Below are 53965 nucleotides of genomic sequence, written 5' to 3' on the forward strand. Positions count from 1 at the left end.
ACGAGCGGGCCGTTCACGGACGCGTAGTCCTGGTTCGCGCCGGCGCCCAGGACGGAGGGGACCACGGTGTGCGTGGTCGAGAGCGGCATGGCCAGCCCGAGGGAGCCGACGACGAGCATCGTGCTCGTGACGAGCTGGGACACGAAGGCCCGCAGCGGGTCCATGCGGATGAGCCGGTGGCTGAGGGTGTAGGTGATGCGCCAGCCGCCGGCGAGCGTGCCGGCGCCCAGTACCAGCGAGCCCAGCACCGCTGCCCACACGGGGACGTGGTCGAAGCTCGCGCCGGAGCCGAGCGCCGAGATGACCAGGAGGGCCACGATCCGCTGTCCGTCCTGGAGTCCGTGCCCGAAGGCCACGACGGCGGCGCCCACCGACTGCGCCGCGCGCAGGCCCGCGTGCGCCTGGCTCGGCTGGGTGTAGCGGACCATCCACGTCACCATCGGCGTCAGGACGAACGCGGCGCCGAAGGCTAGCAGCGGCGAGAGGATGAGCGGCAGCCCGATGGCGAGCCAGAACACGTGGTCGAGCTCGCCCGGGACGCGGCCGCCGAGGATCGCGGAGGCGATGCTCGCCCCGATGAGGCCGCCCACGAGCGCGTGGGTGGACGAGGACGGGTAGCCCTTCCACCAGCCCCAGACGCCCCACAGGATCGCTGCGACGAGCGTGGCCGCCAAGACGGTGAGCCCCCCGCTCCCGGCCGGGACGGTCACGAACACGGTGCCGAGCGCCCTGAGCAGCCAGGCCCCGGCGAGGGTGCCGAGCACGTTGAACGCCGCCGTGAGGACGACGGCGATGCCCGGCGTCAGCGCGCGGGTGCGGACCGTGAGGGCCACGGCGTTGGAGGCATCGCGGAAGCCGTTGAGGAAGCCGAAGGCGCAGACCAGCACGATCGACGCGCCGACGAGCGCAGCGGCCACGTCAGGACTCCCTGACGATGATGCGTCCCACCTGGATGGCCACGGACTGGAACGCGTGGACCGCCTCCAGCAGCGACCGGGCCACCTCGACCGTGCGGGCGTACTGGGTGATCGAGAGCTCGCGGAGGGCCTTCGCGCTCCACACCCGGTGCGTGTGCTCGGCGCGCTTGGAGAGCCGGACCGTGTCCGCCCAGTAGTCCTCGAGGTCCTCGAGCCGGGTGAGGCCGCGCATGGCCGCGGTCGCGAGCTCGGCCTGCCGGTTGACGATGTCGAGCATGTCGGCAGCCTCGGACGGGAGCCGGTCGATGGCGTGCAGCTGGATGAGCTCGCCGACGGCCACGAGGTGCCCCACCGCCTGGGAGAGCCATTCGGAGAGGATGAGCAGGTCCTCGCGGGGGAGCGGGTTGACGAAGCTCGTGCGCAGGCGGGTGAGGAGGGTGCGGCGGAACTCGGTGGTGCGGGCGTCGTTCGCGATGAGGGTGTCCACGAGCTGGTCGTAGTCGGCGCGGTCGGCGCCGAACATCTCCGAGAGCGTCTGCACCGCGAGCATGGACTGCTGCGCCATGGAGGCGAGCAGATCGAGGCCTGCCGTCTCCTGGGGGAACAGCCTGAACTTCATGGGTCTCCGAGCGGGGGCGGTGCGGCCTTCCGGCCGCCGCAGTCCCCGGCGCGATGGCCTCGTGCCGGCGGGATGCCGGCCCCTCGCATCTTACGTGACCGGGGTGAACGCCCTGCCGCGGGCTGGATCCTCGCGGGCTGGATCCTCGCCGGGCCCGCTCCTGTGCGGGCTCCCCGGCGAGGGAAGCAAGGGCGCCGAACCGGGACCGCCTCTCGGCGGAAGGCCGCTCGAAGCGGCTGAGAGTTGGAGCCCGGGGGTGCCGCGGTCCGACGCCACCACCAGTGTTCTACGGCCGTTGGGGGAGAGTCAACCCGGTTGGAAGCTTTGGGTGCCTCGGCCGGGTCACGGCCGGGCGCGCTCAGTCCAGCTGCCCGCGCCGCCACGCCTTGGCGGACGCCTCCAGGTCCTCGGCCGTCTTCACGAGCTGGTTGGCGCTGCGCGTGAGCTTGCTCGCATGCTGCGAATTCGCCCACTCGGCGCTGTCCGCGACCGTGGCCTGCCCGAGCGCCACGACGCGGCAGAACGCCGCCGAGCGCTCGAGCGCCACGTCGAACTCGCCGTCGAACGCGCCGGAGAGAATGGCGTCCGCCATGGCGGTGAGCTCCTCGGCCCCCGGCGGCTCGGCCACGCCGGCCACGGCGTGGGAGACCTGGGCGGTGTCCTTGCCCGCCCGGAAGTACACCGAGATGCGCTCCGGGTCCTGCTTGGTCGCCGCCCGCAGGGCATACAGGCGCCACAGGGCCCCCGGGAGGGACCGTGCGGGGCTCTCCGACCACATCTCGGCGATGGCCTCGAGGCCCTGCTCGTCGGCCAGCCGGACGAGCCTGCGCGTCACCTCGGGGTCCTCGCTCTCGCGGCCGCGGCGCACGAGCGCCTGCGCGGCGAGGTGCGCGGCTTCGGATACCCGGGCGGGGTCGGCACCGCCGGCGAAGGGCTCGAAGTCGATCGGCGCGAACGGCTTCGGCTTGTGGTGCCTGACCGGTCCCGACCCGCTGGATGCTGGGTTCTCGCTCATGCGGCTGCCTCGTTCATGCCCAGTACGGTACTCCTCTCGCGGAGGCGTGCCCATGCAGGGCCCGCGGTCCCGCCCGGGCGCACGACGGCGCGTGGTTGCCCTGCGCTAGAGTTGTGCCGTCCGGCGCATGCCGGGCACCGGGCCTCTAGCTCAGTTGGTAGAGCAGCGGACTTTTAATCCGCGGGTCGTGGGTTCGAAACCCACGGGGCCCACCCATCACCGCAGGCAGCCGCCGCCTGCTGCGCCCCCCCACGACCGAGACGCCCGGGCCCGTTGTTCACGGGGCCCGGGCGCCTTGGCGCGACAACGACTTCCGCACCACTCCCCAGCAGTGGCGGCATGCCGCGCGGGGACGAGGCTATCAGCGAGCCATGCCCTGAGTGAAGGCTGTGGGCTCTGTGAACGCGTGGGGCCAGGGTGAGACCCGGCACCCCCTGTGAGAGCGGTCACCCCGGCCTCCCGGGCCCGTCTATGATGGACGGGATCATTTGGCGCGCGGACGGCGGGGCAGCACCCCGCGGGGCTCCCGTGTGCCCGAACAACCGAAGCGGACCAGGGGGGGGTGGGAGGAGTGCAGGGATGGGACGCAGGGTCGCAGGCCGGGCCAGGACAGAGGGCAGCCGGCGGGCGAGGCGCCGGAGGAACCGGTTCGCCCTGCTGGGCATCGTCGCCGCCTCCGCGCTCGTGGTCGTGGGCCTGGCAGCCTGGGCGCTCGTCCCGCGCCTGACCCAGGCGACGGCGGCGAACTGCGCCACCACCCAGACCTACACGCTCCTGGCCGACTCCACCACGCTGCCCGCGGTCAACGACGCACTCGGCCGCGTCAGCCCGTCGGCGTGCGCGACGTTCAGGGTCGACGTCGCCGACCAGGCCGCCATCGCGGCCAAGGTCGCCGCCGGCACGCAGGCACCCGACCTCTGGCTGGCGGACACCTCCGCGCGCGTCTCGGCGGTCAGCGCCAGCCCCAAGCCCGAGATCGCGGTGCCGTCCGTCGCGTCCTCGCCCGCCGTCGTCGTCCAGAGCAAGGGCGCGCAGGTGCCCGCGACGTGGTCCGGCGTCCTGGCGGCCCCCGGGGTGCTCCTGGGCGACCCGCTCTCGAGCGCGAGCGCGGCCACGGCGCTCGCGGGCGCCGTGGCGGAGGGCCAGTCCGGCGCATCCGACCCGAAGGCGCTCGCGGGCTCGCTGGGACAGCTGGCGCAGACCGCCGCCCAGAGGCCCTCCGGGACGCAGTCGGACTCGGCGCTCCTGGACAGTGCGGAGCGCTCCGACTCGGAGGCGGTGGTGACCGAGAGCTCGTGGATCGACTACGCCTCGTCCCGCCCCTCCACCAAGCTCGCCGCGTCCGCGCCAGCCAGCGGATCGGCCCTCGCGGACTACCCGATCGCGGTCACGTCCCCCGACCCTGCCCGCAGGGCCGGGGCAGCGGACGCCGCGAAGGCACTGGCGGCGGCCCTGACGGACGGCACCGGCCGCGCAGCCCTCGCCGCCCGCGGGCTGCGGTCTCCCGGCGGCAGCATCCCGGACCACGCCGCCGGCTTCGTCGGCACCGTCAAGCCCCTCGAACCGTCCGCCGACGCCCTGACCCGCGCCACCAAGATGTGGGCACTCCAGGCGGTGCCGTTCCGCTCGCTCGTGGTCATGGACGTCTCGGGCTCGATGGGCCTCGACGCCGGCGGGAAGAGCCGCATGCAGCTCACCCAGGAGGCCGCGCTGAAGGGAGCCGCGCTGTTCCCGGACACGGCGCAGCTCGGGATGTGGGCATTCTCCGTGGGGCTCGGCGGACCCGGCCAGGACCACCAGGAGCTCGACCCGATCCGCCGGATGGACGCTGTGACCGACGGCAAGACCCAGCGCGAGCGGATCCAGGGGGACATCGCCTCGCTCGGCGGCCTCGTGGGCGGGGGCACCGGCCTCTACGACACCGCGCTCGCCGCGTTCCGCACGGTCAAGGCCAACTACGACCCCCGGGCCGTGAACTCGGTGATCCTGTTCACGGACGGGTCCAACGAGAAGCCCAACTCGATGACCCTCGACCAGCTCCTCGCGGCCTTCGCGCGGGAGAAGGACCCGGCCAAGCCCGTCATCTTCGTGACCATCGGCATCACCGCGGACGCGGACGAGCCCGTGCTCAAGCAGATCGCCGCCGCCACCGGTGGGTCGAGCTACGTGGCGAAGGACCCCGCCGACATCTCGAGGGTGTTCAGCGAGGCCCTCCTGGCCAGGACGCAGTAGTGCAGGTCAGCGCTCGAGGCGGAATCCGATCTTCAGGGTGACCTGCCAGTCCTTGATCTCGCCCTCCTCGAGGTGGCCGCGAACGGACTGGACCTCGAACCAGTCGAGGTTCCGCACTGTCTGCGACGCCGCGGTCACGCCGTTGCGGATGGCCGCATCGATCCCGTCCGGGCTCGTACCGACGATCTCCGAGATGCTGTAGGTGTTGCCTGCCATGGCTCCTCCTCGGCTGGGGGTGGGATCAGTGCTGGCAGACTAACCCCGTGACCAGTGCTTGGCCAGAGTCGGCGGCGCCGCTCCTCGCCGACGTCGCGGGGCGGCTGCGGGCCGCCGGCTGCGTGTTCGCCGAGGAGGAGGCCGCCCTCCTGATCGAGGGCGCCGAGGACCGCGGGCACCTCGACCGGCTCGTGGCGCTGCGCACCGCCGGAGAGCCGCTCGAGTACCTCGTGGGCTGGGCCGAGTTCGCCGGGCTCCGCGTCGCGGTCGGACCCGGCGTCTTCGTCCCGCGGCGCCGCTCGGAGCTGCTCGTCCGGCTCGCCGCTGCGGCCCTGGCGGACGACGGCGGCGGGCCGCCGGCCGTCGTCGTCGACCTCTGCTGCGGGTCGGCGGCCCTCGGGGCCGGCCTCGCCGCGGCGCTCGGCGCGCGCGGCTGGGGGCCCGGGCGGCTCGAGCTGCACGCCGCCGACCTCGACCCGGCGGCGGCGCCGTACGCCCGCCGGAACCTCGCCCCCTGGGGAGGCCACGTGCACACGGGGGATCTCTTCGCGGCGCTCCCGGGGGCACTGCGCGGCCGCGTCGACGTCATCATCGCGAACGCCCCGTACGTCCCGACCGAGGCGATCGCCCTCATGCCCCCGGAGGCCCGCGACCACGAGCCCCGCGCCTGCCTCGACGGCGGCGCCGACGGACTGGCCCTGCACCGCCGCATCGCCGCCGTGGCCGGCGGGTGGCTGGCCCCCGGCGGCACCCTCGTGATCGAGGTCGGCCGGACGCAGGCCGCCGCCGCGCTCCGGATCCTGGCCGAGGCGGGCCTCGTGGCGCGCGCGGAGGAGGACGAGGACCTCGGCGGCACCGCGGTCGTGGCGGTCAGCGGCTGAGGATCGGTCAGCGGTCCAGGATGTAGGTCCTCAGGTCATCGAGGGTCTGCTGCATGTGCGCGTCCATGGCCGTCCGGGCCGCGACGGGGTCGTGGCGGTGCAGCGCCCCGCTCACGGCCACGTGCATCGCGATGGCGTGCTCCTGGATCTCGGGCACGGCGGAAGTCTCGGAGCGGCGCTCGGCGAGGATCCGGCTGAGCGGCTCGAACAGCACCGCGACGAACGGGTTCCCGGAGGCGTGCAGGATCACGTCGTGGAAGGCGAGGTCCGCCTCGACGAACCGCTCGAGGTCCTGGGCCCGGCTCGCCTCTCGCATCTGGTCCACGAGGGCGTCGAGCGCCGCGAGGTCCTGGTCCGAGATCCGCTCGGCGGCGAGCCCGCAGGCGCCCGCCTCGAGCATCCGGCGCAGCTCGATGAGCTGGACGGCGGCATCGGAGGCGTCCGTGCCCTCGCTCGTCGCGCGGAGGACGGCGTGCAGCGAGCTCCACCGGTTGACCGGGTTGACGAACGTGCCCCGTCCGCGCTCGATCCGCAGGATGTTCTGGGCCGTGAGGGTCCGGATGGCCTCGCGCACGGTCATCCGGCTCACGTCATACCGCGAGCTCAGCTCGAGTTCGCCGGGCACCGCCGAGCCCGGAGGGAACTCGCCGGCCACGATCCGGTCCAGCAACCCGTCGGCGACCTCGCCCACGAGGGATTTGCGCGCCACTGGTCCACTTCCTCTGGGCTGCGCCGGGCGGCCTTGCGCCGCCGCGGAGTGTGTGCCACTCTAGCATCGACATTAGATGTCAGACATCTTACAGATGCCCGATTCGCCCCCGCACAAGGAAGTGTTCGCCGTGCTCCTCGAAGCCGAAGTCCTCGCCGACTACCCTGCCGAGCGCGAGATCGCCGCGCGGGAGGTCGCGGACGCCGTCGCCCGCTCCGGCCGGGTCCTCGTGGTCCTCGACGACGACCCCACTGGCACGCAGTCCGTGGCGGACCTGCCCGTCCTGACCCGGTGGGAGGCCGAGGACTTCCGCTGGGCCTTCGCGGCCCGCCCCGACGGAAGCCGCCCGGCGGCGGTCTACGTCCTCACCAACACCCGCAGCCTGGGCCCCGCCGAGGCCGCCGAGCGCAACCGCCAAGTGGTCGCAGCGGCCACCGAGGCGGCCGAGGAGGCGGGGGTCCCGCTCGCCTTCGTCAGCCGCAGCGACTCCACCCTCCGCGGCCACTTCCCGCTCGAGACGGACGTGCTCGCCGAGGCCATCGCGGCGCAGGGCGGCAAGCCCGTGGACGGCGTCGTCATGGTCCCAGCCTTCCCCGACGCCGGACGCGTCACGATCGGCGGCGAACACTACGTCCGCAGCGGTGAGGGCGCGCTCACGCCCGTGAGCGAGACAGAGTTCGCGAGGGACGCCACGTTCGGCTTCTCCACCTCTTACCTCCCCGCCTACGTCGAGGAGAAGACCGCCGGCCGCGTGCGCGCCGACGACGTGATCGTGCTCGACCTCGGCACCATCCGCGCGGGAGCTGCCGCCATCGCCGACGCGATCGCCCGCGCCCACCACGGGACCCCCATCGTCGCCGACGTCACCGGCGAGAACGACCTGCGCGCCCTCGCCCTGGGCCTCGACGAGGCCGAGCGCCGCGGCGCCTCGCTCCTGTACCGCGTGGGACCCCCGTTCGTGCGCGGACGGATCGGTCAGGAGGTCCGGGCGCCCCTCACAGCCGAGGACGTGTACGGGGACCCGGCCTCGGGCGGCCAGCGAGAGGACCTCGCTGCGGGCGGCCTCATCGTGGTCGGCTCCCATGTAGGGCTCACCACCCGGCAGCTCGAGCGGCTGACGGCCCGGCACTCCTCCGCGCGCACCATCGAGATCGACGTCAACGAGCTCCTCGACCCGCAGAGGGCCGCAGGGCACCTCGAGGCGGCCGTCGGCGCCGTCGTCCGCGCCCTCGCCGACGGCGACGTCATCCTCCACACCTCCCGGGTCCTCGTGAAGGACGAGGACCCGGCGAAGAGCCTCCAGATCGCCCGCACGGTGAGCGCCGCCGTCGTCAGCGTCGTGAACCGCGTCCTGGCAGCCGCGCCGCCGCGGTTCGTCATCGCCAAGGGCGGCATCACCTCCTCCGACGTGGCCGCGCACGGCCTCGAGATCCGCCACGCCGTGGTGCGCGGGCCGATGCTCCCGGGCATCGTCTCGCTGTGGGAGCCGGTCGACGGCCCGGCCCGCGGCATCCCGTACATCGTGTTCGCGGGCAACGTGGGCGACGACGAGTCCCTCGCCCAGGTCACCCGGACCCTCAGCACGACGTTCTGACAGGAGAGACCCATGACTGACACTTCTGCGGCCACGACCACGGTCGCCGTCCTTGGCCTCGGCGCCATGGGCCTGCCCATGGCCACCCGGCTCGCGACCGGCCTCACCGTCCACGGCTTCGACATCGCCCAGCCGCGCCTCGACCTCGCCGCAGCCGCCGGCATCAGGACCTTCGGCTCCGCGGCAGACGCCGTCGTGGGAGCCGACGCCCTGCTGCTCGCCGTCCGCAACGGCGACCAGCTCGATGAGGTCCTGTTCGGCGAAGGCGGAGTCGCCGCCTCGCTCCGCCCCGGCGCCGTCGTGATCCTCACGAGCACGGTAGGGACCGAGGCCATCCCCGGCACCGCGGCCCGCCTCGCAGAGCTGGGCGTCGGCCTCGTCGACGCCCCGCTCTCCGGGGGCCCCGTGCGTGCCGGCGAGGGCGACCTCCTCATCGTGGTCGGCGCCGCGCCGTCCGACCTCGAGAAGGGCCGCCCGATCCTCGACCTCCTCGCCTCCACCCTCACCGTGGTGGGCGACAGGCCCGGCGACGGGCAGGCGCTCAAGACCGTCAACCAGCTCCTGTGCGGCGTGCACATCGCCGCCGCCGCCGAGGCGCTCGCGCTCGCCGACGCGCTCGGGCTCGACACCGCGAAGACGCTCGAGGCCCTGGGTGCCGGGGCGGCGGGATCGTTCATGCTCTCCAACCGCGGGCCCCGCATGCTCGAGGCCTACTCCGAGGAGGGGGCCGAGGTCCTCTCGCGGCTGGACATCTTCGTCAAGGACATGGGGATCGTGGGGAAGGCTGCCCGCTCCGTGGGGCTCCCGGCCCCCGTCGCCGCCGCGGCCGAGCAGCTCTACCTGCTCGGAGCCGCACAGGGTCTGGCGGCCGCGGACGACTCCGCCGTCATCAAGGTCGTCGCACCCGCCCCGCGGACCGCCGGACAGGCAGGCTGAGCGGGCAGCCCGAGTCGGGTCGGTAGGCTGGTGCGCATGACGACGGCGCTCATCACCGGCGCGAGCAGTGGCCTCGGGGCCGAGTTCGCGCGGCAGCTCGCGGCCCAGGGGCACGATCTCGTCCTCGTGGCGCGGGGCCAGGACCGCCTCGATGCCCTGGCGAAGGAACTCGGGGGGCGCCATGGCGTCGCGACTGAGGTCCTCGCCGCGGACCTCACTGACCCCGTGGACCTCGGCACCGTGACCACGCGGCTGGCGGACCCCTCGAGGCCCATCGGCATCCTGGTCAACAACGCGGGGCACGGGCTCCTCCACGACTTCCACCACACGCCGGTCGAGGAGGAGGTGCACCACCTCCGGCTCCACGTAGAGGCCGCCCTGAAGACCACCAGGGCCGTTCTCCCGGGCATGCTCGCGCGCGGGGAGGGCCGGATCGTCAACGTGGCGAGCGTCGCGGCCTTCCTGCCGCGCGGGACCTACTCGGCGGCCAAGGCCTGGCTGCTCGCCTTCAGCCGCTGGGCCAACGTGCACTACCGGCGCTCCGGCGTGCTCGTCACGGCGCTGTGCCCGGGGCTGGTGCGGACCGAGTTCCATGCGCGGATGGGCATGGAGACACGCTGGATTCCAGGGTGGGCTTGGCTCCGTGCTGAGCGGGTGGTCCGCGACGGCCTCCGCGACAATCTGGCCGGCCGCTCGGTGTCCGTCCCGTCGATGCGGTACAAGGCCGTCCGCGCGGCCGCGGCCGTGCTGCCGGACCGCATCCTCGGTGGTCCGGCGCGGCGCCCCAAGCGCTAGGCGGCATAAGGTCGGCCGGCGGGCGCGGGTCAGAACGGCGGCGGTTCCTCGGCACGCTGTTCCGGCGGCGGCCCGTGCTCAGGTTCGGGCGGTGGGGGTGGTCCGGACGGCTGGGCCAGTTCGCCGGGCCGGGCAGTGAGATCAGCGCCCCGTGGACCCGGGATGTGATCGCGGTCCAGGGGTTCCGCGGGATGGCCGTAGCCGAGGAGCGTGGTCCACACGAGGTCTCCGGAGGCTCGGCGTTGAAGCGTGAACAGCGCGAGCGACTTGAGCGCGTGGTGCTTGGGGCACAGGAGCGCAAGGTTGTCGGCATCGGTGCTGCCGCCGTCCTGCCACTCGACCGTGTGGTCGATCTCCGCGCGGTGCGCGGCGCGCATGCACCCTGGCACGCGGCATGAACCGTCCCTGTAGCGGATGAAGCGTCGCAGGGAATCCGGCGGCCGATACGCCGCCCTGCCGAGCTTGACGGGCACTCCTTCGCTGTCTGTCCAGAGGCGCTGCCACGTCGGCGCTGCCGCGGCAGGCCCACGGGCCGTGTGGGCGTCCACGACGCCGTAGCCCTCGAGCTCGGCCGTATCGGCGGATGCCCCGAGGAGCACCGCCGCCGGGATGTGGACCACGATCTCCGGCCGCAGGAGGTCCGCGAGGCCCTCCGGCGAGGGCACCCGGACAGGCGGCGCCCCGGCGTCGTACGTCGCGGGGGTAGGCCTCTCGGTCGTGCCGCCCGCTTCGAGCAGCGTCTGGGCGAACGCGTCGGCGCGAAGTTGCGGCAGGGTGCGGTACTCGCCCTCGGTCTGGTGGGCGCCGTGGGCCATGGCGTCGACGCGATGGAAGGCGGCCATGCCGATCTCGGCAGGCAGGAGGACGGCCAGGGTGCACATCCCGTCGTCGTCCGGGCGCAGCCAGACCCCGCGATCGGCCTCGGCGCGGGTGCGGCGGCGACCGATGGACTCGGGATGCAGGCGCTCCCGCAGCGCCAGGACGACGCGGCGCAGCTCGCTCGGCGTGCGCCGATGGCCTTTCCGGGTACGAAGGCGTCGCAGGGCCTCGATGCCGAACATCTCGGTCGCGGTCTCGGGCAGCGTCGCCGCCTGCTCGACGATGATCCGGGCGTGCGCCTCCGTCAGGTCCCCGGAGAGGAGGACCTCGTGCACGGCGGGATGACGGCCCACGAGGGCCTGGCAGAAGTCCACCGTCCGGGCGGCCGCGGCCTCGGAGGTTCCTTGGAGGAGGGCGACCTCGGACATTGTGGCAGCGTGGGCGACGTCCCCGCTGAGCCGGGTGGGCTGGCCATCACGGCCTTCGAGCGGCTCCTCCGAGATGAGCTGCGCACACCGGTCCACGAGGAACGCCCGCATCGCGGCGCTGTACGCGTCGAAGTCGGCGAACGCCTCAAGCGCTTCCGCCACTCCTTGCGCGGTGTCCAGCGCCGTGGGGTCCAGGGCAAGCAGACCTCCGAGCACCGCCGGACGCCGTGAGCTGAACGAGAGCTCGTCCGGCACCGCCAGTGGTGGTTCGGCAGGCGTCGTCGCCCTACTTGGGCGGGAGCTCCATGACCCGTACCGGCGACCCATCGGCCCAGGCTGCGATGTCCTCCACCGCGTCCCGGTAGAAGACCCCGTACTGCTCGCGCGTGACATAGCCGATGTGCGGCGTCAGGAAGGTCCGCGGCGCACGCCGGAGAGGGTGGTCTGCCGGGAGCGGCTCGAGGTCGTACACGTCGAGGGCCGCGCCGCCGATCCGCCCCGCCTCGAGGGCGTCCACGAGCGCCGCCTCGTCCACGATCGGACCGCGCGAGGTGTTCACGAGCAGCGCATCCGGCTTCATGAGGGCCAGCTCCGGGGCGCCGACGAGCCCGCGCGTCCGCTTCGACAGCACCAGGTGGACCGAGAGGATGTCCGCCTCGGCGAAGAGCTCCTCCTTCCCGACCCGGCGCACGCCGACCTCCGCCGCGCGCTCGTCGTCGAGGTTCTGGCTCCAGGCGATGACGTCCATGCCGAACGCGAGGCCCACCCGTGCCACGCGGCTGCCGAGGTTGCCCAGGCCCAGCAGGCCCAGCCGCGCGCCCTCGAGCCCGCGCCCCACGGTGCTCTGCCAGCCCACACCGCCCGTCCAGCCGGATCCGCCCGAGCCGAGCTCGGCGTCGAGCCGACGGGTGGCCGCATGGATGAGCGCCCACGTGTGCTCGGCGGCGGGGGAGGGGAGATAGCCGGTGCCGCACACCGTGATGCCGCGGGCGGCCGTCGCCTTGAGGTCGATCGATGCGTTGCGCCGGCCCGTCGAGACGATGAGCTTCAGGTTCGGCAGCCGCTCGAGCCTCGCCGCGGTCAGGGGCGTGCGCTCGCGCATCGCCACGAGCACGTCGAAGGGCGCGAGCGCCGAGGCCACGGCGTCGTCGTCGTGCCCCAGGTGCTCGCGGAACACCGTGACGTCGGCGCCCGCGTCCTCGAGCCGGGCGAACCCGCCCGCTTCCCGGGCCACGCCCTGGTAGTCGTCGAGGATCGCGATCTTCAGTCCCTGGATGCCGGTGGGGGAAGCCATGGGCCCAGCCTAATTGCGGCCGGCCCAGTTCAGGCGCCTGCGGAATGGCCCTGCCGTGTTGGCGGCGGCGCCGCTACCCTCGATCCATGGCAGACTCGATCCGCTCCCCCCGCACCGCCCGGAGCTCCGGGCCGCGCGCCGCCCGGGACCAGGGCGCCCCCCGCCTCGAAGCGCTCGTCCTCGACGGGCTCGAGCCCGGTCTCGCGGGCGACCCGGAGGCCGGGCACCGCACGGAGGGGCTCGCGTTCGACGGCGCGGACTTCACAGGCCTCGAGCTCGGCGCCGCCACCTTCTCCGAGTGCGCCTTCCGGGATGTCACGGCGCACGACGCCGACCTCGGCTCGGCCTCGTTCCTCGACTGCCGCTTCGAGCGGCTCAACGCCCCGAGCCTGCCTGCACCGCGGAGCCGCTGGCGCGGAGTGGAGATCGACGCCTCCCGGATCGGCTCGGCGGAGCTCTACGACGCCGAGCTCAACGGCGTCCTCGTGCGCGGCTGCAAGCTCGGCTACGTCAACCTGCGCGGCGCGCGCCTGCGGGATGTGAAGTTCGAGGACTGCGCGATCGAGGAGCTCGACCTCGGCCACGCCTCGGCCCTGCGCGTGGCCTTCGAAGGCACCCAGGTCGATGCGCTCGACGTCAGGGGCGCCTCCCTCGAGCACGTGGACCTGCGAGGAGCCCGCCTCTCCCGGGTGTCCGGGATCGACGGGCTCCGTGGGGCGACCCTGAGCAGACTTCAGGCCGCCGAGCTCGCGGAGCTCATGGCCGAGCGGCTCGGGATCGCCATCGAGGGCTGAGGCCCCCTAGTTCTTGACCGGTGCGGGCGCCAGCGTGACCTCGGGCACCGGGCCGGAGATCGGGCCGGACGCGACGGGGGCCTCGCCGGAGACCTGCGCCTCGAGCGCGGTGGCCTCCAGATCCACGCCGGCCTCCTCGGCGGCCTCGACGGCAGCCGGGTGGTCGAGCGGGAGCTGCAGCGCCACGCCGTCGTCCGCCACCGCGACGGGAACCTCCGGCAGCGGCATGTGCGCGAGGTCGATGTTCGGGTCCTCCTCCTGGTGCGCGACCACCTCGCGCGCCTCGGCCTCGGTGTCCACGCTGGGCAGCGAGCCCGGCAGCGGGCGCTGCGACGACTCGCGCAGGAACCAGATGGCCACCGCGCCGACCACCGAGGTGGCCATGAGGTAGTACGCCGGCATCATGTCGTTGCCGGTGGACTGGATCAGGGCGTCGATGATGAACGGCGTCGTGCCGCCGAAGATCGCCACCGCGAAGTTGTAGGCGATGCCCATGGCGCCGTAGCGGCTCGCCGTGGGGAACTGCGCCGGCAGGGCCGACGCGAGGTTGGCCACGTAGAACGTCACGGGGAACGCGATGAGCGCGAGGCCCGCGAGCGTCGCGGGGATGGATCCCACGCCGATGAGCAGGAACGCCGGGATCGAGAGCACGATCGTGCTCACGGCGCCGATCCACAGGACCGGGCGGCGGCCGATCTTGTCGGAGAGCTTGCCCGTGAGCGGGATGCACAGGCTCATGACCACGAGCACCGGGATGGTGAGGATGGTGCCGTGGAGCTCGTCGTAGCCCTTGGACTCGGTCAGGTAGGTCGGCATGTACGAGGTGAGCGCGTAGCCCACTGTGTTGGCCGCGGCGACGAGGACCATGGCCACGACGATCTGGCGCCAGTAGCTGCGCACGATCTGCAGCGGGCCCTTGGTGGCGACCTCGTCGTGCGAGGCGAGCTCGCGGCTCATGTTCTCCTGGGCGTCGAGGGCCGCCTGGAAGGCGGGGCTCTCCTCGATGCGGAGGCGGAACCAGATCGCGATGGCGCCGAGCGGGCCCGCGATGAGGAACGGGATGCGCCAGCCGTACGCCACCATGGCGTCCTGGCCCAGAGTCAGCTGGAGCACCGAGACGATCGCGGCGCCGAGCGCGAACCCGATGTAGGAGCCCATGTCGAGGAAGCTCGCGAGGAAGCCGCGGCGCTTGTCCGCCGCGTACTCGCTCACGAACGTCGTGGCACCCGCGTATTCGCCGCCGGTGGAGAAGCCCTGGATGAGCTTGATGGCGACGAGGAGGATCGCTGCCCAGATGCCGATCTGCGCGTAGCCGGGCAGGAGGCCGAGGGCGAACGTCGCGGACGCCATCGTGATCAGGGTCATCGCGAGCACGCGCTGGCGTCCGATCTTGTCGCCGAGCCAGCCGAAGAACACGCCGCCGGCCGGGCGGGCGATGAACGTCGCTGCGAACGTCCCGAGGAGGAAGAGGGTCTGGACGGTGCGGTCTGCCTCGGGCAGGAACACCGGTCCCATGGTGGTGATGAGGTATCCGAAGACACCCACGTCGAACCACTCCATCGTGTTGCCCACGATGGTCCCGCCGATGGCCCTCTTGAGCATCGGCTGATCGACGACGTTGACGTCGTCGACCCTCAGCTTTCGTTTGCGGAACACCACGCGCCGGGGGCGCTGTGGCTCGGTCATCTGACGCTGGTCTCGTGACATGGCATTCAAGTTTAGTCGAGGGTCTTTCGATCTGAGAGTTGAAGGTCGATATCCCGCGTGGTCCGCCTCACGCCCGCGCGTGCGCCCGGACACTATCGGGTTCTCGGCGCGAGAGCGCCGCGCACCGCCGGCAGCCGCATGGTTCCGGGGGATTGTGCGCGTACGACGCCGTCCTGCCGCCACGCGCCGCCAGCTCGCCGGATCGTGGCGAATGTCATCGGCAGATGGTTATTGAGTTGTGACCTTCGATGGGGTAGGGGCATGCGCGTACGGTGCCCTTGCGCCCAGATATGCAAACATGCAAATATGTCGATATGTCTTTCCTCGATGTCGCTCCAGCGGACGCCGCGGTGTGCTGCTCGCCTGTCTCCGGCAAGCCGCTCTCCCACGACGAAGCCGAGAAGATCGCACCGGTGCTCAAGGCGCTGGGCGAGCCGGTGCGCCTGCGGCTCATGTCCCTCATCGCTGCCCACGCGGGCGGGGAGGCCTGCGTGTGCGACCTCAATGAGAGCTTCGACCTCTCCCAGCCCACGATCAGCCGGCATCTGAAGATCCTGCACGACGCGGGGCTGCTCGAGCGGGAGAAGCGGGGAGTCTGGGTGTACTACCGTGCCCGGACCGAGGCGCTGGGAAGCCTTGCGGCACTCCTGGCGGGCACCGGGAAGTGACGGCGGATCTCCGCCGCGCCGTGGCGGAGCTCGTGGGTTCCGCCTTCCTGGTCGCAGCCGTGGTGGGTTCCGGGATCATGGCCTCGCGCCTCTCTCCGGCCGATGCGGGCCTGGCGCTGCTGGAGAACAGCGTCGCCACGGGCGCGGTCCTGGTCGCGCTGATCGTTGCGCTTCAGCCCGTCTCGGCCTCCTTCAACCCCGTCGTGACCCTCGTCGAACGTGCCCTGGGCATGATCGGCACGAGGACGGCGGCCCTTCTGGTCGCGGCCCAGATCCTCGGCGGACTGGCCGGGACGGTCGTCGCGAACCTGATGTTCGGCCTCCAGCCGGTGTCGGCCTCCGGGCACAGCCGCTCCGGGCCCGGGCTGTGGCTCGGCGAGGTCGTAGCGACCGTGGGACTGCTCCTGGTCGTCTTCGGGACCTCGCGCTCCGGCCGCGCCGACCGCGTCGCTTTCGCAGTGGGCGGCTACATAGCGGCAGCCTACTGGTTCACCAGTTCCACGAGCTTCGCCAACCCGGCCGTGACCATCGCCCGGACTGTCACTGACACGTTCGCGGGGATCGCGCCTGCCTCCGCGCCCGGATTCGTCCTCGCCCAGCTCGCCGGCGGCGTCCTCGGATTCCTGCTGGTCCGCCTCCTCTACCCGTCCATCACCACCCCTGCCGCCGAGGCGGCCGACCGAGAGGTCCTCCTATGAGTGACAAGCCCTCCGTCCTGTTCGTCTGCGTCCACAACGCCGGCCGGTCCCAGATGGCCGCCGCCTACCTCAACCACCTCTCCGGCGGCCGGGTCGAAGTCCGATCCGCCGGCTCCGAGCCGGCAGCGACGGTCAACCCCGCCGCCGTCGAGGCGATGCTCGAGGAGGGCATCGACATCCGCACGGAGAAGCCCAAGGTCCTCGCCACCGACGCCGTGAAGGACTCCGACGTCGTCATCACCATGGGCTGCGGGGACACCTGCCCCGTCTTCCCCGGCAAGCGCTACGAGGACTGGCAGCTCGAGGACCCGGCGGGCAAGGGCGTCGACTCCGTCCGGCCGATCCGCGACGAGATCAAGTCCCGGGTCGAGGCCCTCATCGCGGACCTGCTCCCGGCAGGAGGCTCGGGCCGATGACCGCCGTCCTCGCCGACTACCCCGTCGCGGTCATCGGCGCCGGGCCGGTGGGCCTGGCCGCAGCGGCGCACCTCCTCGAGCGCGGTCTCGAACCGCTCGTGCTCGAGGCCGGGCCCGCCGTCGGCTCCGCCATGCGCGAGTGGGGGCACGTGCGGGTCTTCTCGACGTGGCGCTACAACCTCGACCCCGCCTCGGTGCGCCTGCTCGAGCGGCACGGGTGGGAGCCGCCCAGGCCGACGGCCCTCCCGTACGGTGCGCAGATCGTGGAGGGCTACCTCGAGCCCCTCGCCGCCACTCCTGAGCTCGCCGGCCGCATCCGCACCGGCCATCGCGTCCTCGCCGTCACCCGGAAGGACCGGGACAAGGGCAGCAGCCTCGGCCGCGACCAGGCCCCCTTCCTCCTGCGGGTGCAGGGGCCCGACGGCACCGTGGCCGAGGTCCTCGCCCGGGCCGTCATCGATGCCTCCGGCACGTGGGAACACCGCGCGCCGCTGGGATCCTCCGGCCTCCCAGCGCAGGGCGAGGAGGACGCCACGGGGGCGGGACTCGTCACGGCGCCGCTGGTCGACGTCGCCGCGGGCGGCTTCGGCGGCCGCCGCACTCTCGTGGTGGGCGGTGGCCACTCGGCCGCGAACAGCGTCCTCGCGCTCGCCCAGCTCGCCCGGACGGAGCCCGGCACGGAGGTCGTCTGGGCGATCCGGGCAGCCACCCCCGCCCACGCCTACGGCGGAGGGAATGCCGACGAGCTCCCTGCGCGGGGCCAGCTCGGCACCCGCCTGCAGGCCATGGTCGGTTCCGGCGCTGTCCAGCTCGTCACCGGCTTCCGCACCGAACGGCTCGAGGTCCTCGACAGGCGGCGCCTGCGGGTCCACGCCGCGGACGGGCGCACGCTCGAGGTCGACAGGCTCATCCCCGCGACCGGATTCCGGCCCGACCTCTCGATCCTGTCCGAGGTCCGCCTCGACCTCGACCCCGCGGTGGACGCGCCCCGGCGCCTGGGGCCGCTCATCGATCCGGACTTCCACTCGTGCGGGACGGTCGAGCCCCACGGCGCCGCGGTCCTCGCCCACCCCGAGAAGGACTTCTACATCGCCGGCATGAAGTCCTACGGCCGGGCTCCGACCTTCCTCATGGCCACTGGCTACGAGCAGGTCCGCTCGATAGCTGCCGCGCTCGCGGGCGACGCCGCGGCGGCCGACGCGGTCGAACTGGAGCTCCCGGCGACGGGCGTGTGCTCGGGGATCGGATCGGACGGCAGCGCCGACGAGGCCGCACTCGCCGGCTCGTGCTGCAGCGCGCCCGAGCGCTTGCCCGTCTCGATCGGCTTCCCGACGGGGCTGCGCCACGGCCGCGCCGCCGAGGGCGCCGGCATCTGAACCCCAGCAGCTGAACGGCAGCGGCTGAACCGCAGCAGCTGAACGCAGAGAGGAGCGCGGCCGGTCCCTTCAGGGATCCGGCCGCGCTCCTCTGTGCCCTGTGCCCTGTGGGCCAGAGGCCCCTAGGGCCTACTCGGCGTCGTGGTCCGTCTCGAGGACCGTCACGAGCTTCGCAAGGGCCTCGTCGGCACCCGGGCCCTCGGCCCGCAGCACAACCTGCTGGCCGTACTCGGCGCCCAGGCTCATGAGGGAGAGGATGCTCGAGGCGTCCATGGCCTCGTCGGCGGGCTCCCCGACCTTGGCGATCGTGACGTCGAGGCCAGCCTCGCCTGCGGCCTCGGCGAAGATGGCCGCCGGGCGGGCGTGCAGGCCCACGCGCGAGCCGATCGTTGCGGTGCGTTCTGCCATGTGGTGCTCCTTGTTCTTGGGGGGTCGGGCTGGTGGGGGAAGCGTACTGCGTCGGTGCCGGGGCCGGTACCGACGGGCCTAGAGCCCGAGCTCGTCCAGGATCGGCAGGCCGCCGCGGACGGCGTCCCGGGCTGCCTCGGCGGACGGGGCCGCGAGGGCCTGGGCAGCGAGCTGCCTGGCCTCGGCCACGGTGACGGTGGCCAGGACCCGGTTGACGGCGGTCAGGGCGCGCGGCGACATCGACAGGGTCGTGACGCCGAGGCCCACGAGTACCGCGGCGAGGGCGGGATCGGCGGCGGCCTCACCGCAGACGCCCACCGGCTTGGCGGTGCCGGTGGCCTCGGAGGCCGCCGCGGCGCCGTCGCACGTGGCCTTGACGAGGTGCAGCACCGCGGGCTGCCACGGGTCGTTGAGGTGCGCGAGCGGGCCGAGCATGCGGTCTGCCGCCATGGCGTACTGCGTGAGGTCGTTCGTGCCCAGGGAGGCGAAGTCCGCGTTCTTCAGGATGTGCGAGGACGTGAGGGCCGCCGACGGGACCTCGACCATGACGCCCGCCGTCTTCAGACCGGCGTCCTTCGCCAGCTCGGTGAAGTGGGCCGCCTCGTCCGCCGTGGCGATCATCGGGGCCATGACCCAGACCTCGGCCTCGTTCTCCTGCGCGGCCTGGGCGATGGCGGCGAGCTGGCGCGCCAGGACGCCGGGGCTGGTCCAGTCCGTGCGGTAGCCGCGCACGCCGAGGGCGGGGTTGGGCTCGTCCGCGTTGGTCAGGAACGGCAGCGGCTTGTCGGCTCCGGCGTCGAGGGTGCGGATCACGACCTTCTTGCCGCCGAACTCCTTGAACACGGCCGTGTAGGCGGCCACCTGCTCCTCGTGGGTGGGCTCGGTGTCCCGGTCGAGGAAGCAGAACTCGGTGCGCAGCAGGCCCACGCCCTCCGCGCCGGCGGCGGCGGCCTTGGCAGCGTCCTTGCCAGTGGCGACGTTGGCGAGCAGCGGCACGGCGTGCCCGTCGGCGAGCCGGTTGCCTCCGGCGAACCCCGCGGCCAGGGCGGCGGCCTGGGTGGCCCAGGCGGCCGCCGCGTCCCGCTCGTGCTGCCCGGGCTCGGTCTGGACCGTGCCCGCTGCGCCGTCCACGTAGACCTCGGAGCCATCCGAGATGGCCTCGACGCCGGCCGCCGCCACCACGGCCGGCAGGCCGAGGGCCCTGGCCAGGATCGCGGTGTGGGACTGGGGGCCGCCGCCGCTCGTGATGAGGGCGGTGACCTTCGCGGGGTCGAGGGTCGCGGTGTCCGCGGGGGCGAGGTCTTCGGCGGCGAGGACGAACGGCTCGTCCGACTCGGGGATGCCCGGAGCCGGGAGCCCGCGGAGCTCGGCGACGATCCGGGAGCGGACGTCCAGGACGTCCGCGGCCCGTTCGGCCATGTAGCCGCCGAGCGACTTGAGCTTCTCCGCGACCGCGGCGCCGGATTCCCACACGGCCCGCTCGGCCGAGCGGGCCCCGCCGTCCGCGGACGGGTCGAGCAGCTTCACGGCGCCCTTGACGAGCATCGGGTCCGCGGCCATGAGGGCGGTCGCCTCGAGGACGCCCTTCGCGTCCCCCGAGGCCGACGCCGCACGGGCCTTCAGCGCCGCCTGGACCGCCTTGGACGCCGAGCGGATCCGCTCGCCCTCCGCGGCGGCGTCCGCGCCGCCGGGGACGGGCCCCGCCGGGGGCTCGCCGACCGGTGCCGGCATCTGCCGCACCCGCCCGATCACACGCCCCGGAGTGACACCGACACCGTGAAACTGCTCCATCATCAAGACCTCGAACTCTCTCTCGCTAGGCGGCGACGGGGACGGGCTCCGCGGCCTCGGGCGCCTTCTTGCCAACGTATCGCTTGAGGGCGATGGTTGCCAGAGCGGTCACCACGACGCCGGCCGCGATCGAGACGACCCAGAGGAAGAAGTTGTCGATCGCGAAGAAGACGAAGATTCCGCCGTGGGGGGCCTTCGAGGAGACGTTGAAGGCCATCGACAGAGCCCCGGTCAGCGCCCCGCCGAGCATCGACGCCGGGATGACCCGCAGCGGGTCCGCGGCCGCGAACGGGATCGCGCCTTCGGAGATGAACGAGGCCCCCAGGAGCCACGCCGCCTTGCCGTTCTCGTGCTCGGTCGCGTTGAAGTTCTTGTGGTCGAGCACGGTGGCGAGCGCCATCGCGAGCGGCGGGACCATGCCCGCAGCCATGACGGCGGCCATGATGTGGTACGGCGCGGCGTTGGTCGCGCTCGCCGCGCTGAGGCCGGCGACGGCGAACGAGTACGCCACCTTGTTGACCGGGCCGCCGAGGTCGAAGCACATCATGAGGCCGAGGATGACGCCGAGGATCACGGCGGCGGCGCCGCTCATGCCCGTGAGCCAGTCGTTGAGGGCCTTCGTGACCACCGCGATGGGGCCGCCGAGCACCACGAACATGAGGCCGGAGGCCACGATGGACGCGACGAGCGGGATGATCGCGACCGGCATGAGGCCGCGCAGCCAGCGGGGAGCCGGGAGGGACGCGAGCCAGTGCGCGGTGTAGCCGGCGAGGAGGCCGCCCACGATGCCGCCGAGGAAGCCGGCCCCCATGAAGCCCGCCACAGCGCCGGCGGTGAAGCCGGGGGCGATGCCCGGCCGGTCAGCCAGGGCGTAGCCGATGTACCCGGCGAGGGCCGGGACGAGGAAGCCGATCGACAGGCCGCCGATCTTGAACAGCACGGCACCGAGGTAGGCGCCGAGCGGGCCCCAGGCCTGCGGTCCGAACTCGGTCGGCAGGCTGAACACGTTGTTCTTGAGGACGATCGTGTCCGCGTACTTGGTGATGTCGTAGCCGCCGAGGAGGAAGCCCAACGCGATCAGGAGGCCGCCCGCGGCGACGAACGGGATCATGTAGCTCACGCCAGTGAGGAGCGCCCGCTTGAGCTTCGCGCCCCCGGACTCGCTCGTCTCGGCGCCGGAGGCGGACGACGCCGACCCGGCGGCTCCGCGGGCGATCCTCCGCCCGCTGGGGTCGGCGGCGACGGCCAGGGCCTCGTCGAGCATGACGCCGGGCTCGTCGATGCCGCGCTTGACCGGCGACTGCACGTACGCCTTCCCCGCGAAGCGCTCCTTGCCGCGCACGTCCACGTCCACCGCGAAGACCACGGCGTCGGCCGCGTCGATCACGGACTGGGGGAGCGGCGTCGAGCCCGCGGACCCCTGGGTCTCGACCTGCACGTCGATCCCCTTGTCCTTGCCGGCGGCGACGAGCGAGTCGGCCGCCATGTAGGTGTGGGCGATGCCGGTGGGGCAGGCGGTGACGGCGACGATGCGCTTCTGCCCTGCCGCGGCGGCCGGTGCGGCAGGTGCCGACGCCGCCGCGTCAGCGGCCGGTGCGGTGCCGGTGAGGCCGAGGGCCTCGTTCACGAGCGCGACTACCTCTTCGCGGGTTGCCGCCGCGCGCAGGGACGCGGTGAAGTCCTTCTTGATGAGGCTCCGTGCGAGCTTCGCGAGGAGCTTGAGGTGCTCCTGGTCCGCGCCTTCCGGGGCGGCGATGAAGAACACGAGGTCGGCGTCGCCGTCCTTCGCGCCGAATCCGACCTTCTGCGACAGGCGGGCCATCGCCAGCGACGGCTCGGTCACAGCCGTGGAGCGGCAGTGGGGGATGGCGATGCCTCCGGGGACGCCGGTGGCGGTCTTCTGCTCGCGCGCCCAGGCGTCCGCGAACAGCCCGTCCACCTCAGTGGCGCGGCCGGCATCTGCAACAAGTCCGGCCAGGTGCCTGATCACGTCGGCGGGGGAAGAGCCCAGCGACGCATCGAGCACCACGAGCTCCGGGGCGATGAGTTCGGTCATGATGAGTCCTTCTCAGAGGGCCGTGACGGTCACGGCAGAGGGGGTGGTCTGGTTCGCTGCCGGGACGGTGGATCCCGGCAGGGACGCGGCGGCGGCCCCGTGGGCCACTGCCTGGCGCAGGCGGCCCTCAGCGTCCGCCCCAGTCGAGTCGGCCAGGAGGTACCCGGCCAGTGAGGAGTCGCCGGCACCGACGGTGCTGACGGCTCTGATCGGCGGGTGCGTGGCGTGCCACGCACCGTCCCGTGTCACGAGCACGGCGCCCTTCGACCCCAGGGTCGCGAGCACCGCTCCGACCCCGGCGTCCACGAGTGCCCGTGCCGCCTTCGCGGCGAGCGCCGGAGAGGCCTCGAGCTCGGCCGGCGTTCCCGTGTCCTGCAGGCCCACGAGTCCGGCGAGCTCCGCGAGCTCGTCGGCGTTGGGCTTGAGGAGCTCTGGTCTGCCCGTGAGGGAGGCCGCGAGCGGCGCGCCGGAGGAGTCGATGGCGATCTTCGGCGCGCTTCCGTCGGCAGCCGAGCGCAGGCGCTCGGCTGCCGTGGCATAGAAATCCTCGGGGACCCCCGGGGGCAGCGATCCGGCGAGGACCACCCAGGAGGCCCCGCGAGCGCGGTCGACGAGGAGGGCGAGCAGGGCTTCCTGGAGGGCCAGGGAGAGCTCGGGCCCAGGCTCGTTGACCTTGGTGGTGACCCCGTCGGGCTCCGTCAGGGCCACGTTCGAGCGCAGCGGCGCCCCGATGGGCAGCGCTGCATACGGCACCCCCGTGGCCGCGAGGCCGGCGACGACGGGATCGGAGGCGTCGCCCGGGAGGACGGCGAGGGTGTCGAGCCCGGAGGCCCGCAGCGCGCGGGCCACGTTCACGCCCTTGCCGCCGGACTCCTGACGCACCGAGACGGCACGCTGGACCTCGCCCCGCAGCAGGGGTGCGCCCAGCTCGACCGTGCGGTCCAGGCTCGGGTTCGCGGTGAGGGTGACGATCATGGCTTCCCTGCCTCTACAACGTCGACTCCGGCCTCCTCGAGGGCGTCGGCGACGTCCCCCTCGGGTGCCCGGTCGGTCACAATGGTGTCCAGCTGGTCGAGGCGGGCGAACTGCACGAGCGTCTCGACCCCGAACTTGGTGTGGTCCACGAGGGCCACGACGCGGCGCGCGCAGCGCACGAAGGCGGCCTTGACGGCGGCCTCCTCGGCATCCGGCGTGCTGAGCCCGAACTGGGCGTGCAGGCCGTTCGCCCCCACGAAGGCGAGGTCCGGGCGCAGGCGCTCGACGGCGTCGACCGTCGCGGGCCCCACGGCCGCCCGGGTGAGCGGGCGGATCCGTCCGCCGAGCAGCTGGACGTTGAGGTTGGCGTCCGCCGCGAGCTTGTCCGCGATGGGCAGGGCGTTGGTCACGACCACGAGGGGCGGCCCGTCCAGGGGGGTGCCCATGAGGCGCTCCGCGAGCGCCTCCGTGGAGCTGCCGGCGTCCAGGAGGACGCTGCCGGCCCGGGAGGACTCGATCAGGTCCGCCGCGGCGTCCGCGATGGCCCGCTTCTCGAGGAGGTTCTGGATCTGCCGCTCGAGGAGGCTCGCCTCCGCGGTCGCCCCGCGCTCGGCGGGGACGGCGCCGCCGTGGACGCGGCGGAGCACGCCCGCGGACTCGAGCGCCGCGAGGTCGCGGCGCACGGTCTCGGTGGTGACGGAGAAGCGCTCGGCGAGTTCGGTGACGCTGACCCGCCCGACCTCGGCGACGCGGTCTGCGACGAGCCGCTGACGCTCTTCGGCGAACATCGACATGCTCGGCACCTCTCCTCTCTGAGCCCCTGTTCCAGCCTGTGGTCCCCATCACACGAATGTGGGATTGATTGACTGTATCTGCGTTTATGTTGGAAAGTCAAGAGGTTCCACATAAACGCAGAAGAGCCCGGCGGAGCGTGTGCTCCGCCGGGCCCAGGGGGTCCGGGACAGCCGCTAGATCTCGCGGCTGTCGCGCCGGGTGACGGCCTCCCCGGTCTCGGGGTCCACCAGCTGCCGCGACTCCGTCACGCGGCGCCGCGGCCGCGAGCTGCCCATCATGACGAGCGAGACGATCAGGCCCAGCACGCCCACGCCGATCAGGATGTAGCCGACCAGCGTCTGGTCGATGAAGGGGATGAGGCCAGGCGTCACCGCGAACGCGAGGATCGCGCCGATGGCGATGAGGAAGATTGACGCACCGATGCCCATAATGAGCTCCTTCCGCCGCTGCCGGTGCACTGGCAGCGCTCCAAGCCCGCGGGGCGCGGGTCGCCGGTCCCTTTCCCCGCTGGCCGCCCTCCGAAACAGTGGGTCCGCCTCGGCGGGCCGGGCCCCCTCCGGCTACGCCGAGCGCGAAGGGCGGGGGACACGTCCGGCGCCCGGGTCTAGCCTGTGCAGATGGCGAAGAAGAACATTGCCCTGCGGATCGCGCAGGACACAGCGCACCAGACGATGTTCGACGCCCGGGGCCAGGCGACTCCCCGCGTCCACCGGGCACTCCTGGCGGCGGTGGACGTGCAGCGCCCGCTCGTGCTGGCCAACCTGCGCCGGCTGCGGCGCCAGCATCCGAAGGATTCCCCCGCCCAGCTCGCGCGCCGCCTCGAGCGCCGGTACCTCACCGCGGTGGGCGGCACGGGCGCCGCCGTGGGCGGCACCGCGGCGATGCCGGGGCTGGGGACCATGACGTCGCTGGGCCTCTCCGCTGCTGCGACCGTGGGCTTCCTCGAGGCGACGGCCCTGTACGCGGCCTCGATCGCGGAGCTCCACGGCGTGCACCTCGAAGACCCGGACCGGGCCCGCACCACGATCATGGCGCTCATGCTGGGGGAGGAGGGCACGGCCCTGCTCTCCGCGCTGGGCGGCCAGGCCCTGGGTCGCGGCGGACACCCGTCCAGCGCCTGGGGGGTGGCGCTGAACCGGTCCGTGCCGTCCTCGGCGGTCAAGGCCATCCAGGGCACCGTGCAGCGGCGCTTCCTCAGGTGGCTGCTCAAGCGGCAAGGCGGTGCGCTCGTGGGCCGCGCCCTCCCGTTCGGAGTCGGTGCGGTGGTCGGGGGTGCCGGCAACTTCCTGATGGGGCGCGCCGTGGTGCGCGCGGCCGAGACGGCCTTTGGCCCGGCGCCCGAGGTGCTGCCCGCCGAGACGCCCCAGCAGGCCGTCGAGCGGGAGATCGAAGAGCGCCGCACGAGAATGCTCGAGGGCCGCGCCGCCACCGGGCCGCTCGCGGACTGAGCCGGCCGGCCGGACCCCGTGCGCGCCGGACGCCGCCGCGCCCGGGGCGGCCCGCGCCGTCGTCCGTCTAGCCGCCGAACACGGCGTGCGCCACGGCAAAGATCAGCAGCCCCGCGAGCGCGCCCACCACGGTGCCGTTGATGCGGATGAACTGGAGGTCCTTGCCGACCTGGAGCTCGATCTTCTCCGAGGTCTCCTGGGCGTCCCAGCGGGCAACCGTATCCTCGATGACGCCCGCGATGTCGTCGCGGTAGGTCGCCACGACGTACGACGCCGCATCCGCGACCCACGCGTTGACCTTCCCCGCCAGCTCCTCGTCCTCGACGAGCCGCGCGCCGAAGTCCCGCACCGCCGTCGTGAACCGCTGGTGCAGCTCGCTGCGTGGGTCCGAGACGGCCTCGAGCAGCACCCGCTTGAGGGTGGCCCAGGTCCGGCCCGCGAGGCTGCGCACCTGCGGGTCGCCGAGGACCTGCGCCTTGATGCCCTCGACCCGGGCGATCATGGCCGGCTCGTGCTGGAGGTCCTGGGCCAGCTCCCGGAGGTAGGCGTCGATGGACCGGCGCACCTGGTGGTCCGGGTCCGACTGCACGGCCGCGACGAACTTGGACAGCTCGATGTAGATCTTGTCGCCCACGAGGTCGTTCGCGAAGCTCGGCACCCACGAGGGCGAGCGGTCCGAGACCACCCGTGTGACGGCCTCGTAGTTCGCCGCGACCCAGTCGGCCGCGCGGTCCACGAGCAGGTCGACGAGCTGGTGGTGGTGGCCGGCCGCGAGGACCTGGTCGGCCACCCGGCCGAGCGGCGGCCCCCACGGCGGCGCGAGCAGGTGGCGCCGGACCATGCCCTCGATCACGGCCTGCACGTCGTCGTCGTTGAGAACGGTGAAGGCCCCGCGCACGACGGCGGCACCCTCCTTCGCGACCCGCTCGGCGCCCGCGGGGCTCGCCAGCCAGGTGCCCGCCTTCCGTGCCACGTCGACGCTGTCGAGCTTGGCGCGCACCACCGCGGAGGAGAGGAAGTTGTCGCGCACGAACCCGCTCAGGGACGCCCCGATCGCGTCCTTGCGCGTGGGGATGATCGCGGTGTGGGGGATGGGCAGCCCCATCGGGTGCTTGAACAGCGCGGTGACGGCGAACCAGTCCGCGAGCGCCCCCACCATGCCGCCCTCGGCGGCCGCCCGCACGTACTGGAGCCACGCGTACCGGTCCTGGAGTGCGAACGAGACCGCGAAGATCACCGCCATCCCGATCAGGAGGGAGAGGGCGAGGGCCTTCATCCGGCTCAGGGCGGCGGCCCGTTCGAGGTCGGTCGGGCCGGGGGCGGACTCCGCTCCCGGGCGGGGGCCGGGGGTGCGGTTCAGCGTCACCATGACTCAACCCTACCGGCGGGGGCGGACAGCCGGATGCCCCGCCTGCGGGGGGACAGGCGGGGCATCCGGGGTCTGAGGGGGCTGCTCGGGGAGGGGCTCAGCGGGCGGCGACGGCCTCCTGGGCGTCAGCGAACGCTTTCCAGCCGAGGTAGCTGCCCTCGAGCTCGACGACGTCATAGCCGGCGCGGCGCAGCGCGCTCGCCGCGACCGAGTTGCGGACGCCGCTCTGGCAGTAGCTCACGATCACGCCCTCGGACGGGAGCTGGTCAGTGTGCCACAGGACGCGGCCGGCGCTGAGCTGCTCGGAGCCCGGGATGTGGCCGCCGGCGTGCTCGGTCTTGTTGCGGACGTCGAGCACGAGGGCGGCGTCGAAGCCCTCGAGGTCCGCCGGCTCCAGCGTGCGGGGGGTCGTCAGGGGCAGGCCCTCGAGGGTGGGCGTGAAGCCGGCCACGTTGTCGATGCCCACGCGCACGAGCGAGTCCCACATGCGCCCGGCGGCCTCCTCGTTCTGGGCGAGGAGCACGAGCGGGCGGGAGTCGGTCTCGGGATCGTAGGCCCATCCGCCGTAGGTGGCCGTCTTGCCGCCCGCGGGGATGTTGAGGGAGCGCGCCACCGTGCCCTGGTGGACGTCGGTGTGGTGGCGGGTGTCCACGAAGGTGATCCGGTCCGCGGCCAGGTCTTCCGCGATGGCCTCGGGGGCGAGCTCGGGGAGTGCGCCGCGGCCGCCCATGACGGCGGGTCCGAGGCGGTTCTGGCGCTTCATCCGCCCGAAGTAGGCGTGGGCGTCAGGCTGGCCGTCGAGGAGCTCGCGGACAAAGCCTTCCTCGTCGTTCGCGGCGAGGTAGGGGGCCCACCAGGCAAACAGGCGCTCGTAGCCCACCGTGGTGGACGGGATGGCGCCGAGGGCCTTGCCGCAGGCGCTGCCGGAGCCGTGGCCGGGGTGGACCTGGATGTGGTCCGGCAGGGTCAGGAACTTCTCCTTGAGGCTCGTGAAGAGCTGGCGTGCACCCTCGAAGCGGGTGTTCACGCCGCCGGCGGCCTCATCGAGCAGGTCGGGGCGGCCGAGGTCGCCCGAGAAGACGAAGTCGCCCGAGAGGAGGTAGCCGGGCTGGTCGCTGAAGGCGCCGTCCTTGACGAGGAACGAGAGGTGCTCCGGGGTGTGGCCCGGGGTATGGACGGCCTTGACGGTGATGTTGCCCAGCGCGATGGTGCTGCCGTCCATGAGCCGCTCGGCCTCGAAGCCGTACTGCCAGTCCTCGCCGCCCTCGCCGGAGACGTACAGCTCTGCGCCGGTGGCAGCGGCGAGCTCGCGGGACCCGGAGAGGTAGTCCGCGTGGATGTGGGTCTCGGTCACCGCCACGATCTTCATGCCGTTCGCGGCGGCGAGCTCGAGGTACGGGGCGATGTCGCGCCGGGCGTCGACGACGAGCGCCTCGCCCTTGGCCTGGCAGCCGATCATGTAGCTGGCCTGTGCCAGGTCGTTGTCGTAGATTCGCTCGAGCAGCATGGCTCTCCTTCCATCGGGATACCCCTAGGGGTATTGCTTCACTCAAGGATAGTACCCCTAGGGGTATGGCGCAATCTGGGCGTCGGATGGGTCGGATACCCTTGCGCCATGACCACCCGCCCCCTTGTCTATGCCCATCGCGGCGCGAGCGCGCGCTTCGCCGAGCACACGCGTGCGGCCTACCTCCAGGCGCTCGCCGACGGCGCGGACGGCGTCGAATGCGATGTCCACCTCACGCGCGACCAGCACCTGGTCCTGCTGCACGACGCGAACCTGGACCGCACCTCGAGCGGCACCGGGCCCGTGGCAGAGCGGACCCTCGCCCAGCTCCGCGAGCTCGACTTCTCGTCGTGGAAGGGCGTCCGCGTCCCGGACGAATTCGGCGCCCAGAGCCAGCAGCTGCTGACGCTGCCCGAGCTCCTCGACCTCCTCGCGGCCTCCGGGCGCGAGGTGGGGCTCGCGATCGAGCTCAAGCACCCGAGCCCGTACCGCCGGGCGCTCGAGGACCGCGTGCTCGAGGCCCTGCGCTGCCGCGGCTGGGAGCCCGAGGAGTCGCGGGTGGGCGGGATCCAGGTCAGCTTCATGAGCTTCGACGCAGAGGCCATCGAGTACCTCCTGGCCTCGGTCCCGGCGCGGCATGTCTGCATGCTCGTCGACGACGTCTCGGTCGAGGAGCTGCGCCAGTCGGCCGCGCTCGGCGCCCTCACCGGCGGGGCGGTCGCCAACGTGCTCAAGGCGGCCCAGATGGACGCCGAGGCGATCCTCGACGAGGGCCGCGCCCGCATTGCCGGCCCCGGGATCCGCTACGTCCGGGACCACCCGAACCGCGTGCGTGCCTGGCTCGAGGCAGGGCTCACCTTCCGCGTCTGGACGGTGGATGCGCCCGAGGACGTGGAGCACTGCCTCGGCGCCGGCATCCAGCAGATCACCACGAACCGCCCCGCCGAGGTGCTCGCCCAGCTGGGGGCGGCGCTTGGCTGAGGCGGGTCCTCTCCCCGAACCCGAACCTGCGCACGACGGCGCGGGGCCGGTGCCGCTGCGCCGCTCGCCTGCGGCGCGGATCGGCCTCTCGATCGCCGTCGCGACAGGCCTCTACGGCATCTCCTTCGGCGCGCTCGGGGTCGCCTCGGGGCTCGACGTCCTCCAGACCGTGGCCCTGAGCCTGCTCATGTTCACCGGCGGCTCGCAGTTCGCCTTCATCGGCGTGCTCGCAGGCGGCGGCCCGGGGGCCGCGGCCACCGCCGCAGCCACGCTGCTCGGGGTGCGCAACGCGGTCTACGGCATGCAGCTCAACGCGATGTTCGCCCCTGCCGGCTGGCGCCGCTTCGTTGCCCCCCAGTTCACGATCGATGAGTCCACTGCGACCGCGGTGGGCCAGGAGTCGCCGACCGAACAGCGCCGGGGATTCTGGGTGGCCGGGGTCGGGGTGTTCGTGCTCTGGAACGTCTTCACCGCGGTGGGTGCCCTCGCGGGCAACGCCCTCGGAGACCCCAAGCAGTGGGGGCTCGACGGCGCCGCCGTGGCCGCCTTCCTCGGGCTCCTGTGGCCGCGCCTCAAGGGCCGCGAGCCCTGGGCCATCGCCGTGCTCTGCGCCCTCGCGACCGTGCTCGCCGTGCCGTTCGTGCCGCCCGGCGTTCCGATCCTCATCGCGGCGCTCGTCGCCGCGGTCCTCGGATGGCTCAGCCACGCGCGGGCTGCCGCCGGCCGGCCCTCCGCAGGCGCCGGGGTGGAAGGGCTGGGGCCCGATCTGGATCCCTACTCCCGCCGCGACCCCCACGCGGGCGAGGGCCAGGACGGGGGCCACGCATGAGCCTGTGGGCCTGGATCGTCCTCGCGTGCGCCGCCGCGTACGCGCTCAAGCTGCTCGGCTACCTGCTGCCGCGCCGGTGGATGGACAACGAGCGCATGCTGCGGGTCGCGGGCACGGTCACCATCGGGCTGCTGGCGTCCCTGACCGCCGTCAACACGTTCGCGAGCGGGCAGTCCCTCGTGCTCGACGCCCGCCTCGGCTCGCTCGCCGCAGCGGCCGTGGCACTGCTGCTGCGGGCCCCGTTCCTCGTGGTGGTCATCGCCGGCGCCGCAGCGGCGGCGCTCCTGCGCCTCCTCGGCTGGGGCTGACCGATCCCCGCCCTTCTGAAGGCCACCTCCTAGGAGCCACCTCCTGGGGGTCAGAGGGGGAGCTCGACGCCCGGGATCGGGCCGAGCGGCGGCAGCGGCCGGTTCTCGCGGTGGGTGCGGATGGCGTCCTCGACGAGCGCCACGTAGCGCTGCCACGCGAAGGACCCCGGCTCCAGGGTGTCGCCGGCGCCGATGAGCATCGCGACGAGCCGCACCATGTCGATCAGCTGGAGCTCCTCGCGCAGGGTCCCCTCCCGCTGGCCTCGCTGGAGCAGGACCCCGAGGGACTCGATGAGCTTGCCGGCAAGTCCCACCAGCAGGCTCCGCCGGCCCGCGACGGCGGAGAGCAGGTTGTGCTCGTCGTTCGCCACCTGCATGACGGCGCTGAGGACCTCGACGAGGCCGGAGGCGGCGTCGGGGTTCTCGAGGGCCATCTCGGCCACAGGCTCGACCTTGACCTTGATCTGCCGCTCGACCGCGGCGAGGACCAGCTCGTCCTTGTCGGCGAAGTTGCGGAACAGCGTGGCCGGGCCAACCCCCGCGCGGTCCGCGACGGTCTTGAGGGACACATTCGGGCCCTCCTCGCGGAAGCAGTCAAGGGCCGCCGTGATGATCTTCTCGATATTGCGTGCCGCGTCGGCGCGCATCGGCTTGCGCCACGCCCGTTCCTGCTGCATGCCTCAACAGTACCCATCCGAGAGTCGGGGTGCCGCCTATATGACGGCACGCTCTCAACCTTGTCGCGGCCTCGGCGGTGGCACACTGGTGCGCATGATCGTCGCCTTCTCCGTGTCCCCCTCTGGCCCCGCGTCCGACGCCGGCCGCCCCGCCGAGGCGCCCGGCTCGCCGTCGTCCGCTCCATCCGACTCCGTCCACGAAGCGGTCGCGGCAGCGGTCCGGGTCGTGCGGGAGTCCGGCCTGCCCAACCGGACGAGCTCGATGTTCACCGAGATCGAGGGGGAGTGGGACGAGGTCATGGACGTCGTGAAGCGCGCCACCGAAGCCGTGGGCCGCTACGGCTCGCGGGTCTCCCTCGTGCTCAAGGCCGACATCCGCCCGGGCCACACCGGCGAGATCACCGGCAAAGTGGAGCGGCTCGAGCGGGCGATCGCGGGCCGGGCAGCGGAGCAGCCGGGCGGCTGACGCGCCGGTCGGGCGGGACGCTGTCGCGGCCCCGGCGCGAAGTGCCAGACTGGCGGCATGGTCGAACATGTCGCGCAGCCCGAATGGACCGAGGTCGAACGCTGGCTCACGCGGACCGTCGTCAAGCCGGGGCCCGAGCATGAGCGCGCCCTCGAGACGGCCGGGGCACGCGGCATGCCGCCGATCGAAGTCCAGCCCACGTCCGGCAAGCTGCTGAACCTCCTCGTGCGGATCTCCGCCGCGAAGCGGGTGCTCGAGATCGGCACGCTCGCGGGGTTCAGCAGCATCTGGATGGGCCAGGCCCTGCCCGAGGACGGCCACCTCGACACGCTCGAGTACCTCCCGGAACACGCAGCCGTGGCCCGCGAGAACCTCGCCGCGGCCGGCCTCGCCGAGAAGGTGACCGTGCATGTGGGCCGCGCCCTCGAGACGCTCTCGGGACTGTCCGGCCCCTACGACCTCGTCTTCATCGACGCCGACAAGCAGAACAACTCCCGCTACCTCGAATGGGCGGTCAGGCTCGGCCGGCCCGGCACCGTGGTGGTGCTCGACAACGCCGTGTGGGAGGGCACGCTCCTGGACCCCGAGGGCGGCGACTCCGACGCGCCGTACATCGTGGAGTCCCTCGAGCTCCTGGGAGGCCCCCTCTTCGACGCGACCGTCGTGCAGACGGCCGGGTCCAAGGGCTGGGACGGCTTCGCCCTGGCCGTGGTGAGGTAGCAGGCGGTGGCCACCAGCAGCACGGCGCCGGAGCCTGCCTTCGAGATCACCGATGCCACGCCCGAGGACGCCGAGGCGGTGCTCGCGGTCAAGGACGCCTCGTGGCGCGAGGCCTATGCCCACCTTCTCCCGGCGGCCTTCCTCGAGGGCGGCCTCGGCGGCTCGCCGGCCCGCACCGAGGGCTGGCGCAGGTCGCTCTCCCCACAGTCGCCCGCACGGTTCGCGCTGGTCCGTTCCCGCGGGCGCGTGGTCGGGTTCGCGGGGGCAGGGCCCGCCCGCGACGACGATGCCCCCGCCGCGGAGGAGCTCTATACCGTCTGCGTCTTGGCCGAGCTGCACGGCACGGGCGCCGGGCAGGCGGTCGTCGAGCGCGTCCTCGCAGACCGCCCGGCTTCCGTATGGGTCTTCGAGGACAACCCGCGGGCCCGGGGGTTCTACGGCAAGCTCGGCTTCGTGCCCGACGGCGCCCGCCACCTCGACGAGGTCGGAGGAACGCCCGTGTACGAGATCCGCATGGTGCGCCGCGCCGGCGGGGGCGACTGATGCCCGCCCAGCAGGGGCCTGGCCCCTCGGCGGGCCTCTACCCGATCAGCACCGGCAGCGCGGAGCTCGTGCCGGACGGCGACTCCCGCGACGGCTGGCTCCTGAAGATCAACGGCGTCCAGAGTTCGCACATCGTCCTGTCCGACCCGCTCCGGCTCGACTTCGAGTACATGCGCTGGATCGTGGCCCTCATCGAGGACCGCCTCGACCCCACGCGCACCGACCGGCTCCGCGCCCTCCACCAGGGCGGGGGCGGCTGCTCCATCCCGCGGTACCTCGCTGCGCGCTACCCGGACGCACGGCAGGTCGTCGTCGAGCTCGACGCGAAGCTCGCCGAGTACGTGCGCGGATGGTTCGACCTGCCGCGGGCGCCGCTGCTGCGCCTGCGCGTCGGCGAGGCCCGGGAGGTCACCGAGTCCCTCACCCCGGCCACCCGCGACGTCGTGGTCCGCGACGTCTTCGCCGGGTCCACCACCCCGGATTCCCTGACCACCGTCGAGTTCATCGAGGCCTCGGCCCGACTGCTCGACGCGGGCGGGCTGTTCCTGGCGAACATCGGCAGCGCTCCGGACCACGTCTCCGCGAGGACCGAGGCGGCCGCGATCGCCGCCGTCTTCCCGCACACCGCCATCGTCGCCGACTCGGCCATGCTCAAGGGCCGCAGGCACGGCAACTTCGTGATCGCCGGAAGCGCGACGCCGATCCCCGCCTCACCGGCGCTCCGTCGCCGCCTGCTCGGCGGCGGACTGCCCGCCCAGGTCTGGGAGGATGCCCAGGTCCGCGGGTGGATCGGGACCGCCGAACCGCGCCGCGACCCGGCCCCTCCACCGGAGGTGGACGTGGTGGATCCGGACGCCCTGCCCTGATTGCCTCCCCGGCGCCCGCCAGCACGGTCAGCGCTCGGGAGACGGATCCGCACGGCCCAGCAGCATGGGGCGCGAACGCTCCATCTGGGCCCGCAGCGCCTCGGCCACAGCCGCGACGGCGGGCTGCCGGTAGGAGTCCGGCCGCAGCACCATCCAGTACGGAAGCTGCTCGCGGAAGTAGTCGGGGAGGAGCCGCACGAGGTCCTCGTGGCGGTCCGCCATGAAGCACGGCAGGAAGCCGATGCCGGCGCCGGCCCGGGTCGCCTCGACGTGCACGAACACGTTGGTCGACGTCAGGCCGTCCCGCATCTCGGGCGCGAGGCGCCGGGGGGCGTCGAGGTCGTCGATCTGGAGCATCGAGTCGACGAAGTAGACGAGGCCGTGGCGGGCCAGTTCCTCAGGAGTGCGCGGGGCGCCGTGCCGGGCGAGGTACCCGCGGGAGGCGTACATCCCCAGCGTGTACTCGCCCAGCCGCACGGCCTGGGCGCGGTGGACCTGCGGCTCGCCCTCTACGACGACTTCGATGTCCACCCCGGAGCGCTGCTGGAGGGCACGGCGGGTGACCGTGACGAGCTCCACCGTCAGCCCGGGGTGCTCGGCCCGCAGCCGGGCTATCGCGGGAGAGGCGATGTAGGCGCTGAAGCCGTCCGTCGCCGTCATGCGCACCACCCCGGTGATCGGGTCCTCCCCGCCGGGCCCCAGCCGCCCCACCGCGTCGGCTACCTGGGCTGCCACGCCCACGGCCCGCTCCCCGAGCGGCGTGAGCTCCCACCCGCCCGCGGCGCGGGCCAGCACGCGGCCCCCGAGGGACTTCTCGAGGGCCGCGATCTTGCGCGCCACGGTGGTGTGGTTCAGGCCCAGGCCCTCCCCCGCCGTCGTGAATTTCCCGGAGCGGGATACCTCGAGGAGCACGAGGAGGAGATCTGGTGAGGGCTGGCCCGGCATCATAGGGAAACCCTACGGCTCCGTCTGCAAATCTGCACATGATCCGTGCTGGATTGACCATTGAAGGCGCAGACCTGCGCAGGGAATACTCGTCGGGACATGTGATGGGCGTCATACCGTGAAGACGCCCGCGAGGCCCCGTTTGCGAGCCGTGTCAGCGACGACACCCAGGAGGCACCCCATGAGCGTGAACCAGCGCTCCGCAGGCAGTACCGAGCAGCCGCTGCTCAAGAAGATCGTCTCCGCCTCGATGGCGGGCACGGTGGTCGAGTGGTACGACTTCTTCCTCTACGCGACCGCGTCCACGATCGTGTTCAACAAGATCCTGCTGCCCAAGATGGGCAACGAGTACGACGCGATCATCGCCGCGTTCCTCACCTACGCCGTGGGGTTCATCGCCCGCCCGCTCGGCGGCATCGTCTTCGGCCAGATCGGCGACAGGATCGGGCGCAAGCAGACCCTGCAGATCACTATCATGCTCATCGGCGCAGCGACCGTGCTCATGGGCTGCCTGCCGACCTACGCGCAGATCGGCATCTGGGCGCCGATCCTCCTCGTCGTCCTCCGCTTCATCCAGGGCCTCGCCCTCGGCGGCGAGTGGGGCGGCGCCGTCCTGCTCGTGGCCGAGCATGCCCCGGACGAGAAGCGGGCCTTCTGGTCCTCGTGGCCCCAGGCCGCGGTGCCGCTGGGCAACGTCCTCGCGACTGTGGTCCTGTGGATCATGACCTCGGCCCTCTCCGCCGATGCCTTCCTCGTGTGGGGCTGGCGCGTCGCCTTCTGGCTCTCCGCCGTCGTGGTGATCGTGGGCTACGTCATCCGCACCAAGATCGACGAGGCGCCGATCTTCCAAGCCGCCAAGGCAGAGCTCGAGACCGAGAAGGCCGCCGGCTATGGCGTCTTCGAGGTCCTCAGGCGCTACCCGCGCGGCGTCCTCGTCGGCATGGGCCTGCGGTTCGCGGAGAACATCCTGTACTACCTCGTGGTCACGTTCTCGATCGTCTACCTCGGCACTGGCCTGAAGATGAACACCGCCTCGATCCTCGGCGTCATCGCGATCGCGCACATCTGCCACTTCTCGATCATCCCGGTGATCGGCCGCTTCGCCGACCGCATCGGCCGCAAGCCGATCTACCTCGCCGGCGCGATCCTCGGCGGCACGTGGGGCTTCTGGGCCTTCCCGGCCTTCGGCACCAAGAATGTGTTCGTCATCCTGTTGACCATCATCGTGGGCCTGGTCTTCCATGGCCTCATGTACTCCGGCCAGCCGGCCATCATGGCCGAGATGTTCCCGACCCGCATGCGCTACTCGGGTGTCTCGATCGCCTACCAGGTCACCTCGATCGTCGCGGGCTCGCTCGCCCCCGTCTTTGCCACCGAGTGGCTCAAGGCCACGGGCTCGTGGTGGCCGACTGCGGTCTACCTCGCCGCAGCGGGCGTCATCACCCTCATCGCCGTCCTCGCCATGCGCGAGACCAAGGGCGCCTCGCTGCACGCGCTCGATGCCGCCGACGCCGCCCGCTTCCAGGGCAAGGTGTCCGAGGCAGGGGCCCGCGCATGAGCCTCGACGGCCGCAAGGCACTCGTCACCGGCGGTGCGGCGGGGATCGGCGCGGCGGTCGCCCGCGGGCTCGCCGACCGGGGCGCGCACGTGGTGGTCGCCGACCTCGACGGCGGCGCCGCCGAGAAGCTCGCCGCGGACCTCGGGGGCAGTGCGTGGGCCGTGGACCTGCTCGACACTGCCGCACTCGAGGACCTGCGGCTCGACTGCGACATCCTCGTGAACAACGCGGGGATCCAGAAGGTCGCCCCCATCCACGAGTACGACCCGGAGGCCTTCCGGCGGATCCAGCGGCTCATGGTCGAGGCGCCCTTCCTCCTGGTCCGCGCCGCACTTCCGCACATGTACGAGCGCGGCTGGGGCCGGGTCATCAACCTCTCGTCGGTGCACGGCCTGCGCGCCTCGGCCTTCAAGAGCGCCTATGTCACGGCGAAGCACGCCCTTGAGGGCCTGTCGAAGGTCACCGCGCTCGAGGGCGCCGAGCACGGGGTGACGTCCAACTGCATCAACCCGGGCTACGTCCGCACAGCCCTGGTCGAGAAGCAGATCAAGGACCAGGCCCAGACCCACGGCATCCCCGAGTCAGAGGTCCTCGAGAAGGTCATGCTGACGGAGATGGCTATCAAGCGGCTCGTCGAGCCCTCCGAGGTGGCTTCCCTCGCCTGCTGGCTCGCCTCGGACGACGCCGGCATGGTCACCGGGGCGTCCTACACGATGGACGGCGGCTGGTCGGCCCGCTAGGACCGGCCCGCCGTCCGCCGACCCGAGCACAACGACACAACTCAGCGCCGTTTCCGCCCCGAAAGGGGCCGGAACGGCGCTGAGTTGTGTCGAAATGCCCGTGGGCGCCGAGGGCTACGCCCGCACCCGCTCGTTCGGGGAGACCACGGGCAGCGGGGCGGTCTCGTCAAGGAGCCCCGGCCGCCGCCGCCCGTCGCCGCGGACCCACAGCGCATACGCGCCAGCCAGGAGCGCGACCCACACGACGCCCACCACGAGGGCCACGCGGGTGTCCTCGAACCAGCCCAGGAGCACCGTCACGAACACCATGAACGCGATCGCGAGGACCGAGGCGGCGGGCCACAGCGGGGACGGGAACTCGCTCGGCGCGAGCGCGTACCGACGGATCTCGCGCTTCATGGCCACGTGGCTCGCGAGGATCATGGCCCACACGAACACGGTTGCGAAGGTCGCGATGGAGGCGATGACCGTGAACACGTCCTCGGGGATCACGGCGTTGAGCACCACGCCGACGGCGAGCACGCCGGTCATGACCACCACGGTCATCCACGGCACCCCGCGCGCCGACACCTTGCCGAACGAGGCCGGCGCGTGGCCCTGCTGCGCGAGGCCGAACAGGACGCGGCCCGCCCCGAAGATGTCGGAGTTGATCGCGGACAGCGCCGCGGTGATGACGATCGCGTTGAGCACATTGGCCGCCCCGGGGATCCCGAGGCCGCTGAAGATCTGCACGAAGGGACTCCCCTGCGCGCCCACCTGGTTCCACGGGAACAGGCTCATGAGCACGCCGAGCGTGAGCACGTAGAAGAGCAGGATCCGCACGGGCACGGTGTTGACGGCCTGCGGAATGGCCTTCTTGGGGTCCGCGGCCTCGCCGGCCGTCACCCCGATGGTCTCCACACCCCCGAAGGCGAACACCACCACCGAGAAGCAGGCGAGCAGGCCCCCGAAGCCGTTCGGGAGCAGGCCGCCGTTCGCCACGAGCTGGTGGACGCCCGCCTGGCCGCCGGAGGGCGACGAGAAGCCGAACGCGATGAGGGCCGCGCCGCCCGCGATCATGGCGATGATTGCGGCGACCTTCACGAGGGAGAACCAGAACTCGAGCTCGCCGAAGACCTTGACGCTGAGCAGGTTGATGGCGGTCAGGACCAGGATCACGGCGGCGATCCACACCCACCGGTCGACCTGCGGGAACCAGAAGCCCATGTAGATGCCGAACGCGGTGATGTCCGCGAGGGCCACGATCGCCATCTCGAAGACGTAGGTCCAGCCTGTCGCGAAGCCCCAGAAGGGGCCGAGGTACCGGCCGGCGTACTGGCTGAACGACCCGGAGACGGGGTGGCGCACGGCCATCTCGCCGAGCGAGCGCATCACCATGAACACGGCCGCGCCGGCGATCATGTAGGCGATCAGGACCGCCGGGCCGGCCGCCTGGATAGCCTCGGCGGAGCCGTAGAACAGCCCGGTGCCGATGGCCGACCCCAGGGCCATGAACCGGATGTGCCGGACGTTGAGGCCGCGGCTGAGCGCGGCCGGCTGAGTGGTCTGCATGGGATCCTCACGTCGTTGGGAAGGGCCTTCGGGCCAGGCTCCTCCCACTGTGCCGGTCCCTGCGGGGGCTGTGAGTGGCGTCACCACCAGAGTGTGTCTTGTATCCCAGATGCCCGGACGGCGCGATAGTGTCCGGAATCCCGGACGGTGAGCGGACCACGGCGGGTGCGCGCCCGGCGTCGTCCGCCCCACACTGGAGGTGGTCCGGGATTGCAGACAGTCGCGCAGCCCGACCGAGAGCGGAAGGAGTCCCCATGCCCACCACCGAGGGGCGGGAGAAGTCGAAGGTGCCCGCTGCGGAGAGCACGCTGCGCATCCTGCGCCTGCTGGCCTCCCGGCGCGGGCCGCAGCCGGCCTCGGCGATCGCGGCGCAGCTGGGCCTGCCGCGCTCCACGGTCTACCACCTGCTCGCGGTCATGGAGGAGAACGGGTTCGTCCTCCACCTGCCCGAGGAGCAGCGGTACGGCCTCGGGATCGGCGCCTTCGAGCTCTCGAGCGCCTACTCGCGGCAGGAGCCGCTCTCGCGCCTCGGGCGGCCCCTGCTGGCCGCGCTCGTGGACGCGATCGGGGAGAGCACCCACCTCGCCGTGCTGCACGGCCGGGACGTGCTCTACATCGTCGAGGAGCGGGCCAAGAACCGGCCCTCGCTCGTCACCGATGTGGGCGTGCGCCTGCCGAGCCACCTCACCGCGAGCGGGCGGGCGATCCTCGCGGCGCTGCCGAAGTCCCAGGTCCGTGCGCTCTACCCGAACGCCGCAGCCTTCAGCTCCCGCACCGAGGAGGGGGAGCAGATCCGCTCGTACTCGGCCCTCCAGTCGGAGCTGGACCAGGTGCGCCAGCGCGGGTATGCGACCGAGGGCGGCGAGGTGACGCCGGGGCTCGCCTCGGTGGCGGCCGTGGTCCGGGACCACGCGGGCTGGCCCACGGCGGCCGTTGCGGTGACGTTCGAGGCCGAGCGCGTGCCCGCACAGCGGCGCGAGGAGCTCGCCGCCCGGGTCCAGAAGGCGGCCGGGGACCTCGCCGCGAGGATCTACGGACGCGGCTGAACCCGGGCCGGCTCAGCGGTCCGGGCCGGCCCGCCAGCGGCCGCGCCTCAGATCCGCACGAGCATCTTGCCGGTGTTCGCCCCGCGCATCATGTCCAGGAACGCATCGACCGTGTGCTCGATCCCGTCCACGATGGTCTCGTCGTAGGCGATGCTGCCCGCGGCGAACCACGCCGTCATCCGCTCGGTGAACTCGGGGGCGAGGTGCAGGTAGTGGCCGAGGGTGAAGCCGCGCAGGCTCAGCCCGCGGGTGATGAGGTTGGACATGTTGTCCGGGCCTGCCGGCCGCTCGGTCGCGTTGTAGGCCGAGATCGCCCCGCACAGGGCCGCCCGGCCGCCGTCGTTGAAGGCCTCGATCGCGGCCTCCAGGTGCTCGCCGCCCACGTTGTCGAAGAACACGTCGATGCCCTCGGGGGCCGCGGCTGCGAGCTGGCCGCGCACGTCCCCGTCCTTGTAGTTGAACGCCGCGTCGTAGCCGTACTTCTGCGTGAGGAGCGCGACCTTCTCGGCCGAGCCGGCAGAGCCGATCACGCGCTTGGCCCCGAGCAGCTTGGCGATCTGCCCGGCGGCGGTGCCCACCGCACCGGCCGCGCCGGAGACGAACACCGTCTCCCCGGCCTTCAGGGCCGCGATCGCGGTGAGGCCCACGTAGGCCGTCATGCCGGTCATGCCCAGGATATGCAGGCGGGTCGAGAGGGGCACGCCGGGGACGTCGGGCAGCACCCGGAAGGTCCCGGCGTCGGCCTGGATGGCGTCGGTCCAGCCGTGCTGGTGGAGCACGACGGCGCCCTCCGGCACCTCGTCGGAGGCGGACTCGACGACCCGGCCCACGGCTCCGCCGGTGATGGTCTCGCCGAGCGCGTACGGGGCCACGTAGCTCCGGGAGTCGTTCATCCGGCCGCGCATGTACGGGTCGACCGAGACGAACTCGTTGCGCACGCGGACCTGTCCGGGCTCGAGGTCCCCGTACGGGACGGTCACCGTCCGGAAGTCCTCGTGGGTCGGCCACCCCGAGGGGCGGCGGACAAGCTGGATCTGCGTACTGGAGGTCTGCGACATGCTGGGGGTCCCTTTCGCCGGAACTGACGTCCATCCGTATTCTGTAACGACCGGTCCACTATATACTGGACTGAACGTTACAGAAAGTGGGGTGGCCCGTGGGCAGGACGCAGGCTTTCGACCGGGAGACGGCGGTGCGCGCCGCCCGCGCCGTGTTCTGGCAGTCCGGCTACGAGGACGCCTCGGTGCCGGACCTCGAGCAGGCCACCGGGCTGAGCCGTTCGAGCATCTACAACGCCTTCGGGTCCAAGCGCGGGCTCTTCGACGCCGCCGTGCAGAGCTACCTCGACGAGGTCGTCCGCCCGCGCCTGCGCCCGCTCCAGGGCTCCCACGTCGAGCCGCACGCCGTCATCGGGTACCTCGACGGGCTGCGGGAGGCGCTCGCCGGCGCCGGGTCCGCGCCCGCCGCCAACGGATGCCTGCTCATCAACGCCGCCGGGGCGCCGATCGCCCACGATGCCGAGGTGGCCCGCGTGATCGCGGACTACCGGGACGAACTGCGCGCCGCCGTGGGCCGCGGGATCGGGGCGCACCTGCCGGCGGCCACGGCAGCTGAGAGGGAGCGGCTCGCCGACGCCGTGACGGGGCTCGTAGTGGCAGCCTTCGCCCTCGTGCGCATTGCCCCGGAGGAGGCCTCGCGCAGCCTGCTCACCGCCCGCGGCCTCATCGGCTCGCTCCGGCCGCAGGCCCAGTAGCCCCCAGATTCTCTGATGCGCCCGAGGGGCGGCGGCTGTATGGTGTGCATCACATGGATGCCCGCCGGCCGCAGGCGCAGCCGGGCGCGTCCTGCCGAGGGGGCTGCGCATGGCGGAGCAGGGAAGCGGCGCGGACCGCACGCGGCCCGCGCGCCGGCGCACGTGGCTGCGCGTGGTCCTCGTCGTCGCGACGGTGCTGGCGCTCGCGGGCGCCGGCGCGGTCGTCTACGTCGTGCAGCTGGCCGGGCGGTTCAACGCGAACGTGCACCGCTCCGACGCGCTCTCGGAGGCCTTCGCCGAGACGGCGAGCCCCACGGCATCGGCCTCCTCGCCCTCGGTGCCGAAGCTCTCCAAGGACACCAACATCCTCATCATGGGCCTCGACTCCCGGGTCGACGAGAACGGCAGGGCGCTGCCCCAGGACATCCAGAACGCGCTCCACGCCGGGGATGACAGCGGCGGGTTCTACAACGCCAACGTGCTCATGCTCGTGCACATCCCGGCGGACGGATCGCGGTCCACCGCGATCTCCATCCCCCGCGACGACTACGTCCAGACCGCGGGCTTCCCCGGCGCCGGCTTCAAGACCAAGGTCAAGGAGGCCTACAGCTACGGCTTCGCGGCCAAGCAGGCCGCGCTCCTGGGAGGGGGCAGGCCGAACGACGACGCGACCTATCAGGCGGCGCGGGACGCCGGTCGGGCGGCCGAGCTCGCCACCGTGTCGGCATTCCTCGGCGGGGTCCGCATCGACCACTTCGTCGAGATCACCATGGTGGCGTTCTACCAGGTGGCCCTCGCGATCCAGCCCATCACCGTGTGCGTCAACCGGGCGACCCAGGACACCTTCTCCGGCGCCGACTTCCGCGCCGGGATGCAGCAGATCAACGCCCAGCAGGCCATGGCCTTCGTCCGCCAGCGCCGCGACACATCGGACCCCAGCTACGACTTCACCGACCTCGACCGCACCCGCCGCCAGCAGGCCTTCATCGTCTCGGTGCTCCACCAGCTCAAGCAGGCGGGCACGTTCACGAACCTGCCGAAGATGGAGGGCGTGCTCGACGCCGTGAGCAAGAACATGGCAGTGGACCGCGGACTCGACCTCCTGCAGCTGGCCCAGCAGGCCACCTCCCTCACCGGCGGCAACGTCTCCTTCAGTACCCTGCCCATCCTCGGCTTCGGCACCTCGCCGGACGGCGCATCGGTCAATCTCGTGGACGTCCCGCAGATCCAGGCCACCGTCCGCGCCCTGCTCGCGCCACCGGCGCCGCCCGCTCCGAAGGCCACGCGGACGACGGCGGCCCCCACGTCCGCGGAGACCTCGCCGGCGGCGGGGCCCGCCTCGCCGTCCTCCGTCGCGAGTGCGACGCCGACCCCCACTCCGACGTCCGCCACGCCGACGCCGACCACGTCGACCTACGCGGACTGGCAGGGCCAGCTCCAGGGCGGCAGCGTTCCCTGCGTCAAGTAGCGCGCCCGGCTCCGGCGCCGCGGGCGCGCTCTACAGGTGGTTGAAGAAGAACAGGCCCCACGCGCTGAGCGTCGCCGCGAGGGCCGCGGCCGAGAGCGTGAGCCCGACGACCGTCAGCCCCAGCGACCAGCGCGCCGCGAGCGAGGCGATGCCCGAGCCGAGCCCCGCGACCGCGGCGCCGGCACAGAGCCAGACCACCATCAGCGAGTCCCACTGCAGGAGGAGCCAGGTGCCGATCTCGGGGGCGCCGCGGGGGCCGTACCAGCCGAGCTCGGTGGTCAGGACCATGGTCACCGTCAGGGCGCCCGCGAGGGACAGCGCCCCGCACACGGTCGAGGCGATGCCGAGCACGTGCCGGTCGCGTGGATTGCCGCGGTGCGCCGACCTGCCCCAGCCGCCGCTGAGCAGCAGCCCGCGCCACGCTCGAGGATTCCCGTAGTCCACCGATCCCCCTTCCGGAGACAGTCAACACGGTCCGCGGCCCCGGGCGGTAGCGTGGCGGGATGATCCTGCGCACCTACGCCGAGCCGGACCGCGAGGCCGTCATCGCCCTCTGGCGCACCGCGGGGCTCACCCGGCCCTGGAACGACCCCGGCCGGGACATCGACCGCGCCACCTCCACCTGGCCCGAGCTCTTCGTCGCGGCCGCGGCAGAGGAGGTCGTCGGGACGGCGATGGCGGGGTACGACGGGCACCGGGGCTGGGTCTACTACCTCGCGGTGGAGCCCGGGCGGCAGGGCGAGGGGATCGGCCGCGCACTCCTGGCCGAGGCCGAGTCGCGGCTCACGGCGCTGGGCTGCCCCAAAGTCATGCTCATGGTCCGGCGCGGCAATGAGGGCGCCCACGGCTTCTACGGCGGCCTCGGGTACAGCGAGGACGAGGTCGCGACGTTCGGCAAGCGGCTCATCCCGGACTGAGGGGCGGTCGGGCATGTCTGGGATGCCGGACGACGCCCCACGGGAACCCCTGTTCGCGCCCGGCGCGGCGCGGTGTGATGGATGCAGAGGATCGAACGGTCCAGCAGACACCCACCCATCACGACGCAGGAGTCACGATGACGGAGACCACCAGCCCCGCCGCCAAGGCCGACTTCACCACCGGCGCCCGCCCGGTCCGCGCCCCCCGCGGAACGGAGATCACTGCCAAGTCCTGGCAGACCGAGGCGCCGATGCGCATGCTCATGAACAACCTCGACCCCGAGGTGGCCGAGCGCCCCGACGAGCTCGTCGTCTACGGCGGGACCGGCCGCGCCGCCCGCTCGTGGAAGGCCTTCGACGCGATCATCGCGACGCTGAAGGACATGGACGACGACGAGACCCTGCTCGTGCAGTCCGGCAAGCCGGTGGGCGTCTTCCGCACCAACGTCTGGGCCCCGCGCGTGCTCATCGCCAACTCGAACCTTGTGGGCGACTGGGCGACCTGGCCCGAGTTCCGCCGCCTCGAGGCCGAGGGCCTGACGATGTACGGCCAGATGACCGCGGGCTCGTGGATCTACATCGGCACGCAGGGCATCCTGCAGGGCACCTACGAGACGTTTGCCGCCGTGGGCCGCAAGCTCATCGCCGAGGGCCGCCATCCCGCGGCCCCCGCCCAGGGCTCCACTGAGGGCCCCCTCGCCGGGACCCTCACCCTCACCGGCGGCTGCGGCGGCATGGGCGGCGCCCAGCCCCTCGCCGTGACCCTGAACGACGGCGCATGCCTGATCGTCGACGTCGACGAGACCCGTCTCCGCCGCCGCGTCGGCAAGCGCTACCTCGATGAGGTCGAGACCGACCTCGGCACCGCGATCGCCAAGGTGTGCAGGGCCAAGGAGGAGCGCCGCGGCTGGTCCGTGGGCTACGTCGGCAACGCCGCCGAGGTCTTCCCCGAGATCCTCCGCCGCCACCGGGCCGGCGAGCTCACCGTGGATGTCGTGACCGACCAGACCTCCGCCCACGACCCGCTCAGCTACCTGCCGACCGAGTACACGGTGGAGCAGTGGAAGCCCGAGGCCGAGGCCGATCCGGAGGGCTTCACCAAGAAGGCAGAGAACGCGATGGCCCGCCACGTCCAGGCCATGGTCGAGTTCCAGGACGCGGGCGCCGAGGTCTTCGACTACGGCAACTCGATCCGCGACGAGGCCCGCAAGGGCGGCTACGAGCGCGCGTTCGCCTTCCCCGGCTTCGTCCCCGCCTACATCCGCCCGCTCTTCTGCGAGGGCCTCGGCCCGTTCCGCTGGGTGGCCCTCTCGGGCGACCCGGAGGACATCAAGGTCACCGATGCAGCCATCAAGGAGCTCTTCCCCGAGAACAAGCACCTGCACACGTGGCTCGACGCCGCCGAGGAGCGCGTCGAGTTCGAGGGCCTCCCGGCCCGCATCTGCTGGCTCGGCTACGGCGAGCGCCACCAGGCCGGCCTGCTCTTCAACCGCCTCGTCGCCGAGGGCAAGGTCAAGGCCCCGATCGTGATCGGCCGCGACCACCTCGACTCCGGCTCTGTCGCGTCCCCGTACCGCGAGACCGAGGCCATGAAGGACGGCTCCGACGCGATCGCCGACTGGCCCCTCCTCAACGCCCTGACCGCGGCCTCCTCCGGCGCCACGTGGGTCTCGATCCACCACGGCGGCGGCGTCGGCATCGGCCGTTCGATCCACGCCGGCCAGGTCTCCGTCGCGGACGGCACCGAGCTCGCGGCCGCCAAGCTCACCGCCCTCCTGACCAATGACCCGGGCATGGGCGTGATCCGCCACGTCGACGCCGGCTACGAGCGCGCCGCCGAGGTCGCCGCCGAGCGCGGCGTCAAGATCCCCATGAACCCGGCCACCGGCTCGGCCCAGTAAAGGACTCCACGGACATGACCCTCACCGCCCCCGAGACCCACCTCCCCACCCAGGTCACGCTCTCCACCCACGGCCTCACGGCCGAGGACGTGGTCGCCGTCGCCCGCCACGACGCCACCGTGGCGGTCGCACCCGAGGCGCTCGACGCCGTAGCCCGCGTCCGCGCCCACGTCGAGGAGCTCGCCGCGTCCGAGGTCCCCGCCTACGGCATCTCCACCGGGTTCGGAGCCCTCGCGAACCTGCACATCCCGCAGGAGAAGCGCACCCAGCTGCAGAAGTCGCTCATCCGCTCGCACGCCGCCGGCATGGGCCCGGCCGTGGAGCGCGAGGTGGCGCGCGCCCTCATGTTCCTGCGGGCCAAGACCCTCGCCTCGGGCCGCACCGGAGTGCGCCCCGTGGTCCTGGAGACCTTCGTGGCGCTGCTCAACGCGGGCATCACGCCCGTGATCCGCGAGTTCGGCTCGCTGGGCTGCTCGGGCGACCTCGCCCCCCTCTCCCACGTGGCCCTCGTGCTCATGGGGGAGGGCGAGGCGTTCGGGCCCGACGGCGAGCGGTGCGGCGGCGCGGGCGAGCGCTCCGTCGCGCAGCTGCTCGCCGAGCACGGCATCGAGCCCATCGTGCTGGCGGAGAAGGAGGGCCTCGCCCTGGTCAACGGCACCGAGGGCATGCTCGGCATGCTGCTCATGGCGCTCGCGGACCTCCGCCAGCTCGTCACGACCGCGGACGTCACCGCGGCCCTGTCCGTCGACGGCCTCATGGGCACCGACCAGGTGTTCCTCCCCGAGCTGCACGCTCCGCTGCGCCCGCACCCGGGCCAGGCCGACTCGGCGGCCAACATGCTGGCCGTGCTGCGCGACTCCGCGATCGTGGCCTCGCACCGCGAGGGCGACTCCCGCGTCCAGGATGCGTACTCGCTGCGCTGCGCGCCGCAGGTGGCCGGCGCCGTGCGGGACACGATCGCCCACGCGCAGGCCGTGGCCGAGCGCGAGCTCGAGGCTGCGATCGACAACCCGGTGGTCCTGCCGGACGGGCGCGTGTCCAGCAACGGCAACTTCCACGGCGCCCCCGTCGCCTACGTGCTCGACTTCCTCGCGATCGCCGTCGCGGACCTGGCCTCGATGGCCGAGCGGCGCACCGACCGCATGCTCGACCCGGCCCGCTCGCACGGCCTGCCGGCCTTCCTCGCGCACGACCCGGGCGTGGACTCCGGCCTCATGATCGCCCAGTACACCCAGGCCGGGCTCGTCTCGGACTGCAAGCGGCTGGCCGTCCCGGCCTCCGTGGACTCGATCCCGAGCTCGGCAATGCAGGAGGACCACGTGTCCATGGGCTGGCATGCCGCGCGCAAGCTCCGCAAGGCAGTGGAGAACCTGCGCCGCGTGCTCGCGATCGAGCTCGTCACGGCCGCGCGCGCCATCGACCTCCGCACCGAGGCCTCCGGCGGCGCACTCGTCCCGGGGCCCGGCGGCGCCGCGGCGCTCGAGGTGCTCCGCCGCACGGTGGCCGGCCCCGGCTCCGACCGGTTCATGTCCCCCGAGCTCGAGGAAGCGGACCGGGTGCTCGCCAGGGGCGAGCTGCTCGCGGCGGTGAGTGCCGCCGTCGGCGGCCTCCGCTGACGCACGGGAACGTCCGGTCGGGGGCTCACCCCGGCGCGCGCTGGAAAGGTGCACAACGATTCCCGCGAATCGTGGTCGGACCCTACATGGCGACGCGCCGGGGAACCCGATAGAAAGAGGTGTCCGCGGTGGCGCGGACCACACTGGGGCCATGAAGGCGTGGCTCGGATCACAGAACAACAACGGGCAGCAGGTTTCTGCACAAGGGAGTGAAGAGGCAATGAAGGCACGTGGAGCGGTACTTTCCCGGCGCGGCGCGTACCAGGCGCCGGTCGAGAACTGGACCGAACTCGCAGTGGGGGAGGTTGTCGAAGTGGTCCGGCATGCGCAGGTCGTGGCCCGCGGGACGGTCGAGGAGGTCTCCCTCAGCGGGAATGTCCTCTGGATCCTTCCGCAGGGCCCGCAGGACCGCCAGCTGTGCCTGAAGTCGGACGGGGTGATCGTCCGCCGCGGCTGAGCCACCGCTCGCCGCTGCGGCTGCCTTGCAGAGGCTCGCAAAGCGAAGGGGCCCGCACCTACCGGTGCGGGCCCCTTCGCGTTCCCGTGCGCCGCCGCCGGTCAGAGGCCCATCGTGAGCATCGTCTCGGGCGAGGGCTCGCCGGCCGCCGCGGAGAAGGTATCCAGTGCTGCGACGATCGCGGCGCGCTCCGATGGCCCGAGCCGGCCGAGGATCTCCGCCACCGACTCCCGTCGGCGCTGCGTGGCCTCGTGGACGATCCGAGCGCCCTCCTCCGCGAGCTGCACGAGGATCTCGCGCCGGCTGCCGGGGCTGGGGCTCCGTGCCACGAGGCCGGCATCCTCCATCCGGTCCAAGAAGCGGCTGAAGGTGGACGGCACGGCGTTCAGGCGGCCGGCGACGGCACCGATGGGCAGCGGCCCGGAGCTCGCGAGCACCACGAGCACCCGAAACTGCGGGAGGGTCACGGTCTCGAGCGCCTCGGTGACCGAGGTGGCGATGACTCCCAGGAGCGCCCTGGAGGCCCGGATGACCGCCTCGACGTCGGCGTCCGCGCCTCCCGGACCTGGTCCGCCTGCCTCCCGGTCGCGCTGATGCCTCTCGTCCTCCACGCCTCCCATGCTAACCTCTTGGAGAAGAAACATGCATTTGTGCAAATGTTGTTGCACTGCACATGAGGAGAGGTGCCCATGCCGTCTGCATCCGTCCGCGGTGCCCGCTGGAGGTCGGCCGCCCGTGCGGTCGGAGACCGGGTCGGCGTCAGCTCGCTGTACCTCGTGGCCCTCGCCGTGCTGGTGGGGCTCGGGGCGGGGCTCGCCGCCGTCGGCTTCCGCTGGCTCATCGTCGGCGCCACCCAGATCTTCTCCGGCACGGCCGACTACGCCGCCACGACCGGGAATCCGGCCAACCACTGGGTCCCCTGGCTCGGCCCGGCGTTCGTGGTCCTCGCCCCGGCGGTCGGAGGCCTCGTCTACGGCCCGCTCGTGCACCTGTTCGCCCGAGAGGCGCGCGGGCACGGCGTGCCCGAGGTGATGTACGCCGTCGCGCGCAAGGGCGGGCGGATCAAGGGGCGCGTCGCGGTGGTGAAGGCCCTCGCCTCCGCACTCACCATCGGCTCGGGCGGCTCGGTGGGGCGCGAGGGGCCGATCGTCCAGATCGGGTCCGCCCTCGGCTCGCGTCTGGGGACGCTCGCGGGATTCTCCGAGTCCCAGCTGCGCACCCTCGTCGCGTGCGGAGCTGCCGGCGGCATCGCCGCGACGTTCAACGCGCCGCTCGCCGGCGTCTTCTTCGCCCTCGAGCTCATCCTCCGCGACTTCGCCGCGCGGTCCTTCGCCGCGGTCATGCTCTCCTCGATCGCCGCCTCGGTGGTCGGGCGATCCCTGCTGGGAAACTACCCGTTCCTGCCCCTGCCCGCCTTCACGGTCTCCGACCCCGGCGAGATGCTCGTCTTCGCGCTCCTGGGGCTCGTGGCGGGCGGGGTCGGCGTCCTCTTCTCCAAGGTCCTCTATGCGATCGAGGACGCCTGCGACTGGCTCTGGCGCGGACCGGAGTGGCTGCGCCCCGCCGTCGGCGGCCTTCTCCTCGGTTGCCTGCTCCTCGTCCTCCCGCAGATGTACGGCGTGGGCTATCCGGTGCTGCAGAACAGCATCCTCGGCCACTACGCCCTGCCGTTCCTGCTGCTGCTGACCGTGGCGAAGATGGCGGCCACGAGCCTCACCATCGGCATCGGCGGCTCGGGCGGCGTCTTCGCTCCCTCCCTCTTCATCGGCGCCACCACAGGGGCGGCGTTCGGCCAGATCGCCGCCGCGGCCATGCCGTCCCTCGCCGGGCAGACCGGTGCGTTCGCGCTCGTTGGCATGGGCGCCGTCTTCGCGGGCTCGACGCGGGCCGCGATCACTGCGGGGCTGATCATCTTCGAGCTCACGGGGGAGTACTCGCTCATCCTGCCGCTCCTGCTCGCCGTCCTCGTTGCGACCGCCGTGTCCGCGCTCGCCAGCCGTGACACGATCTACACGCGCAAGCTCCTCCGGCGGGGCATCGACCTCTCGGCGCCGCAGCAGCGGGGCGCGCTCCACGGGCTCACGGTGGCCCAGGCGATGACGGCTCCGCCGCAGCCCCTCGCCGCGACCCTGCCGGTCCGCGAGGCTGCCGCGCTGCTCGCGGGGTCGGCCGAGCGGGCGGCACCCGTGGTCGACGGCGCGCGGCGGCTCACCGGGGTCGTCACCGCGGCGGTGCTCGCCGAGGGCCTCGAGGACGACGACGTCGAGGGCCTCACCGCGGGAGACCTCGCCCAGTCGGCCGGCGCCCTGCGGGAGGCGGACGAGCTCTCCGACGGCGTCGACCTCGTGCTCGCCGCCGCGGACACCGACGGCCTTCCGGTGGTCGACGAGGAAGGGGTGCTCACCGGCTGGCTCGACACGAAGCACGTGCTGCGCTGGCTCATGGCCTCGTCCTGAGCAGCATCGTCGTCCTATGGGTAAGGGAGCATCATGGTACCGATCTGGCTGACTGTGCTCGCCTGGGCATCCCTCGCTGCGGCCGCGGCCAGCGCCGCCGTCATCCTCTTCGACATCTACGCGCGGGGACACCGCCTCCGGATGCGGGTGATGGAGGCGGTATGGCCCGTCACGGCGCTCTACCTCGGGCCTGTCGCTGTGTGGGGATACTGGCGCTACGGGCGCACCACGAGCTCCCGGTGGCTCAAGGACCGCGGACTCGACGAGCCCCCGGAGAAGCCCTTCTGGGCCCAGGTCGCGGTCGGCGTCAGCCACTGCGGCGCGGGCTGCACGCTGGGTGACATCATCGCCGAGACCGGGGTCTTCCTCCTCGGCCTCCAGATTGCGGGCACCGCGCTGTGGGCGGAATACGCGGGCGACTACCTCTTGGCAGTCCTCCTCGGGCTCGCGTTCCAGTACTTCGCGATCGCCCCGATGCGCGGGCTCGGCCTCAGGAAGGGGATCGCGGCTGCCGCGAAGGCCGACGTGCTCTCCCTGACCGCCTTCGAGGTGGGGCTCTTCGGATGGATGGCGCTCATGGCGTTCGTCTTCTTCCCCGGCCCGCACCTCCACCCCGACTCGCCCGTGTACTGGTTCCTCATGCAGGTCGGCATGGTGATCGGCTTCGCCACGGCATGGCCGGCGAACGTCTGGCTCATCCGCAAGGGGGTCAAGGAGGCGATGTAGCCGCGGTGCCGCCGCCCTACGCCGTGGAGGCCTCCGGCTCGAGGTCGACCACCACGAGCTCCGGGGCGGCCGCGCCGCCAGCGGCGGCCGCCAGGCTCGCCCCGAGGTGCCTGCTCACCGGGCCGTGCGGAACCTTGCGCACCACGACCGCGCGGGCGCCGACCTGCGCCGCGTGCCGGGCGATCACCTCGGCCGACGCCGCGTGGTCGCCCACGCTGTGCAGGACGAGGCCCCGGACGGCGAGGCCCGCGCCGGCAAGGCGGTCCAGATGCCCCGCCACGGCGGCACGCGCCTCGGCCTCCGTCTCCGGGCCCACGGCGAGCTCCTCGATGATCTCCGTCTCGCGGACGTGGACGACCTCGAGCGGCGCTCCGACGCGGGAGGCGAGCTCGGCGGCGCGGTCCACAACCTCGGCAGCGGCCGGGTTGGCGCGGACGGCCACGACGATCGGCCGCTCACCGGAGGGCGCCGCCCCGAGCGGCTCGAGTGCCGGCAGGACGGGCTCGGGCTCTTCGCCCCCGTGCTCGGCCGCGGTGACGAGCCTGGCGCCCGAGGCGAGGACCGGCACCGCGAGCAGGAAGGCAGCCGCTCCGACCCAGAACGCGACACTCTGGGTGGTGACCTCGGCGATCTTGCCCGCCACGAAGGGCGCGAGCCCACCGCCGATGAACCGGATGAACCCGTAGGACGACGACGCGACGGACCGCTCGACGGGGGCCACGAGCATGACCGCCTGCGTGGTGAGCGTGTTGTTGATGCCGATGAACGCCCCGCTCACGATCACGGCCACCATGACGACGCCGGGCTGGTTCACCCCGAGCGCGATGACCGCCATCACCACGGCAAGGCCCACCATGTTCGCGTACAGCACGGCCACCGTGCCGAACCGGCGCTGGAGCCTCGGGGCGAAGAACACGGCGAAGAGCGCCACGAGGACGCCCCAGCCGAAGAAGACGAGCCCGAGCTCGTGCGGGCCGAGCTTCATGGGATACGGCGCGTACCCGAGCATCGTGAAGAAGCCCCAGTTGTAGAGCAGGGCCATGATCCCCATTGTCAGCAGGCCGCGGTGCCTCAGCGCCGTCAGCGGGGCGCTGAGCTTGGTCTTCTGGGCCGGTTTGGGCTGCCGGGGCACGAACAGGAGCGTCGCGATGAGGGCGATGCCCATGAGCACCGCGACGCCGTAGAACGGACCGCGCCAGGAGATGCTGCCGAGCTCCCCTCCCAGCAGGGGCCCCACCGCGATGCCGATGCCGAGAGCCGTCTCGTAGAGGATGATCGCTCCGGAGAAGCCGCCCTTCGCCGAGGCGACGATCACGGCGAGGCTCGTGGCGATGAAGAGCGCGTTGCCCAGGCCCCATCCGGCCCGGAAGCCGATGATCCCGCCGATCGTGCCGGAGGTCCCGGCCAGGGCGGCGAAGACCACGATGAGGGCGAGGCCCACGACCAGGGTCCACTTCGACCCGATCCGGCTCGAGACCCAGCCCACGCCGAGCATGGCCACCGCCGTCACCACGAGGTAGCTCGTGAACAGCAGCGAGACGTCGCTCGGCGAGGCATGCAGCCCCGAGGCGAGCGCGGGGAGGATCGGGTCGACGAGGCCGATGCCCATGAAGGAGATGACGCACGCGAACGCCACCGCCCACACGGCGCCGGGCTGCTTGAAGGGGCTGGCTGGGGCGTTTCCGTGGTGCGCACTCATGGGCGGTCCTCTTCCTCCTGGCTCGGGTTCTCGCGCTGGTCCGGGTTCTCGCGCTGGTCTGGGTCGCGGGAGGGCGGCGGATCGGAGCCCACGAGACGCTCGAGCGCCGGGAGCGCCGCGGCGACAGCCGCCCGGTCCGCCGGATCGAGGCCGCCCAGCAGCTCGTCGAGGAACGCCACGCGCCGGGCGCGCCGCTGCCCGAGGACGTCCCGGCCCCGGGCCGTGACGCCCACGAGGACGCCGCGGCGGTCGCCCGCGGCGGTCATGCGCTCCACGAGCCCGTCGGCGGTCATCCGGCCCACGAGCTGGGTCATGGCCGGCTGCGAGACGCCCTCGGCCTGGGCGAGCTCGGTGACCCTCAGGGGGCCTTCCGCCCCGAGCCGTCCGAGCGCGCTCGCTGCCGAGGTGCTGATCCCGCCCACGGACGAGATGGTGCGCAGGCGCCGCACGAGCTGCTCGAGCAGGAGCGAGAATCGCCCCACGAGCTGCGGATCGGATGGGCGCGCGGACGGCATGCGGAGATTATTGCATAAGGCACTTATAAATCATGCGAGGAGGGTGGCGACGAGTCGCGCCGCGACCCGCGCGGTGCGACCGTCGAGGTCGAAGGCCGGGTTCAGCTCCGCGATGTCGGCGTGGAGCAGCTTCCCGCCCGCCACGACCCGGCGCACGACGGCGATGATCACCTCGAGCGGCACCCCCACCGCGGCGGGCGCGGACACCCCCGGCGCCACTGCGGCCGGCAGGACGTCGAGGTCGATCGTGAGGTAGACCGCGTCCAGGTCCGCGAGGAAGTCCTCGACGAAGGACTCGGCGGTCTCCCTCGTCGTGTACTCGTCGAGCAGGTAGCGCACCCGCAGCTCGTCCGCCCGCTGGAACAGGGCACGGGTGTTGTTCGGCTGCGAGATCCCCAGCACCGCGTACTGCAGCTCGCGGCCCTCGGCGGCCTCGGCCCGGGCCATCTGGAGGAACGGGGTCCCGGAGGTCGCGCGGTCCTCGTTGCGCAGGTCGAAGTGCGCATCGAGGTTGAGGACCCCGACCCTGGCCCCGCCGGTGCGCTCCGACTGCACGAGGCCCACATAGCTCGCGTAGGCCGTCTCGTGGCCGCCGCCGAGCCCCACGGTGAGCGCGCCGGCGTCGAGCGCGGCGGCCAGTGCCGCGCCGAAGCGGTCCTGGCCTCCCTCGAGGTCCCCGGGGAACTCGTCCCCGCCGGTGACCACGGCGACGTCCCCGGCGTCGAACACCTCCCGGTCGAGGTGGAAGGCGAGCGGGCCGAGGG

General features: G+C 72.6%; 54 protein-coding genes and 1 tRNA gene (1 of these 55 only partly in view). 30 read left to right on the plus strand and 25 right to left on the minus strand.

Annotated features, from left to right (window positions below; translation table 11 throughout):
• The 3 genes from ACYVKZ_RS15240 to ACYVKZ_RS15250 all read right to left on the minus strand — a co-directional run.
• The coding region (locus tag ACYVKZ_RS15240) for an inorganic phosphate transporter (protein ID WP_460993071.1) at window positions 1-917 on the minus strand (917 nt) is incomplete at its 3' end.
• Between the two features lies 1 nt (window position 918).
• Window positions 919-1536, minus strand: coding sequence for a nuclease PIN (locus tag ACYVKZ_RS15245; RefSeq protein ID WP_460993072.1), 618 nt, complete (start codon window positions 1534-1536; stop codon window positions 919-921).
• A gap of 358 nt (window positions 1537-1894) precedes the next feature.
• Window positions 1895-2551 (minus strand): hypothetical protein, encoded by a 657-nt coding sequence (locus tag ACYVKZ_RS15250; RefSeq protein ID WP_307006919.1) that lies wholly within the window; start codon window positions 2549-2551, stop codon window positions 1895-1897.
• A 139-nt stretch (window positions 2552-2690) separates the two neighbouring features.
• Here ACYVKZ_RS15250 and ACYVKZ_RS15255 point away from each other — a divergent pair.
• Both ACYVKZ_RS15255 and ACYVKZ_RS15260 read left to right on the plus strand, forming a co-directional pair.
• Window positions 2691-2763, plus strand: a tRNA-Lys gene (locus ACYVKZ_RS15255).
• A gap of 367 nt (window positions 2764-3130) precedes the next feature.
• Window positions 3131-4783 carry a substrate-binding domain-containing protein gene (locus ACYVKZ_RS15260; protein ID WP_460993073.1) on the plus strand — a complete coding sequence of 551 codons (1653 nt, stop codon included), beginning with the start codon at window positions 3131-3133 and terminating at the stop codon, window positions 4781-4783.
• Between the two features lie 6 nt (window positions 4784-4789).
• Here the strand turns inward: ACYVKZ_RS15260 and ACYVKZ_RS15265 are convergent, their stop codons facing one another.
• Window positions 4790-4999 (minus strand): dodecin, encoded by a 210-nt coding sequence (locus ACYVKZ_RS15265; protein ID WP_307006922.1) that lies wholly within the window; start codon window positions 4997-4999, stop codon window positions 4790-4792.
• Window positions 5000-5046: 47 nt separating this feature from the next.
• On the opposite strand from ACYVKZ_RS15265, the gene ACYVKZ_RS15270 reads away from it, so the two are divergent.
• Window positions 5047-5880, plus strand: coding sequence for a putative protein N(5)-glutamine methyltransferase (locus ACYVKZ_RS15270; protein ID WP_460993074.1), 834 nt, complete (start codon window positions 5047-5049; stop codon window positions 5878-5880).
• 7 nt (window positions 5881-5887) lie between these two features.
• On the opposite strand, the gene ACYVKZ_RS15275 is transcribed toward ACYVKZ_RS15270, so the two are convergent.
• Complete coding sequence (locus ACYVKZ_RS15275; RefSeq protein ID WP_460993075.1) at window positions 5888-6589, minus strand: FadR/GntR family transcriptional regulator; 702 nt, start codon at window positions 6587-6589, stop codon at window positions 5888-5890.
• Window positions 6590-6665: 76 nt separating this feature from the next.
• Here ACYVKZ_RS15275 and ACYVKZ_RS15280 point away from each other — a divergent pair, with 76 nt between their 5' ends.
• The 3 genes from ACYVKZ_RS15280 to ACYVKZ_RS15290 are packed head-to-tail and all read left to right on the plus strand — an operon-like array spanning window position 6666 to window position 9914.
• Window positions 6666-8183: a four-carbon acid sugar kinase family protein gene (locus tag ACYVKZ_RS15280; RefSeq protein ID WP_460993076.1), complete on the plus strand. Its 1518-nt coding sequence runs from the start codon at window positions 6666-6668 to the stop codon at window positions 8181-8183.
• A gap of 12 nt (window positions 8184-8195) precedes the next feature.
• A complete protein-coding gene (locus ACYVKZ_RS15285; protein ID WP_460993077.1) occupies window positions 8196-9119 on the plus strand; it encodes an NAD(P)-dependent oxidoreductase in 924 nt (307 codons plus the stop codon).
• A gap of 36 nt (window positions 9120-9155) precedes the next feature.
• Window positions 9156-9914: an SDR family NAD(P)-dependent oxidoreductase gene (locus tag ACYVKZ_RS15290; protein ID WP_460993078.1), complete on the plus strand. Its 759-nt coding sequence runs from the start codon at window positions 9156-9158 to the stop codon at window positions 9912-9914.
• Between the two features lie 29 nt (window positions 9915-9943).
• On the opposite strand, the gene ACYVKZ_RS15295 is transcribed toward ACYVKZ_RS15290, so the two are convergent.
• Both ACYVKZ_RS15295 and ACYVKZ_RS15300 read right to left on the minus strand, forming a co-directional pair.
• Entirely contained in the window at window positions 9944-11323 is a 1380-nt protein-coding gene (locus ACYVKZ_RS15295) for an HNH endonuclease signature motif containing protein (protein ID WP_460993079.1), read from the minus strand.
• Window positions 11324-11447: 124 nt separating this feature from the next.
• Window positions 11448-12455, minus strand: coding sequence for a D-2-hydroxyacid dehydrogenase family protein (locus ACYVKZ_RS15300; RefSeq protein ID WP_460993080.1), 1008 nt, complete (start codon window positions 12453-12455; stop codon window positions 11448-11450).
• An 86-nt stretch (window positions 12456-12541) separates the two neighbouring features.
• Here ACYVKZ_RS15300 and ACYVKZ_RS15305 point away from each other — a divergent pair, with 86 nt between their 5' ends.
• Window positions 12542-13249: a pentapeptide repeat-containing protein gene (locus ACYVKZ_RS15305; protein WP_460993081.1), complete on the plus strand. Its 708-nt coding sequence runs from the start codon at window positions 12542-12544 to the stop codon at window positions 13247-13249.
• Window positions 13250-13255: 6 nt separating this feature from the next.
• Here the strand turns inward: ACYVKZ_RS15305 and ACYVKZ_RS15310 are convergent, their stop codons facing one another.
• Complete coding sequence (locus ACYVKZ_RS15310) at window positions 13256-14935, minus strand: MFS transporter (RefSeq protein ID WP_460993082.1); 1680 nt, start codon at window positions 14933-14935, stop codon at window positions 13256-13258.
• Window positions 14936-15270: 335 nt separating this feature from the next.
• Here ACYVKZ_RS15310 and ACYVKZ_RS15315 point away from each other — a divergent pair, with 335 nt between their 5' ends.
• From ACYVKZ_RS15315 to ACYVKZ_RS15330, 4 genes are read left to right on the plus strand one after another with little or no spacing between them, the layout of a single operon-like run.
• Window positions 15271-15624 (plus strand): ArsR/SmtB family transcription factor, encoded by a 354-nt coding sequence (locus tag ACYVKZ_RS15315; protein WP_460993083.1) that lies wholly within the window; start codon window positions 15271-15273, stop codon window positions 15622-15624.
• The gene (locus tag ACYVKZ_RS15320; RefSeq protein ID WP_460993084.1) at window positions 15621-16322 is read left to right on the plus strand and encodes an aquaporin; all 702 of its coding nucleotides are present in this window, start codon (window positions 15621-15623) and stop codon (window positions 16320-16322) included. Before ACYVKZ_RS15315 ends, ACYVKZ_RS15320 begins: the two co-directional genes overlap by 4 nt.
• Complete coding sequence (locus ACYVKZ_RS15325; RefSeq protein ID WP_460993085.1) at window positions 16319-16738, plus strand: arsenate reductase ArsC; 420 nt, start codon at window positions 16319-16321, stop codon at window positions 16736-16738. Before ACYVKZ_RS15320 ends, ACYVKZ_RS15325 begins: the two co-directional genes overlap by 4 nt.
• Complete coding sequence (locus ACYVKZ_RS15330; RefSeq protein WP_460993086.1) at window positions 16735-18114, plus strand: FAD-dependent oxidoreductase; 1380 nt, start codon at window positions 16735-16737, stop codon at window positions 18112-18114. Before ACYVKZ_RS15325 ends, ACYVKZ_RS15330 begins: the two co-directional genes overlap by 4 nt.
• Before the next feature lie 129 nt (window positions 18115-18243).
• Here the strand turns inward: ACYVKZ_RS15330 and ACYVKZ_RS15335 are convergent, their stop codons facing one another.
• The 6 genes from ACYVKZ_RS15335 to ACYVKZ_RS15360 all read right to left on the minus strand — a co-directional run bounded on the left by ACYVKZ_RS15335 (window position 18244) and on the right by ACYVKZ_RS15360 (window position 24567).
• The gene (locus ACYVKZ_RS15335; protein WP_066494625.1) at window positions 18244-18522 is read right to left on the minus strand and encodes an HPr family phosphocarrier protein; all 279 of its coding nucleotides are present in this window, start codon (window positions 18520-18522) and stop codon (window positions 18244-18246) included.
• A 78-nt stretch (window positions 18523-18600) separates the two neighbouring features.
• Window positions 18601-20313 (minus strand): phosphoenolpyruvate--protein phosphotransferase, encoded by a 1713-nt coding sequence (gene ptsP / locus ACYVKZ_RS15340; protein WP_460993087.1) that lies wholly within the window; start codon window positions 20311-20313, stop codon window positions 18601-18603.
• A gap of 25 nt (window positions 20314-20338) precedes the next feature.
• Window positions 20339-22369, minus strand: coding sequence for a PTS fructose transporter subunit IIABC (locus ACYVKZ_RS15345; protein WP_460993088.1), 2031 nt, complete (start codon window positions 22367-22369; stop codon window positions 20339-20341).
• Between the two features lie 12 nt (window positions 22370-22381).
• Window positions 22382-23344, minus strand: a complete 963-nt coding sequence (locus tag ACYVKZ_RS15350; protein ID WP_460993089.1) for a 1-phosphofructokinase family hexose kinase — start codon at window positions 23342-23344, stop codon at window positions 22382-22384.
• Window positions 23341-24132, minus strand: a complete 792-nt coding sequence (locus tag ACYVKZ_RS15355) for a DeoR/GlpR family DNA-binding transcription regulator (protein WP_307007063.1) — start codon at window positions 24130-24132, stop codon at window positions 23341-23343. The genes ACYVKZ_RS15350 and ACYVKZ_RS15355 overlap by 4 nt, the downstream gene beginning before the upstream one ends.
• Before the next feature lie 180 nt (window positions 24133-24312).
• Window positions 24313-24567: a DUF6458 family protein gene (locus tag ACYVKZ_RS15360; RefSeq protein ID WP_307006951.1), complete on the minus strand. Its 255-nt coding sequence runs from the start codon at window positions 24565-24567 to the stop codon at window positions 24313-24315.
• A gap of 189 nt (window positions 24568-24756) precedes the next feature.
• On the opposite strand from ACYVKZ_RS15360, the gene ACYVKZ_RS15365 reads away from it, so the two are divergent.
• Window positions 24757-25587 (plus strand): hypothetical protein, encoded by an 831-nt coding sequence (locus tag ACYVKZ_RS15365; RefSeq protein WP_460993090.1) that lies wholly within the window; start codon window positions 24757-24759, stop codon window positions 25585-25587.
• 67 nt (window positions 25588-25654) lie between these two features.
• Here ACYVKZ_RS15365 and ACYVKZ_RS15370 read toward each other — a convergent pair whose 3' ends face one another.
• On the minus strand, window positions 25655-26956 hold the full coding sequence (locus tag ACYVKZ_RS15370; protein WP_460993091.1) for a DUF445 domain-containing protein: 1302 nt from the start codon (window positions 26954-26956) through the stop codon (window positions 25655-25657).
• A 97-nt stretch (window positions 26957-27053) separates the two neighbouring features.
• Complete coding sequence (locus ACYVKZ_RS15375; RefSeq protein ID WP_460993092.1) at window positions 27054-28463, minus strand: MBL fold metallo-hydrolase; 1410 nt, start codon at window positions 28461-28463, stop codon at window positions 27054-27056.
• A gap of 108 nt (window positions 28464-28571) precedes the next feature.
• On the opposite strand from ACYVKZ_RS15375, the gene ACYVKZ_RS15380 reads away from it, so the two are divergent.
• The 3 genes from ACYVKZ_RS15380 to ACYVKZ_RS15390 are packed head-to-tail and all read left to right on the plus strand — an operon-like array spanning window position 28572 to window position 30581.
• Window positions 28572-29444, plus strand: coding sequence for a glycerophosphodiester phosphodiesterase (locus tag ACYVKZ_RS15380; protein WP_460993093.1), 873 nt, complete (start codon window positions 28572-28574; stop codon window positions 29442-29444).
• A gap of 49 nt (window positions 29445-29493) precedes the next feature.
• Window positions 29494-30273: an AzlC family ABC transporter permease gene (locus tag ACYVKZ_RS15385; protein ID WP_460993196.1), complete on the plus strand. Its 780-nt coding sequence runs from the start codon at window positions 29494-29496 to the stop codon at window positions 30271-30273.
• Window positions 30270-30581 (plus strand): AzlD domain-containing protein, encoded by a 312-nt coding sequence (locus ACYVKZ_RS15390; RefSeq protein WP_307006955.1) that lies wholly within the window; start codon window positions 30270-30272, stop codon window positions 30579-30581. Before ACYVKZ_RS15385 ends, ACYVKZ_RS15390 begins: the two co-directional genes overlap by 4 nt.
• A gap of 50 nt (window positions 30582-30631) precedes the next feature.
• Here ACYVKZ_RS15390 and ACYVKZ_RS15395 read toward each other — a convergent pair whose 3' ends face one another.
• Entirely contained in the window at window positions 30632-31258 is a 627-nt protein-coding gene (locus tag ACYVKZ_RS15395; protein WP_307006957.1) for a TetR/AcrR family transcriptional regulator, read from the minus strand.
• A 94-nt stretch (window positions 31259-31352) separates the two neighbouring features.
• Between ACYVKZ_RS15395 and ACYVKZ_RS15400 the strand changes: the two genes are divergently transcribed.
• Genes ACYVKZ_RS15400 through ACYVKZ_RS15415 form a run of 4 tightly spaced genes read left to right on the plus strand, consistent with a single transcriptional unit; the run spans window position 31353 to window position 33853 of the window.
• Window positions 31353-31724: a thiamine-binding protein gene (locus ACYVKZ_RS15400; protein WP_460993094.1), complete on the plus strand. Its 372-nt coding sequence runs from the start codon at window positions 31353-31355 to the stop codon at window positions 31722-31724.
• A 57-nt stretch (window positions 31725-31781) separates the two neighbouring features.
• On the plus strand, window positions 31782-32444 hold the full coding sequence (locus ACYVKZ_RS15405) for an O-methyltransferase (protein WP_460993095.1): 663 nt from the start codon (window positions 31782-31784) through the stop codon (window positions 32442-32444).
• A 6-nt stretch (window positions 32445-32450) separates the two neighbouring features.
• Window positions 32451-32987 (plus strand): GNAT family N-acetyltransferase, encoded by a 537-nt coding sequence (locus ACYVKZ_RS15410; RefSeq protein WP_460993096.1) that lies wholly within the window; start codon window positions 32451-32453, stop codon window positions 32985-32987.
• Window positions 32987-33853, plus strand: coding sequence for a spermidine synthase (locus ACYVKZ_RS15415; protein WP_460993097.1), 867 nt, complete (start codon window positions 32987-32989; stop codon window positions 33851-33853). Before ACYVKZ_RS15410 ends, ACYVKZ_RS15415 begins: the two co-directional genes overlap by 1 nt.
• Before the next feature lie 27 nt (window positions 33854-33880).
• On the opposite strand, the gene ACYVKZ_RS15420 is transcribed toward ACYVKZ_RS15415, so the two are convergent.
• Window positions 33881-34801: a LysR family transcriptional regulator gene (locus ACYVKZ_RS15420; RefSeq protein WP_460993098.1), complete on the minus strand. Its 921-nt coding sequence runs from the start codon at window positions 34799-34801 to the stop codon at window positions 33881-33883.
• A gap of 178 nt (window positions 34802-34979) precedes the next feature.
• Between ACYVKZ_RS15420 and ACYVKZ_RS15425 the strand changes: the two genes are divergently transcribed.
• Both ACYVKZ_RS15425 and ACYVKZ_RS15430 read left to right on the plus strand, forming a co-directional pair.
• The gene (locus tag ACYVKZ_RS15425) at window positions 34980-36356 is read left to right on the plus strand and encodes an MFS transporter (RefSeq protein WP_460993099.1); all 1377 of its coding nucleotides are present in this window, start codon (window positions 34980-34982) and stop codon (window positions 36354-36356) included.
• Complete coding sequence (locus ACYVKZ_RS15430; RefSeq protein ID WP_460993100.1) at window positions 36353-37096, plus strand: 3-hydroxybutyrate dehydrogenase; 744 nt, start codon at window positions 36353-36355, stop codon at window positions 37094-37096. The genes ACYVKZ_RS15425 and ACYVKZ_RS15430 overlap by 4 nt, the downstream gene beginning before the upstream one ends.
• A gap of 114 nt (window positions 37097-37210) precedes the next feature.
• On the opposite strand, the gene ACYVKZ_RS15435 is transcribed toward ACYVKZ_RS15430, so the two are convergent.
• Entirely contained in the window at window positions 37211-38647 is a 1437-nt protein-coding gene (locus tag ACYVKZ_RS15435) for an amino acid permease (protein WP_460993101.1), read from the minus strand.
• 254 nt (window positions 38648-38901) lie between these two features.
• Between ACYVKZ_RS15435 and ACYVKZ_RS15440 the strand changes: the two genes are divergently transcribed.
• Window positions 38902-39693 (plus strand): IclR family transcriptional regulator, encoded by a 792-nt coding sequence (locus ACYVKZ_RS15440; protein ID WP_307006967.1) that lies wholly within the window; start codon window positions 38902-38904, stop codon window positions 39691-39693.
• A 47-nt stretch (window positions 39694-39740) separates the two neighbouring features.
• Here the strand turns inward: ACYVKZ_RS15440 and ACYVKZ_RS15445 are convergent, their stop codons facing one another.
• A complete protein-coding gene (locus ACYVKZ_RS15445; RefSeq protein WP_460993102.1) occupies window positions 39741-40751 on the minus strand; it encodes an NADP-dependent oxidoreductase in 1011 nt (336 codons plus the stop codon).
• A gap of 98 nt (window positions 40752-40849) precedes the next feature.
• Here ACYVKZ_RS15445 and ACYVKZ_RS15450 point away from each other — a divergent pair, with 98 nt between their 5' ends.
• Together ACYVKZ_RS15450 and ACYVKZ_RS15455 are read left to right on the plus strand one after the other, a co-directional pair.
• Window positions 40850-41446, plus strand: a complete 597-nt coding sequence (locus ACYVKZ_RS15450; protein WP_460993103.1) for a TetR/AcrR family transcriptional regulator — start codon at window positions 40850-40852, stop codon at window positions 41444-41446.
• Window positions 41447-41555: 109 nt separating this feature from the next.
• Window positions 41556-42914, plus strand: coding sequence for an LCP family protein (locus tag ACYVKZ_RS15455; protein ID WP_460993104.1), 1359 nt, complete (start codon window positions 41556-41558; stop codon window positions 42912-42914).
• 30 nt (window positions 42915-42944) lie between these two features.
• Here the strand turns inward: ACYVKZ_RS15455 and ACYVKZ_RS15460 are convergent, their stop codons facing one another.
• Window positions 42945-43358 (minus strand): hypothetical protein, encoded by a 414-nt coding sequence (locus ACYVKZ_RS15460; RefSeq protein ID WP_460993105.1) that lies wholly within the window; start codon window positions 43356-43358, stop codon window positions 42945-42947.
• 59 nt (window positions 43359-43417) lie between these two features.
• Between ACYVKZ_RS15460 and ACYVKZ_RS15465 the strand changes: the two genes are divergently transcribed.
• From ACYVKZ_RS15465 to ACYVKZ_RS15480, 4 genes are all read left to right on the plus strand, one after another.
• Window positions 43418-43831: a GNAT family acetyltransferase gene (locus tag ACYVKZ_RS15465; protein WP_460993106.1), complete on the plus strand. Its 414-nt coding sequence runs from the start codon at window positions 43418-43420 to the stop codon at window positions 43829-43831.
• 137 nt (window positions 43832-43968) lie between these two features.
• Complete coding sequence (locus tag ACYVKZ_RS15470) at window positions 43969-45732, plus strand: urocanate hydratase (RefSeq protein WP_460993107.1); 1764 nt, start codon at window positions 43969-43971, stop codon at window positions 45730-45732.
• A gap of 14 nt (window positions 45733-45746) precedes the next feature.
• Window positions 45747-47348, plus strand: a complete 1602-nt coding sequence (gene hutH, locus ACYVKZ_RS15475; RefSeq protein ID WP_460993108.1) for a histidine ammonia-lyase — start codon at window positions 45747-45749, stop codon at window positions 47346-47348.
• Between the two features lie 220 nt (window positions 47349-47568).
• Window positions 47569-47805: a hypothetical protein gene (locus tag ACYVKZ_RS15480; protein WP_460993109.1), complete on the plus strand. Its 237-nt coding sequence runs from the start codon at window positions 47569-47571 to the stop codon at window positions 47803-47805.
• A gap of 101 nt (window positions 47806-47906) precedes the next feature.
• Here the strand turns inward: ACYVKZ_RS15480 and ACYVKZ_RS15485 are convergent, their stop codons facing one another.
• Window positions 47907-48416, minus strand: coding sequence for a MarR family winged helix-turn-helix transcriptional regulator (locus ACYVKZ_RS15485; RefSeq protein ID WP_460993110.1), 510 nt, complete (start codon window positions 48414-48416; stop codon window positions 47907-47909).
• Between the two features lie 78 nt (window positions 48417-48494).
• Here ACYVKZ_RS15485 and ACYVKZ_RS15490 point away from each other — a divergent pair, with 78 nt between their 5' ends.
• Together ACYVKZ_RS15490 and ACYVKZ_RS15495 are read left to right on the plus strand one after the other, a co-directional pair.
• Complete coding sequence (locus ACYVKZ_RS15490) at window positions 48495-50261, plus strand: chloride channel protein (RefSeq protein ID WP_460993111.1); 1767 nt, start codon at window positions 48495-48497, stop codon at window positions 50259-50261.
• A 33-nt stretch (window positions 50262-50294) separates the two neighbouring features.
• Window positions 50295-50987, plus strand: a complete 693-nt coding sequence (locus ACYVKZ_RS15495; RefSeq protein ID WP_460993112.1) for a DUF4396 domain-containing protein — start codon at window positions 50295-50297, stop codon at window positions 50985-50987.
• A gap of 16 nt (window positions 50988-51003) precedes the next feature.
• Here ACYVKZ_RS15495 and ACYVKZ_RS15500 read toward each other — a convergent pair whose 3' ends face one another.
• The 3 genes in view from ACYVKZ_RS15500 to hutG are tightly spaced (at most 30 nt apart) and all read right to left on the minus strand, a layout consistent with a single transcriptional unit that may run on beyond the window.
• Entirely contained in the window at window positions 51004-52686 is a 1683-nt protein-coding gene (locus ACYVKZ_RS15500; protein ID WP_460993113.1) for an MFS transporter, read from the minus strand.
• Complete coding sequence (locus tag ACYVKZ_RS15505; RefSeq protein ID WP_460993114.1) at window positions 52683-53201, minus strand: MarR family winged helix-turn-helix transcriptional regulator; 519 nt, start codon at window positions 53199-53201, stop codon at window positions 52683-52685. Before ACYVKZ_RS15505 ends, ACYVKZ_RS15500 begins: the two co-directional genes overlap by 4 nt.
• 30 nt (window positions 53202-53231) lie before the next feature.
• Window positions 53232-53965, minus strand: partial view of a formimidoylglutamase gene (gene hutG, locus ACYVKZ_RS15510; protein ID WP_460993115.1) — the 3' portion only. The gene runs 247 nt beyond the window's last position; the window shows 734 of its 981 coding nt (coding positions 248-981); its start codon lies beyond the right edge, outside the window; its stop codon occupies window positions 53232-53234.

This window comes from Sinomonas soli, assembly GCF_054782415.1.

Coding starts and splice junctions, on each gene's coding strand:
- hutH (WP_460993108.1), top strand. CDS start 45,747: ATGACCCTCACCGCCCCCGAGACCCACCTCCCCACCCAGGTCACGCTC.
- ACYVKZ_RS15355 (WP_307007063.1), bottom strand. CDS start 24,132: ATGTTCGCCGAAGAGCGTCAGCGGCTCGTCGCAGACCGCGTCGCCGAG.
- ACYVKZ_RS15435 (WP_460993101.1), bottom strand. CDS start 38,647: ATGCAGACCACTCAGCCGGCCGCGCTCAGCCGCGGCCTCAACGTCCGG.
- ACYVKZ_RS15420 (WP_460993098.1), bottom strand. CDS start 34,801: ATGATGCCGGGCCAGCCCTCACCAGATCTCCTCCTCGTGCTCCTCGAG.
- ACYVKZ_RS15455 (WP_460993104.1), top strand. CDS start 41,556: ATGGCGGAGCAGGGAAGCGGCGCGGACCGCACGCGGCCCGCGCGCCGG.
- ACYVKZ_RS15405 (WP_460993095.1), top strand. CDS start 31,782: ATGGTCGAACATGTCGCGCAGCCCGAATGGACCGAGGTCGAACGCTGG.
- ACYVKZ_RS15415 (WP_460993097.1), top strand. CDS start 32,987: ATGCCCGCCCAGCAGGGGCCTGGCCCCTCGGCGGGCCTCTACCCGATC.
- ACYVKZ_RS15330 (WP_460993086.1), top strand. CDS start 16,735: ATGACCGCCGTCCTCGCCGACTACCCCGTCGCGGTCATCGGCGCCGGG.
- ACYVKZ_RS15315 (WP_460993083.1), top strand. CDS start 15,271: ATGTCTTTCCTCGATGTCGCTCCAGCGGACGCCGCGGTGTGCTGCTCG.
- ACYVKZ_RS15395 (WP_307006957.1), bottom strand. CDS start 31,258: ATGCAGCAGGAACGGGCGTGGCGCAAGCCGATGCGCGCCGACGCGGCA.
- ACYVKZ_RS15465 (WP_460993106.1), top strand. CDS start 43,418: ATGATCCTGCGCACCTACGCCGAGCCGGACCGCGAGGCCGTCATCGCC.
- ACYVKZ_RS15350 (WP_460993089.1), bottom strand. CDS start 23,344: ATGATCGTCACCCTCACCGCGAACCCGAGCCTGGACCGCACGGTCGAG.
- ACYVKZ_RS15325 (WP_460993085.1), top strand. CDS start 16,319: ATGAGTGACAAGCCCTCCGTCCTGTTCGTCTGCGTCCACAACGCCGGC.
- ACYVKZ_RS15335 (WP_066494625.1), bottom strand. CDS start 18,522: ATGGCAGAACGCACCGCAACGATCGGCTCGCGCGTGGGCCTGCACGCC.
- ACYVKZ_RS15400 (WP_460993094.1), top strand. CDS start 31,353: ATGATCGTCGCCTTCTCCGTGTCCCCCTCTGGCCCCGCGTCCGACGCC.
- ACYVKZ_RS15365 (WP_460993090.1), top strand. CDS start 24,757: ATGGCGAAGAAGAACATTGCCCTGCGGATCGCGCAGGACACAGCGCAC.
- ACYVKZ_RS15370 (WP_460993091.1), bottom strand. CDS start 26,956: ATGGTGACGCTGAACCGCACCCCCGGCCCCCGCCCGGGAGCGGAGTCC.
- ACYVKZ_RS15425 (WP_460993099.1), top strand. CDS start 34,980: ATGAGCGTGAACCAGCGCTCCGCAGGCAGTACCGAGCAGCCGCTGCTC.
- ACYVKZ_RS15480 (WP_460993109.1), top strand. CDS start 47,569: ATGAAGGCACGTGGAGCGGTACTTTCCCGGCGCGGCGCGTACCAGGCG.
- ACYVKZ_RS15490 (WP_460993111.1), top strand. CDS start 48,495: ATGCCGTCTGCATCCGTCCGCGGTGCCCGCTGGAGGTCGGCCGCCCGT.
- ACYVKZ_RS15495 (WP_460993112.1), top strand. CDS start 50,295: ATGGTACCGATCTGGCTGACTGTGCTCGCCTGGGCATCCCTCGCTGCG.
- ACYVKZ_RS15245 (WP_460993072.1), bottom strand. CDS start 1,536: ATGAAGTTCAGGCTGTTCCCCCAGGAGACGGCAGGCCTCGATCTGCTC.
- ACYVKZ_RS15280 (WP_460993076.1), top strand. CDS start 6,666: ATGTCAGACATCTTACAGATGCCCGATTCGCCCCCGCACAAGGAAGTG.
- ACYVKZ_RS15390 (WP_307006955.1), top strand. CDS start 30,270: ATGAGCCTGTGGGCCTGGATCGTCCTCGCGTGCGCCGCCGCGTACGCG.
- ACYVKZ_RS15250 (WP_307006919.1), bottom strand. CDS start 2,551: ATGAGCGAGAACCCAGCATCCAGCGGGTCGGGACCGGTCAGGCACCAC.
- ACYVKZ_RS15305 (WP_460993081.1), top strand. CDS start 12,542: ATGGCAGACTCGATCCGCTCCCCCCGCACCGCCCGGAGCTCCGGGCCG.
- ACYVKZ_RS15470 (WP_460993107.1), top strand. CDS start 43,969: ATGACGGAGACCACCAGCCCCGCCGCCAAGGCCGACTTCACCACCGGC.
- ACYVKZ_RS15440 (WP_307006967.1), top strand. CDS start 38,902: ATGCCCACCACCGAGGGGCGGGAGAAGTCGAAGGTGCCCGCTGCGGAG.
- ACYVKZ_RS15380 (WP_460993093.1), top strand. CDS start 28,572: ATGACCACCCGCCCCCTTGTCTATGCCCATCGCGGCGCGAGCGCGCGC.
- ptsP (WP_460993087.1), bottom strand. CDS start 20,313: ATGGAGCAGTTTCACGGTGTCGGTGTCACTCCGGGGCGTGTGATCGGG.
- ACYVKZ_RS15310 (WP_460993082.1), bottom strand. CDS start 14,935: ATGACCGAGCCACAGCGCCCCCGGCGCGTGGTGTTCCGCAAACGAAAG.
- ACYVKZ_RS15445 (WP_460993102.1), bottom strand. CDS start 40,751: ATGTCGCAGACCTCCAGTACGCAGATCCAGCTTGTCCGCCGCCCCTCG.
- ACYVKZ_RS15430 (WP_460993100.1), top strand. CDS start 36,353: ATGAGCCTCGACGGCCGCAAGGCACTCGTCACCGGCGGTGCGGCGGGG.
- ACYVKZ_RS15345 (WP_460993088.1), bottom strand. CDS start 22,369: ATGACCGAACTCATCGCCCCGGAGCTCGTGGTGCTCGATGCGTCGCTG.
- ACYVKZ_RS15505 (WP_460993114.1), bottom strand. CDS start 53,201: ATGCCGTCCGCGCGCCCATCCGATCCGCAGCTCGTGGGGCGATTCTCG.
- ACYVKZ_RS15260 (WP_460993073.1), top strand. CDS start 3,131: ATGGGACGCAGGGTCGCAGGCCGGGCCAGGACAGAGGGCAGCCGGCGG.
- ACYVKZ_RS15360 (WP_307006951.1), bottom strand. CDS start 24,567: ATGGGCATCGGTGCGTCAATCTTCCTCATCGCCATCGGCGCGATCCTC.
- ACYVKZ_RS15265 (WP_307006922.1), bottom strand. CDS start 4,999: ATGGCAGGCAACACCTACAGCATCTCGGAGATCGTCGGTACGAGCCCG.
- ACYVKZ_RS15375 (WP_460993092.1), bottom strand. CDS start 28,463: ATGCTGCTCGAGCGAATCTACGACAACGACCTGGCACAGGCCAGCTAC.
- ACYVKZ_RS15285 (WP_460993077.1), top strand. CDS start 8,196: ATGACTGACACTTCTGCGGCCACGACCACGGTCGCCGTCCTTGGCCTC.
- ACYVKZ_RS15300 (WP_460993080.1), bottom strand. CDS start 12,455: ATGGCTTCCCCCACCGGCATCCAGGGACTGAAGATCGCGATCCTCGAC.
- ACYVKZ_RS15500 (WP_460993113.1), bottom strand. CDS start 52,686: ATGAGTGCGCACCACGGAAACGCCCCAGCCAGCCCCTTCAAGCAGCCC.
- ACYVKZ_RS15290 (WP_460993078.1), top strand. CDS start 9,156: ATGACGACGGCGCTCATCACCGGCGCGAGCAGTGGCCTCGGGGCCGAG.